Origin of the sequence: Actinoplanes octamycinicus, assembly GCF_014205225.1 — a bacterium.
Classification (GTDB): Bacteria; Actinomycetota; Actinomycetes; order Mycobacteriales; family Micromonosporaceae; genus Actinoplanes; species Actinoplanes octamycinicus.
Window position 1 is genome coordinate 9,044,329 of sequence record NZ_JACHNB010000001.1, and the last position, 56,080, is coordinate 9,100,408.

The 56,080-nt window shown below is 72.9% G+C and carries 48 protein-coding genes (1 of these 48 cut by a window edge); 23 read left to right on the forward strand and 25 right to left on the reverse strand.

Annotation, left to right across the window (positions count from 1 at the left end):
- On the reverse strand, positions 1-301 hold the 5' portion of the coding sequence (locus BJY16_RS40930; RefSeq protein WP_185044893.1) for a PadR family transcriptional regulator. Its footprint begins 26 nt before the window's first position; the window shows 301 of its 327 coding nt (coding positions 1-301); the start codon lies at positions 299-301; its stop codon lies off the left edge, out of view.
- A gap of 56 nt (positions 302-357) precedes the next feature.
- On the reverse strand, positions 358-1,332 hold the full coding sequence (locus tag BJY16_RS40935; protein ID WP_185044894.1) for an acetylxylan esterase: 975 nt from the start codon (positions 1,330-1,332) through the stop codon (positions 358-360).
- A 24-nt stretch (positions 1,333-1,356) separates the two neighbouring features.
- On the opposite strand from BJY16_RS40935, the gene recD2 reads away from it, so the two are divergent.
- Complete coding sequence (gene recD2, locus BJY16_RS40940) at positions 1,357-3,549, forward strand: SF1B family DNA helicase RecD2 (RefSeq protein WP_185044895.1); 2,193 nt, start codon at positions 1,357-1,359, stop codon at positions 3,547-3,549.
- Here recD2 and BJY16_RS40945 read toward each other — a convergent pair.
- Positions 3,539-4,471, reverse strand: coding sequence for a hypothetical protein (locus BJY16_RS40945; protein ID WP_185044896.1), 933 nt, complete (start codon positions 4,469-4,471; stop codon positions 3,539-3,541). The two genes, recD2 and BJY16_RS40945, sit on opposite strands and share 11 nt — an antisense overlap.
- Before the next feature lie 464 nt (positions 4,472-4,935).
- Here BJY16_RS40945 and BJY16_RS40950 point away from each other — a divergent pair, with 464 nt between their 5' ends.
- On the forward strand, positions 4,936-5,574 hold the full coding sequence (locus BJY16_RS40950; protein WP_185044897.1) for a DUF4360 domain-containing protein: 639 nt from the start codon (positions 4,936-4,938) through the stop codon (positions 5,572-5,574).
- On the opposite strand, the gene BJY16_RS40955 is transcribed toward BJY16_RS40950, so the two are convergent.
- The 5 genes from BJY16_RS40955 to dhaK are packed head-to-tail and all read right to left on the reverse strand — an operon-like array spanning position 5,571 to position 10,765.
- Positions 5,571-6,809: a YibE/F family protein gene (locus BJY16_RS40955; RefSeq protein ID WP_185044898.1), complete on the reverse strand. Its 1,239-nt coding sequence runs from the start codon at positions 6,807-6,809 to the stop codon at positions 5,571-5,573. The two genes, BJY16_RS40950 and BJY16_RS40955, sit on opposite strands and share 4 nt — an antisense overlap.
- Before the next feature lie 20 nt (positions 6,810-6,829).
- Positions 6,830-7,486 (reverse strand): acetoacetate decarboxylase family protein, encoded by a 657-nt coding sequence (locus tag BJY16_RS40960; protein ID WP_185044899.1) that lies wholly within the window; start codon positions 7,484-7,486, stop codon positions 6,830-6,832.
- Between the two features lie 23 nt (positions 7,487-7,509).
- Complete coding sequence (locus BJY16_RS40965; RefSeq protein ID WP_185044900.1) at positions 7,510-9,090, reverse strand: methyl-accepting chemotaxis protein; 1,581 nt, start codon at positions 9,088-9,090, stop codon at positions 7,510-7,512.
- Between the two features lie 58 nt (positions 9,091-9,148).
- Positions 9,149-9,769: a dihydroxyacetone kinase subunit DhaL gene (dhaL, locus tag BJY16_RS40970; protein ID WP_203758801.1), complete on the reverse strand. Its 621-nt coding sequence runs from the start codon at positions 9,767-9,769 to the stop codon at positions 9,149-9,151.
- Between the two features lie 3 nt (positions 9,770-9,772).
- A complete protein-coding gene (dhaK, locus tag BJY16_RS40975; protein ID WP_185044901.1) occupies positions 9,773-10,765 on the reverse strand; it encodes a dihydroxyacetone kinase subunit DhaK in 993 nt (330 codons plus the stop codon).
- Positions 10,766-10,831: 66 nt separating this feature from the next.
- Between dhaK and dhaM the strand changes: the two genes are divergently transcribed.
- The 4 genes from dhaM (at position 10,832) to BJY16_RS40995 (ending at position 14,700) form a co-directional block, all read left to right on the forward strand.
- Complete coding sequence (dhaM, locus tag BJY16_RS40980; RefSeq protein ID WP_185044902.1) at positions 10,832-11,215, forward strand: dihydroxyacetone kinase phosphoryl donor subunit DhaM; 384 nt, start codon at positions 10,832-10,834, stop codon at positions 11,213-11,215.
- Complete coding sequence (locus BJY16_RS40985) at positions 11,199-11,462, forward strand: HPr family phosphocarrier protein (RefSeq protein WP_185044903.1); 264 nt, start codon at positions 11,199-11,201, stop codon at positions 11,460-11,462. Before dhaM ends, BJY16_RS40985 begins: the two co-directional genes overlap by 17 nt.
- A 778-nt stretch (positions 11,463-12,240) precedes the next feature.
- Positions 12,241-13,590 carry a glycoside hydrolase family 10 protein gene (locus BJY16_RS40990; RefSeq protein WP_185044904.1) on the forward strand — a complete coding sequence of 450 codons (1,350 nt, stop codon included), beginning with the start codon at positions 12,241-12,243 and terminating at the stop codon, positions 13,588-13,590.
- A gap of 33 nt (positions 13,591-13,623) precedes the next feature.
- The gene (locus BJY16_RS40995; RefSeq protein ID WP_185044905.1) at positions 13,624-14,700 is read left to right on the forward strand and encodes a hypothetical protein; all 1,077 of its coding nucleotides are present in this window, start codon (positions 13,624-13,626) and stop codon (positions 14,698-14,700) included.
- 5 nt (positions 14,701-14,705) lie between these two features.
- Here the strand turns inward: BJY16_RS40995 and BJY16_RS41000 are convergent, their stop codons facing one another.
- Positions 14,706-15,983 (reverse strand): acetyl-CoA C-acetyltransferase, encoded by a 1,278-nt coding sequence (locus BJY16_RS41000; RefSeq protein ID WP_185044906.1) that lies wholly within the window; start codon positions 15,981-15,983, stop codon positions 14,706-14,708.
- Positions 15,984-16,053: 70 nt separating this feature from the next.
- Between BJY16_RS41000 and BJY16_RS41005 the strand changes: the two genes are divergently transcribed.
- Both BJY16_RS41005 and BJY16_RS41010 read left to right on the forward strand, forming a co-directional pair.
- Positions 16,054-17,394: a 3-oxoacyl-ACP reductase gene (locus tag BJY16_RS41005; RefSeq protein ID WP_185044907.1), complete on the forward strand. Its 1,341-nt coding sequence runs from the start codon at positions 16,054-16,056 to the stop codon at positions 17,392-17,394.
- A gap of 1 nt (position 17,395) precedes the next feature.
- A complete protein-coding gene (locus tag BJY16_RS41010) occupies positions 17,396-18,238 on the forward strand; it encodes a MaoC family dehydratase (RefSeq protein ID WP_185044908.1) in 843 nt (280 codons plus the stop codon).
- Positions 18,239-18,287: 49 nt separating this feature from the next.
- On the opposite strand, the gene BJY16_RS41015 is transcribed toward BJY16_RS41010, so the two are convergent.
- The gene (locus BJY16_RS41015) at positions 18,288-18,623 is read right to left on the reverse strand and encodes a hypothetical protein (protein WP_185044909.1); all 336 of its coding nucleotides are present in this window, start codon (positions 18,621-18,623) and stop codon (positions 18,288-18,290) included.
- 95 nt (positions 18,624-18,718) lie between these two features.
- Here BJY16_RS41015 and BJY16_RS46745 point away from each other — a divergent pair, with 95 nt between their 5' ends.
- Positions 18,719-19,561 (forward strand): response regulator transcription factor, encoded by an 843-nt coding sequence (locus tag BJY16_RS46745; protein ID WP_203758802.1) that lies wholly within the window; start codon positions 18,719-18,721, stop codon positions 19,559-19,561.
- A 71-nt stretch (positions 19,562-19,632) separates the two neighbouring features.
- Here the strand turns inward: BJY16_RS46745 and BJY16_RS41025 are convergent, their stop codons facing one another.
- Together BJY16_RS41025 and BJY16_RS41030 are read right to left on the reverse strand one after the other, a co-directional pair.
- Positions 19,633-20,541 carry a helix-turn-helix transcriptional regulator gene (locus tag BJY16_RS41025; RefSeq protein ID WP_185046912.1) on the reverse strand — a complete coding sequence of 303 codons (909 nt, stop codon included), beginning with the start codon at positions 20,539-20,541 and terminating at the stop codon, positions 19,633-19,635.
- Positions 20,542-20,614: 73 nt separating this feature from the next.
- The gene (locus tag BJY16_RS41030; protein WP_185044910.1) at positions 20,615-21,268 is read right to left on the reverse strand and encodes a DUF4232 domain-containing protein; all 654 of its coding nucleotides are present in this window, start codon (positions 21,266-21,268) and stop codon (positions 20,615-20,617) included.
- Positions 21,269-21,331: 63 nt separating this feature from the next.
- On the opposite strand from BJY16_RS41030, the gene BJY16_RS41035 reads away from it, so the two are divergent.
- From BJY16_RS41035 to BJY16_RS41045, 3 genes are read left to right on the forward strand one after another with little or no spacing between them, the layout of a single operon-like run.
- Positions 21,332-21,730 carry a VOC family protein gene (locus BJY16_RS41035; RefSeq protein WP_185044911.1) on the forward strand — a complete coding sequence of 133 codons (399 nt, stop codon included), beginning with the start codon at positions 21,332-21,334 and terminating at the stop codon, positions 21,728-21,730.
- 58 nt (positions 21,731-21,788) lie between these two features.
- Positions 21,789-22,574, forward strand: a complete 786-nt coding sequence (locus BJY16_RS41040) for a MerR family transcriptional regulator (protein ID WP_185044912.1) — start codon at positions 21,789-21,791, stop codon at positions 22,572-22,574.
- Positions 22,574-22,912, forward strand: coding sequence for a VOC family protein (locus BJY16_RS41045; protein ID WP_185044913.1), 339 nt, complete (start codon positions 22,574-22,576; stop codon positions 22,910-22,912). The genes BJY16_RS41040 and BJY16_RS41045 overlap by 1 nt, the downstream gene beginning before the upstream one ends.
- 3 nt (positions 22,913-22,915) lie before the next feature.
- Here the strand turns inward: BJY16_RS41045 and BJY16_RS41050 are convergent, their stop codons facing one another.
- Positions 22,916-23,713 carry an SDR family oxidoreductase gene (locus BJY16_RS41050; protein WP_185044914.1) on the reverse strand — a complete coding sequence of 266 codons (798 nt, stop codon included), beginning with the start codon at positions 23,711-23,713 and terminating at the stop codon, positions 22,916-22,918.
- A gap of 57 nt (positions 23,714-23,770) precedes the next feature.
- Here BJY16_RS41050 and BJY16_RS41055 point away from each other — a divergent pair, with 57 nt between their 5' ends.
- Positions 23,771-24,223 (forward strand): hypothetical protein, encoded by a 453-nt coding sequence (locus BJY16_RS41055; RefSeq protein WP_185044915.1) that lies wholly within the window; start codon positions 23,771-23,773, stop codon positions 24,221-24,223.
- 32 nt (positions 24,224-24,255) lie between these two features.
- On the opposite strand, the gene BJY16_RS41060 is transcribed toward BJY16_RS41055, so the two are convergent.
- Positions 24,256-25,779 carry an AMP-binding protein gene (locus BJY16_RS41060; RefSeq protein WP_185044916.1) on the reverse strand — a complete coding sequence of 508 codons (1,524 nt, stop codon included), beginning with the start codon at positions 25,777-25,779 and terminating at the stop codon, positions 24,256-24,258.
- Between the two features lies 1 nt (position 25,780).
- Positions 25,781-26,992 (reverse strand): acyl-CoA dehydrogenase family protein, encoded by a 1,212-nt coding sequence (locus BJY16_RS41065; RefSeq protein ID WP_185044917.1) that lies wholly within the window; start codon positions 26,990-26,992, stop codon positions 25,781-25,783.
- Between the two features lie 314 nt (positions 26,993-27,306).
- Between BJY16_RS41065 and BJY16_RS41070 the strand changes: the two genes are divergently transcribed.
- From BJY16_RS41070 to BJY16_RS41085, 4 genes are read left to right on the forward strand one after another with little or no spacing between them, the layout of a single operon-like run.
- On the forward strand, positions 27,307-27,837 hold the full coding sequence (locus tag BJY16_RS41070; protein ID WP_221502099.1) for a DUF1990 domain-containing protein: 531 nt from the start codon (positions 27,307-27,309) through the stop codon (positions 27,835-27,837).
- Positions 27,838-27,869: 32 nt separating this feature from the next.
- Positions 27,870-28,346, forward strand: coding sequence for a macro domain-containing protein (locus BJY16_RS41075; protein WP_185044919.1), 477 nt, complete (start codon positions 27,870-27,872; stop codon positions 28,344-28,346).
- Positions 28,347-28,403: 57 nt separating this feature from the next.
- Positions 28,404-29,141: a HEAT repeat domain-containing protein gene (locus tag BJY16_RS41080; protein ID WP_185044920.1), complete on the forward strand. Its 738-nt coding sequence runs from the start codon at positions 28,404-28,406 to the stop codon at positions 29,139-29,141.
- Complete coding sequence (locus tag BJY16_RS41085; RefSeq protein WP_185044921.1) at positions 29,135-30,142, forward strand: MerR family transcriptional regulator; 1,008 nt, start codon at positions 29,135-29,137, stop codon at positions 30,140-30,142. Before BJY16_RS41080 ends, BJY16_RS41085 begins: the two co-directional genes overlap by 7 nt.
- Positions 30,143-30,280: 138 nt before the next feature.
- Here the strand turns inward: BJY16_RS41085 and BJY16_RS41090 are convergent, their stop codons facing one another.
- From BJY16_RS41090 to BJY16_RS41100, 3 genes are all read right to left on the reverse strand, one after another.
- Complete coding sequence (locus tag BJY16_RS41090) at positions 30,281-30,520, reverse strand: ABC transporter permease (protein ID WP_185044922.1); 240 nt, start codon at positions 30,518-30,520, stop codon at positions 30,281-30,283.
- A gap of 149 nt (positions 30,521-30,669) precedes the next feature.
- Positions 30,670-35,886, reverse strand: coding sequence for a DUF3320 domain-containing protein (locus BJY16_RS41095; protein WP_185044923.1), 5,217 nt, complete (start codon positions 35,884-35,886; stop codon positions 30,670-30,672).
- Between the two features lie 65 nt (positions 35,887-35,951).
- Complete coding sequence (locus BJY16_RS41100) at positions 35,952-37,535, reverse strand: methyltransferase domain-containing protein (RefSeq protein WP_185044925.1); 1,584 nt, start codon at positions 37,533-37,535, stop codon at positions 35,952-35,954.
- 74 nt (positions 37,536-37,609) lie between these two features.
- Here BJY16_RS41100 and BJY16_RS41105 point away from each other — a divergent pair, with 74 nt between their 5' ends.
- Positions 37,610-38,179 carry a helix-turn-helix domain-containing protein gene (locus BJY16_RS41105; RefSeq protein ID WP_185044926.1) on the forward strand — a complete coding sequence of 190 codons (570 nt, stop codon included), beginning with the start codon at positions 37,610-37,612 and terminating at the stop codon, positions 38,177-38,179.
- Positions 38,180-38,188: 9 nt separating this feature from the next.
- Positions 38,189-38,950, forward strand: a complete 762-nt coding sequence (locus BJY16_RS41110; protein WP_185044929.1) for an enoyl-CoA hydratase/isomerase family protein — start codon at positions 38,189-38,191, stop codon at positions 38,948-38,950.
- Between the two features lie 12 nt (positions 38,951-38,962).
- On the opposite strand, the gene BJY16_RS41115 is transcribed toward BJY16_RS41110, so the two are convergent.
- From BJY16_RS41115 to BJY16_RS41125, 3 genes are all read right to left on the reverse strand, one after another.
- Positions 38,963-39,910, reverse strand: coding sequence for an NAD(P)-dependent oxidoreductase (locus tag BJY16_RS41115; protein WP_185044930.1), 948 nt, complete (start codon positions 39,908-39,910; stop codon positions 38,963-38,965).
- Positions 39,911-39,982: 72 nt separating this feature from the next.
- A complete protein-coding gene (locus tag BJY16_RS41120) occupies positions 39,983-41,491 on the reverse strand; it encodes a glycosyltransferase family 39 protein (protein ID WP_185044932.1) in 1,509 nt (502 codons plus the stop codon).
- 191 nt (positions 41,492-41,682) lie between these two features.
- Positions 41,683-43,797, reverse strand: coding sequence for a PhoX family protein (locus tag BJY16_RS41125; RefSeq protein ID WP_185044934.1), 2,115 nt, complete (start codon positions 43,795-43,797; stop codon positions 41,683-41,685).
- Between the two features lie 580 nt (positions 43,798-44,377).
- Here BJY16_RS41125 and BJY16_RS41130 point away from each other — a divergent pair.
- Positions 44,378-46,840, forward strand: coding sequence for an alpha-L-arabinofuranosidase family protein (locus BJY16_RS41130; RefSeq protein WP_185044936.1), 2,463 nt, complete (start codon positions 44,378-44,380; stop codon positions 46,838-46,840).
- Between the two features lie 11 nt (positions 46,841-46,851).
- The gene (locus BJY16_RS41135) at positions 46,852-48,273 is read left to right on the forward strand and encodes a glycoside hydrolase family 43 protein (RefSeq protein ID WP_185044938.1); all 1,422 of its coding nucleotides are present in this window, start codon (positions 46,852-46,854) and stop codon (positions 48,271-48,273) included.
- Between the two features lie 328 nt (positions 48,274-48,601).
- Here BJY16_RS41135 and BJY16_RS41140 read toward each other — a convergent pair whose 3' ends face one another.
- The gene (locus BJY16_RS41140; RefSeq protein WP_185044940.1) at positions 48,602-49,204 is read right to left on the reverse strand and encodes a response regulator transcription factor; all 603 of its coding nucleotides are present in this window, start codon (positions 49,202-49,204) and stop codon (positions 48,602-48,604) included.
- 350 nt (positions 49,205-49,554) lie between these two features.
- Positions 49,555-50,709 carry a sensor histidine kinase gene (locus tag BJY16_RS41145; RefSeq protein WP_185044942.1) on the reverse strand — a complete coding sequence of 385 codons (1,155 nt, stop codon included), beginning with the start codon at positions 50,707-50,709 and terminating at the stop codon, positions 49,555-49,557.
- 124 nt (positions 50,710-50,833) lie between these two features.
- Between BJY16_RS41145 and BJY16_RS41150 the strand changes: the two genes are divergently transcribed.
- Together BJY16_RS41150 and BJY16_RS41155 are read left to right on the forward strand one after the other, a co-directional pair.
- On the forward strand, positions 50,834-51,547 hold the full coding sequence (locus BJY16_RS41150; protein WP_185044943.1) for an ABC transporter ATP-binding protein: 714 nt from the start codon (positions 50,834-50,836) through the stop codon (positions 51,545-51,547).
- 154 nt (positions 51,548-51,701) lie between these two features.
- Positions 51,702-52,436 (forward strand): ABC transporter permease, encoded by a 735-nt coding sequence (locus BJY16_RS41155; RefSeq protein ID WP_185044945.1) that lies wholly within the window; start codon positions 51,702-51,704, stop codon positions 52,434-52,436.
- 397 nt (positions 52,437-52,833) lie between these two features.
- On the opposite strand, the gene BJY16_RS41160 is transcribed toward BJY16_RS41155, so the two are convergent.
- Both BJY16_RS41160 and BJY16_RS41165 read right to left on the reverse strand, forming a co-directional pair.
- The gene (locus BJY16_RS41160; RefSeq protein ID WP_185044947.1) at positions 52,834-54,258 is read right to left on the reverse strand and encodes a flavin-containing monooxygenase; all 1,425 of its coding nucleotides are present in this window, start codon (positions 54,256-54,258) and stop codon (positions 52,834-52,836) included.
- Positions 54,255-55,913: a GMC oxidoreductase gene (locus BJY16_RS41165; protein WP_185044949.1), complete on the reverse strand. Its 1,659-nt coding sequence runs from the start codon at positions 55,911-55,913 to the stop codon at positions 54,255-54,257. The genes BJY16_RS41160 and BJY16_RS41165 overlap by 4 nt, the downstream gene beginning before the upstream one ends.
- Between the last annotated feature and the right edge of the window lie 167 nt (positions 55,914-56,080).

The following is a 56,080-nucleotide window of genomic DNA, read 5'->3' on the forward strand; positions in this document are numbered from 1 at the left end:
CCAGGCCGCGGGTCAGCTGCCGGTTGAGCTCGGCCAGCTCGGCCCGGGCGGCGACCGCGCCGTCGCCGGTGAGCCGGTAGTACTTCCGGGCCGGGCGGCCGGCGGCGACCGGGTCGAGCGTCTCCCACCGGGCCTCGATCCAGCCCGCCTTCTCCAGGCGGGTCAGGATCGGGTAGAGCGTGCCGCTCGGGTAGCCGCTGTCGCGCATCAGGTCCAGGCCGTACCGATCGGCGGCCGGGTCCTGCAGGAACGCGGCCAGCACCTTGGCCACCGCGGTGGTCGCCCGGATCGGCTTGAGCATGCGACCCAACGTAGCAGCCCGTCAGTTTCGCTACATAGGGTCGCTCCGGGCCGGTGTCAGAGGACGTGTTTCGCGGCGAACTCCAGGGCTTTCACGTCGAAGAAGGTCCGCCCGCCGTCGTGCCCGTCCCACTCGTAGATCTCGATCTCCTTGGCCCCGGCGATCTCGTTGTACGCGGCGAAGACCGTCGACGGCGGGCACACCTCGTCCATCAGCGCGGCGGAGAACAGGGCCGGGGCGGTGACCCGGCGGGCCAGATTGACCACGTCGAAGTGGTCCAGGGTGGCGAAGGTCCGCTCGGCCTGGTCGGCGTTCACCCGGAGGAACTGGACGATCTCCTGGAACGGGAAGCTGTCGGTGATGGTCACCGCCCGGCGGATGTCGCAGAGGAACGGCACCCCGGCGATCACCGCGGAGACCCGGTCGGGGACCAGCCCGGCGGCCGCGATCGAGAGGGCCCCGCCCTGGCTCTTGCCGGTGGTGACCAGCCGGGACGCGTCGACGCCGGGCAGCTCGGCGGCGGTCTCCACGGCCCGCGCCGCGTCGGTGAACAGCCGCCGGTAGTAGTGCGTCTCCGGCGAGCGCACGCCCCGGGTCAGGTAGCCGGGGGAGGACGGTCCGGCGCCGTCCGGGTCGACGTCCGGGGTGGCGCCGCCCCGCCAGCCGCCGCCCTGCCCGCGGGTGTCCATCACCAGGTGCGCGTATCCGGCGGCGGACCAGACCAGCCAGTCGATCGGCAGGCCGCGGCCCCCGCCGTACCCGATGAACTCGACCGCGATCGGCAGCGGACCGGTTGCGCCGGCTGGAACGTTGAGCCACGCCCGGATCGGCTGGCCGGCGTAGCCGGTGAAGGTCACGTCGTAGGTGGTGAGGCCGCGCAGCGGGGTCGGCACCTCGGTGAGCTCGACCGGCTTGGCGGCGGCCCGCGCCTCGGCGAGCGTGCCGGACCAGAACTCGGCGAAGCCGGCCGGCTCCGGGGTGGCCGTGCGGTGGGTGCGGAGGTCGGCCAGCGAGAGATCAAAATGCGCCATGGAAGCAACCGTACGATGGTCGCCATGTCCGCCGCGGCACCGTCCTCCCGCCCGGCGCCGCACGTTCTGGAAGCGGTGCTGGAGCGGCTGACCTATGTGAACGAGGAGACCGGTTACACGGTCGCCCGGGTGGCCACCGCGAAGAGCGGCCCGGACCTGCTGACCGTGGTCGGCGCGCTGCTCGGCGCCCAGCCCGGGGAGAGCCTGCGGCTGTCCGGCTGGTGGTCGTCGCATCCGCAGTACGGCCGCCAGTTCGAGGTGGTCTCCTACACCACCGTGCTGCCGGCGACCATTCAGGGGATCCGCCGCTACCTGGGATCCGGCCTGGTCAAGGGCATCGGGCCGGTCTTCGCCGAGCGGATCGTCGACCATTTCGGACTGGACACCCTGCAGATCATCGAGGAGTCGCCGGACCGGCTGATCGAGGTGAACGGGCTCGGCCCGAAACGCACCAAGAAGATCACCGCGGCGTGGGCCGAGCAGAAGGCGATCAAGGAGGTGATGCTCTTCCTCCAGGGGGTCGGGGTGTCCACCTCGATCGCCGTCCGGATCTACAAGAAGTACGGCGACGCGTCCATCTCGGTGGTCAAGAACAGCCCCTACCAGCTGGCGTCGGATGTCTGGGGGATCGGTTTCAAGACCGCGGACACCATCGCGCAGGCGGTCGGGATCCCGCACGACAGCCCCGAACGGGTGAAGGCCGGCCTGCAGTACACGCTGTCCCAGGCGACCGACAACGGCCACTGCTTCCTGCCGGTCCTGCAGCTGACCGACGAGGCCGCCAAGATCCTCGAAGTGCCGCCGGGACTCATCCCGGCATGTCTCGATGACCTGGTCGCCGAGGAGGGCGTGGTTCGCGAGGGCGACCATGTCTACCTCGTGCCGTTCCATCGCGCGGAGATGTCCCTCGCGTCAACGCTCGTCGCCCTGTTGCGGGACAGGTCGGACAGGATGCCGGCCTTCCACGGCGTGGACTGGTCGAAAGCGCTGGCCTGGCTGCACCAGCGCACCGGCTCCACCCTGGCCCCCGAGCAGGAGGCGGCGGTCAAACTCGCGCTGACCGAGAAGGTCGCGGTCCTCACCGGCGGCCCGGGCTGCGGCAAGAGCTTCACCGTCCGCTCGATCGTCGAGCTGGCCGCCGCCAAGAAAGCCAAGATCCAGCTGGTCGCCCCGACCGGCCGCGCCGCGAAACGCCTGGCCGAGCTGACCGGCCACCCGGCCGCCACCGTGCACCGGCTGCTCAAGCTGCAGCCCGGCGGCGACGCCACCTTCGACCGGGACAACCCGCTCGACGCCGACCTGGTGGTCGTCGACGAGTCCTCGATGCTCGACCTGATCCTGGCGAACAAGCTGGTCAAGGCGATCCCGCCGGGCGCGCACCTGCTGCTGGTCGGCGACGTCGACCAGCTGCCCAGCGTCGGCGCCGGCGAGGTGCTGCGCGACCTGCTGGCCGCCGAGGTGATCCCCCGGGTCCGGCTCACCCAGATCTTCCGGCAGGCCGCGGAGAGCGGCGTGGTCACCAACGCGCACCGGGTCAACCAGGGCCGGCCGCCGCTGCTCGACGGGATGACCGACTTCTTCCTGTTCCCGTGCGACGACACCGAGGCGACCGCGGCGCTCACCGTGGACGTGGCGTGCACCCGGATCCCCCGCAAGTTCGGCCTCGACCCGCGCCGGGACGTGCAGATCCTCGCCCCGATGCACCGCGGCCCGGCCGGCGCGGGCGCGCTGAACACGCTGCTGCAGCAGCAGCTCACGCCGGGCCGCGAGGGGCTGCCGGAGCGCCGGGTCGGTGGCCGGGTGTTCCGGGTCGGCGACAAGGTCACCCAGATCCGGAACAACTACGACAAGGGGGTGGCGGGCGTCTTCAACGGCACGGTCGGCGTCGTGACCGGGCTGTCGCCCGAGGAGCAGACCCTGACGGTACGCACCGACGAGGACGAGCTGATCGAGTACGACTTCGACGAGCTGGACGAGCTGGCGCACGCGTACGCGATCACCATCCACCGCTCGCAGGGCTCGGAGTACCCGGCCGTGGTGATCCCGCTGACCACCAGCGCCTGGATGATGCTGCAGCGGAACCTGCTCTACACCGCGATCACCCGGGCCAAGAAGCTGGTGGTGCTGGTCGGGTCGCGCAAGGCCCTCGCCGCGGCGGTCCGCACGGTCGGCGCCGGCCGGCGGCACACCGCGCTGACCGAGCGCCTCAGCTCGTAGGCTCCGGCTGCCGCTCCGGGACCGGCGTGGCCGCCAGGGCCGCGCCGACCGTGTGCAGGCCGAGCAGCCGCCGCTCCAGCTCGGCCGCGTTCACCCCGGAGAGCTTGCTGGTCGGGTCCTCCCAGATCACCGCGCCGTCCGCGCTGAACTCGTCGGGGTGCCGCAGGTCGGCCAGCGCGCGCAGCCCGGGCCAGACCTCACGCCAGCCGGGCGCGGAGCCGGCGCCGAGCCGGTCGCTGACCGCCACGTCCTCGACCCGCAGCCGGGGCACCGCGCCGGGCAGCGCCATCGCCCACGCGTTGCGCCCGACCCCCTTGGCGGTCCGGTAGGTGAAGACCACGAACGGCAGGCCCTGGTAGGCGCCGAAGACCACGTACTCGGCGAACGGCTTGCCGGCCTTGAGCCCGGGCAGGTTCAGCCGGGCGACCAGGTCGTGGTCGAACCGGCGGTAGAGGAAGCCGCGGGACCGGGCCCACCGGCGCCGGCCGACCCGGGTCCGCCAGAAGTCCACCAGGCTGCCACAGCCGGCCAGCGCGAAGGCCAGGCAGACCACCATGCCGAGCCAGGCCACGATCGTCTCGTCCACGATCACGAAGGTGAGCCCGACGAACGAGCCGAGCGCCATGACCAGGATCAGGACCACCGTCCCGCCGACGCCCTCGGCCCGGGGCCGCTTGCCGATCGTCTCGCCGAGCGGGTGCAGCGGCGGGTGCGGCGGGACCGGGTGCAGCGGCGGGCCGGCCCGGAAGCCGGCGGCCGCCCGCTCCACGGCGGCCTCCCGGCGGGCGGTGCGCACCGCGCTGACCGGCACCCCGAGGATCAGCAGCACGCCCAGCCCGGCCGCGCCCCAGCCGACCTGGCGGACCAGGGCGTGGTGGTCGCGCCGGCCGTCGACCGAGTACTTCTCCCGGATCTCGGCCATCTCGTCGGCGTACCCCGCGGCTGCCGACCTCGCGGCCGTTGCTGTACGACACGCACTCGTCGCCGGCGTCCATCTCCTGGCCGCCGCACTCCACCTGCTGCGAATAGATCATGTGGGTCGAGTCGTCCTCGAGCTCCTCGGCGGTGAGCGTGTGCCGGTCCACCGTCCACAGCCCGCCGGCCACGATGCCCAGGCCGATCACCAGCTGGACGATCCACCCGAAGAGTCTTCTGCGCACGGCGACCTGTATAGCACCCGGGCCGGCCGACCGGCGGCCCGCCCATTAGCACCATTTCCTTCCGGCCGGGCCGGAATGCGGGAATCCCGGCCGAAAAGCCGCCGCCCGCAGACGCCCGGACAACGAATTCCACTGAACACGGCGAGGGCGAATCAAATCGCGCGGGGCATTCCGGAAATATCCTTCTCCCAACGCACCGAAACGATCCGATAAACGGGAGTTATTCATGTTCCGTCAACTGACCGCCGGCGCCGCGATGCTCGCTTCTCTCGCCGTCGCCGCACCGGCCCAGGCATCGCCGCTGCCCACCCCGGACGAGATGATGATCATCAACGTGGTGAACGCGAACGGGTCCGGCTGCCCGGACAAGTCCGCGAAGATCACGGTCTCGCCGGACAACACGGCGTTCACCGTGACCTACTCGGACTACACCGCACAGGTCGGCCCGGAATCCTCGCCACTCGATTTCCGGAAGAATTGCCAGATCGCGCTGGACATCAAGGTGCCGTCCGGATTCACGTTCGCGATCGCCGGCGCGGACTATCGCGGATACGCCAGCCTGGCGAAGGGCGCGTGGGCTCAGGAAGCCGCCAACTACTACTTCCAGGGCCATTCCCAGACCACCCGGATCGAGCACAACTTCAAGGGGCCGTTCGACGACAACTGGCAGCGCACCGACAAGGTGGGAATCGCCTCGCTGAGCTTCCTGTCCTGCGGCGAGCGGCGCTATCTGAACATCAACACCGACCTGCGGGTGAACCGCGGCTCGTCGGACGCCCGCAAGCACACCAGCTTCATCTCGATGGACTCCACCGACGCCTCGATCAACACGGTGTACCGGGTCGCCTGGAAGAAGTGCTTCTAATTGTCGAAGGCCGCCCACGGGCTCTCGGTGGGCGGGCGCGGGCCGGCCGTCGCCACGACGGCCGGCCCGGCCTTCCGAGCCACCGCGATCCGGTGCGCGATCAGCGCGGCCAGCGCCGTGGTGATCGGCACCGCGGCGATCAGGCCGATCGTGCCGACCGCGCTGCGCACCAGCTCCTGCGCGATCAGCTGACCGGTGAGCAGCTCGCTGACCGGGGTCCCGCCGGTCGCGAAGAGCAGCATCAGCGGCAGCGACGCACCGGCGTAGGCGAGCACGATCGTGTTGATCACCGAGGCGATGTGCGCCCGGCCGATCCGGGTGGCCGCGCCGTAGAGACTGCGGAAGCCGTACGCCGGATTGGCCAGGGCCAGCTCGGTGACCGTGGCCGACTGGGTGACGGTCACGTCGTCCAGCACGCCCAGCGAGCCGATCACGATGCTGGCCAGCAGCAGGCCCTGCATGTTGACCGAGCCCTGGGTGATCGACAGGAAGTTCGAGGTGTCGTCGGCGACGCCGGTCAGGTGCACCGCCGCGACGCTGATCTCGGCCAGCACGGTGGTGATGATCAGGCTGGTCAGGGTGCCGGCCACGGCGATCGTGGTGGTGATGGTCAGCCCGTGCGTCAGGTAGAGCACGGTCAGCATGATCGCGGCCGAGCCGACCACCGCGACCAGCATCGGCGACCGGCCGTCCAGGATCGCCGGGACGATGAAGAACAGCAGCACGCCGAACGTGACGGCGAGCCCGGCCAGCGCGGTCAGCCCGCGCCAGCGGCCGAAGGCGATCACCGCGAGGGCGAACGCCGCGCCGAGGATCCACAGCTCCCGGCCGCGCTGGTGGTCGGAGATGGTGTACGTGAGCCCGCCGCCCTCCTCCTCCAGGCCGAGCAGGACCACCCGGTCACCGGCCTCGATGGTGGGAGCGCCCGGCCCGTACGGCAGGTCGGTGCTGATCACCTCGCCGCTGGCCAGCTTCACCACCGCGGTGCCGCAGCCGGTGGGCTGCGTCTCGCCCTGCGGCACCGGCGCGCACTCGGCCGGGGTGACCGTCTGCACCACGCCGTTGACCTGCGTGGGCCCTTCCGCGGTGTCGGCCTTGGGGGCGTCCCGGGGCCAGAGCAGCAGCATGCCGAGCGCGGTCAGCAGCACCGCCGGGATCAGCAGCATCAGGGTCAGCTTGCGCGCCTGTGGCAGCGGGTCGTCCGGGGCAGCATGACTGTGGTGATGACCGGCCATGCTGACGAACCGTACCGGTCCTAGCGGGGGCGGGCGGCGGCGCGGTCCTTCGCGGAACGCCCGAAGACCAGCCAGAAGTCGGTGACCGCGAGGTTCAGCGCCGGCCGGCGTCCGGCCAGGTAGCCCAGGGGACCGTCCGGGTCGGGGCGCCACGCCGCGTTGCTCGTCCGCAAACCGGCGCGGCCTCGCACCGGGGTCCGCCGCACCTGGTCGCCGAGGGCCTGAGCCACCGTGAGACCCAGGGGGAAGCGGCCCGGCACCCGCCGTTTCAGCCGGACCAGAGCGGACCCGATCGGCGCCCCGCCGGGCGTCGCGGCGGTCGCGTCCACCAGGTCGTCGTCCGCCTCCAGGGTGAACTCGGCCAGCTCCTTGGGGATGCCCCAGAGCCGCCGGCCGCCGTCCCGGGACGCGACGCTGTCCACCCAGATGTCGGTGATGCTGACCCGGGGCCGGCCGCGCTCGTGGGTCAGCACCGCGCTGAGCAGCTCCCGGTAGTGCAGGACGCCGCCGGGCTGATAGTCCACCCAGGCGGCGCCGATCGCGGCCCGCCCGCCGAACGACAACGGCCGTGCCGCCGCACCCAGCACCTCGGGCAGCGGCGGCACGGCACGCATCGGGATCAGGAAGACCGACAGGTACATCTGTCCGCGCAGGTGCCAGGGCTCGGGCGGGTACATGCCCTTACATTGGCACCCATCTGTCAGTAACGGAAGCGGGACACCAGGCTCTGCAACTGCCCGGCGGTGACGGTCAGCTCGTCGGCGGCCCGGCGGGTGTCGCCCATCGTCTCGGTGGTCCGCTGGGTGGCCGCCGAGACGCCGGTGATGGTGGCCGCGATGTCGCCGGCGCCGCCGGCCGCCTCGGTCAGCGTCCGGTTCATCTCCTGCGTGGTCGCGGTCTGCTCCTCGACCGCCGAGGCGATGGTCAGCTGCAGGCCGTTGATCCGCTCGATGATCTCGCTGATCTCCTCGATCGCGCTGACCGCGCCGCTGGTGTCGGTCTGGATCGACTGCACCCGCCGGGAGATGTCCTCGGTCGCCTTGGCGGTCTCCTGGGCCAGGTCCTTGACCTCGCCGGCCACCACCGCGAAGCCCTTGCCCAGCTCACCGGCGCGGGCCGCCTCGATGGTGGCGTTCAGCGCGAGCAGGTTGGTCTGCTCGGCGATGCTGGTGATCACCTTGACCACGGTGGCGATCTCGGCGGACGACTCGCCGAGGCGGGCCACGATCTGGTTGGTCGCCGCGGCCGCCTGCACCGCCTGCACCACCACCTGGGTGGCCTCGGAGGTGGAGACGCTGATGTCGCGGATCGCCGAGCCCATCTCCTGGGCGCCGGCCGAGACGAACTGCAGGTTGTTGGAGACCGTCTCGGCGGCCGCGGAGACCGTGCCGGCCTGCGAGGACGCCTCGGTGGCGGCCGCGTCGACGGCGCCGGAGACGGCGGTCAGCTGACCGGCCGCGTGCTGCAGGGTGGACGCGCTGCCGGCCAGCTGGACCACGTCCTCGCGGAGCCGGGCGATGCCCTTGTCCAGCGCGGCGGCCATCTGGCCGACCTCGTCCTGGCCGGTCACCCCGGAGGTGCGGGTCAGGTCACCCTCGGCCAGGCCCTCGGCGAGCTGGGAGACGCGCTGGACGTCGGCCCGGACCCGGGCCGCGACCCGGAAACCGATCAGCAGGCTGAGCAGCACACCGGCCGCCAGCACACCGGCGATCGTCCAGGTGGCCCGGGACGCCGCGGAATCCGCGTCCTGGATCTGCTGCGCGGTCACATCGGAGGCCCGGGCCTGCAGCGCGTCGGCGTCGGCGCCCAGCGCGTCGTGCAGCTTGGTGTATTGGGCCAGGCCGGCGGCCAGCTCGGCCTTGGTCGGCTTGTGCGTGGTGGCCGGCGGCGTGGCGGAGAGGAACTCGAGGAACGCCTTCCAGTCCTTCTGGGTCCGCGCGACGGTGGGATCCCCGGGCAGGCTGCGGTTCAGCGTCTCCAGCGCGTCGGTGGCCGCCTTCTTGTTCTGCGCCGCGGCCGCGCCGATCTGCTGCGCGGCCGACGGGTACAGCTGGATCGCGGAGCCGTTGCCGACGAACGCCTCCAGGTTCTCGCTGAACGAGGCGACCGCCGACTGGATCCCGAACGACTTCTTCTGGGCTTCCTCGGCGTCCTGGTTGAGACCCCGTACCGTGCTGATCGACATGCCGCCCACGATCAGGCCACCGATGGTCGCGGTCAGGGCCGCCGCACCGATCTTCGCCCGCAAAGAGCGGTTGTCGAACGCCCCACTCAACCCCATCGCCGTGCCTTCCGTAGCAGTGTCTGACACCCGCTGAATCGGCACGGAACGCGCACAGTTAAGAAACGTCGGCCAGCGCCCGGAAGATCAGGCTCGTCGAGGTGGCTCCTGGGTCCTGGTGTCCGATACTGCGCTCCCCCAGGTACGACGCGCGGCCCTTGCGCGCCTGCAACGGCACGGTGGCCTCGGCGCCCGCCTCGGCCGCCCGGGCCGCCGCCCCGGCCGCCTCGGCCAGGCCGCCGCCCTGCGCCACCGCCTTGTCGAACGCCTCCAGGGCCGGGGTGAACGCGTCGACCAGCGTCTTGTCCCCGGGCGCGGCCCCGCCCAGCTTGCGCACCGCGGCCAGGCCGGCCTGCAGCGCCGCGCCCAGGTCGGCCGGCGCCACCTCGGCGGTGGCCGGCAACGCCTTGCCGGCCGAGCGCAGCGCGGTGCCGTAGAGCGGGCCGGACGCGCCGCCGACCCGGGACATCAGCGTGGCGCCGGCCTTGACCAGCACCTCCGACACGGTCTCCGGGGGCGATTTCTCCAAGGCGGCGACCACCGCGGTGAAGCCCCGGTTCAGGTTCACCCCGTGGTCGCCGTCGCCGATCGCGGAGTCGAGCTGGGTGAGCCGGTCGGCGTCGGCCGCGATCAGGTCGGCGGCGGCCCGCATCCAGTCCCGGGCGAGTGCGACATCCACGTCTCAGGCACCCCAGCGCAGTCCGGGGGTCCGCGCCGGCGCGTCCCAGAGTCGGATCATCTCGTCGGTGGCCTGGCACAGGGTGAGCGACATGCCGGCCATGTCCAGGCTGGTCACATAGTTGCCGACGAGCTGCCGGGCGATCCGCACGCCACGCTCCTCGAGGTGTCTCGCCACCTCACCGTAGATCAGGTACAGCTCGATCAGCGGGGTCCCGCCGAGCCCGTTGACCAGCACGATCACCGGTCCGGGGAACGGCTTGGCGTCCAGGATCGCGTCCAGCGCGGCGTGGGTCAGCTCCTTGGCCGGCCGCAGTTTCTCCCGCCGGCGGCCCGGCTCGCCGTGGATCCCGACGCCGGCCTCGATCTCGTCGGCCGGCAACTCGAACCCGGGACGGCCGGCGGCGGGCGTGGTGCCGGCCGTCAACGCGTACGCGAAGGATCCGGAATGGGTGTTGACCTCGCGGCCGATCGCGGCCACCTCGGCGAGCTTGCCGCCCTCCTCGGCCCGCGCCCCGGCGATCTTCTCGACCAGCAGGGTCGCGCCGGTGCCGCGCCGCCCGGCGGTCCAGGTCGAGTCCTCCACCGCGACGTCGTCGTCGACCAGCACCGTCTCGACGCTGATCCCCTCCTCGGTGGCGAGCTCCGCGGCCAGCTGGAAGTTCATCACGTCGCCGGTGTAGTTCTTGACGATGTGCACCACCCCGGCGCCGCCGTCGACGGCCTTGGTGGCGGCCAGGATCTGACCCGGCACCGGCGAGGTGAAGATCTCGCCGGGGCAGGCCGCGTCGAGCATGCCCGGGCCGACGAACCCGCCGTGCAGCGGCTCGTGCCCGGACCCACCGCCGGAGACCAGCCCGACCTTGCCCGGGCGTGGCGCGTCGGCCCGGACGATGTACTGCTCGTCGATCTCCACCCGCAGCTCCGGGTGGGCCGCGGCGACCCCGGCCAGCGCCTGCGCCACCACGTCCGCGGGATCGTTGATGAATTTCTTCACGACCGGCTCCCTTCCGTGATTACTCCATCACCTCCTGCATCCTCGCGCGGTCTAGAGTCGAGATCCATGGGGCTCGTGGGAATCGTGTTGGTATCGCACTCCGAGCAGTTGGCGTCAGGCCTGGCCGAGCTGCTCAGCCAGGTCGCCACCCCGGACGTGCACGTGGTGCCGGCCGGCGGCACCGACGACGGCGAGCTGGGCACCAGCCCGGAGCGGATCACCGCGGCGATCGAGCGGGCCGACGCCGGCGCCGGCGTGCTGATCCTGGCCGACCTGGGCAGCGCGGTGCTGACCACCCGCGCGGTGCTCGACGAGGCGCCGGGCCCGCTCCTGGTGGACGCGCCGTTCGTCGAGGGCGCGGTGGCCGCCGCGGTCACCGCCTCCACCGGCGCCGACCTGGCCACCGTCGCCGAGGCTGCCCGGGAGGCCCGCGATGTCGACAAGTTCTGAGATCCCGGTCGTGCTCCCGGCGGCCCTGCACGCCCGCCCGGCCGGCGAGGTGGTCCGGGCCGCCGCCCGCTTCCCGGACACCACCCTTTCGGTACGCCACGGCGCCCGTGAAGTCTCGGCTCGGAGCGCCCTCAAGCTGATGTCCCTCGGCGCGAACACCGGCGCCACCGTCACCGTGGTCGCCACCGGCGCCGACGCCCCCACCGCCGCCGAGGCGGTCGCCGAGGTCCTGCGCACCGCCGAGTGATCCGCGCTCCTCCGGCACGCCTTGCGAATGTCCCCACCAGCGATCCTCGTCCCTGCCGTGGCCGCCGCTCGCGGTCCGCGACGGGACGAGGTCCGCACCCCGAGCCACCGACCTGCCGACCCCCGGTTGCGGCCGCCACCCCTGTTCCCCGCGCGCCACGATCCGCACCCCAAGCCACCGACCTGCCAACCCCCGGTTGCGGCCGCCACTTCCGGCGGTCCGCCAGCCAACAGGAGCCACCCGCATGCCCGTCGCCTGCCGCGCGGAACCGGCTGGCTGTCAGGGGTGTTTCGAGGCGGTTGAGACACCCCTGGGCACCAGCCGAACGGTGCTGGCTGGGCGTCAGGGGTGCCTCAGGTGTTCGAGACACCCCTGACCACCAGCCAGGCGTCTCACCAAGTGGGCCAGGAACGGGGCAAGCCGGTCGAGACACCTCCAGCAGCCAGCCCGGCACTGCTCAGAAGAAATCCACACTGGCAGGTTGTCCACAGGGCAGGCTCCGCGATGGCGCGAATCCCCGCCACACTGTCTTCGGGCGGCTCCCCCTGGGAGGGCGGGGACTGGGGAAGTTGCGGATCGCTGCGGCTTCGCGCAGCTGTGGCCAGCAGGGTCAGCGCGGCCATCGTACCGTCAATCGGTTTTGATCTTTCGGAAGTTTCGAAGCCTGGGACCTGCGAAGTTTCGGACTGAACCGGTTGAGTTTTCCGAGAAGTGTCGGTAGCGTTCCGTGCGGTGTCGATAACTGTCGATGCCTCCAGATCCCCAACTGGAGCTCCCGATGAGACGAACCCCCGCCATCCTCACCGTCGTGACGGCCGGCGCCCTCGCCGCCGGCGCCTTCGTCACCCTCTCCCCCGCCGCGAACGCCGCGACCACGCTCGGCTCGGCCGCCTCCGCCAAGGGCAAGTACTTCGGCACCGCGGCCGCCGCCTACAAGTTCAGCGACTCGGTCTACACCCGGATCCTGGACAGCGAGTTCACCATGGTCACCCCGGAGAACGAGATGAAGTGGGACGCCACCGAGCCGTCCCAGAACTCGTTCAGTTACGCCGGCGCGGACACCATCGTGAACCGCGCCAAGGCCAACGGCCAGCGGGTCCGCGGGCACGCCCTGGCCTGGCACCAGCAACAGCCGGGCTGGACGTCGTCGCTGAGCGGCAGCGCGCTGCGCAACGCGATGGTCAACCACATCACCAACGTCGCCACCCACTACAAGGGCCAGCTCTACGCCTGGGACGTGGTGAACGAGGCGTTCTCCGACAACGGCGACGGCTCCCGCCGCAACTCGAACCTGCAGCAGACCGGCAACGACTGGATCGAGGTGGCGTTCCGGACCGCGCGGGCCGCCGACCCGGGCGTCAAGCTCTGCTACAACGACTACAACACCGACGGCGTCAACGCGAAGAGTACCGCGATATACACCATGGTCAAGGATTTCCTGGCCCGCGGCGTGCCGATCGACTGCGTCGGCTTCCAGTCGCACATCAACTCGGCCTCCCCGCTGCCCAGCGACTACCAGGCCAACCTGCAGCGGTTCGCCGACCTGGGCGTCGAGGTGCAGATCACCGAGCTGGACATCGCCGGTTCCGGCACCGCGCAGGCGAACTCCTACGCCAGCGTGGTGAAGGCCTGCCTGGCGATCACCAAGTGCACCGGCATCACCGTCTGGGGCATCCGCGACTCGGACTCGTGGCGGTCCGGTGACACCCCGCTGCTCTTCGACAACAGCGGCAACCCGAAGGCCGCCTACACCGCGGTGATCAACGCTTTCGGTGCCACCCCGACCAGCCCGTCCCCGTCGGCCTCGGCCAGCAGCAGCTCGCCCAACCCGGGCGGTGGCGCCTGCACCGCGACGTTCGCCAACAACGCCTGGACCGGCGGTTTCGTCACCACGGTCACGGTCACGGCCGGCTCCAGCGCGCTGACCGGCTGGAAGGTCTCGCTCACCCTGCCCTCCGGCGCCGCGGTCACGAACAGCTGGAGCACCACGGCCAGCGGCTCCAGTGGCGCGGTGACGTTCAGCAACGTCGGCTACAACGGCAGCGTCGCTGCCGGAGCCAGCACCAGTTTCGGTTTCCAGGGCACCGGATCCGCCCCTTCCGGTACGGCCACCTGCGCCGCTTCCTAGGCGAAGGTTGTCCGGGGCCGTCATGATCAGCACATGATCTGGCGGCCCCTTCCCCTGTTCGCGCTGCTCCTGGTGGCCGCCTGTGGCGATGCCGGCAATCCGGCGCCGCAGCCGGTCGCCTGCTCCCCGGGACAGGTCGCGTTCGGCACGGCGACCACCGGCGAGCTGCTCACCGGGGTGACCGAGGTGCTGGACGCCGAGGTCAAGGGGATGACCCTGAAGGACGACTACGTCGAGGTCGCCACCCGGACCGCCGGTGTGCGGGCCCCGGCGCCGGTGCCGGCCGAGGAGGTCTACCGGCAGCTGGCGGCCACCTACGCGGCGAAGGATCGGCCGCTGGTCGACTATGGCACCGTCCATCACCCGAACACCGGCGGGTCGTCGACGTTCGACGGGACCGGCCGGTTCGTCAGCTACGAGGCGATCAGCACGGTGGACGTGCCGTTCAGCTACGCCTGCGGCGGCACGACCAGCCGCGGCACGGTGGTCTCCTGGCTGGCCGCCGAGCAGGCCGGCCTGCTCGACTGCGACGAGCCGGAGGCGGCCCCGTCACCCGGCGACCCGGCGGCCGCGATCCCGGGGCAGGTCCGCGAGCTGCGCTGCGGCGCCCCGGCCGCCACCCCGGCGTCCTGCGCGGGCGGGCGGATCACCGTGCGCGGCGCGAAGGACCACGCGGTGCTCGGCGGGGTGTCGCCGCTGCACCACGTGACCGCGGCCGGGGGCGGGAAGCTCGACCAGCCGCTGGAGCAGGTCGCCGAGCGCCGGGCCGAGGTGCTGGCCGACGGCGCCGTGCCGCGCGAGCAGGTCTACCGGCAGTTCGCCGCGAAGGTGAACACCGAGGGCAAGGCCGCGGTGGCCGATCTCGGCGCGGTCTGGGAGCTGCGGACCGATTCCGGGGTCACCACCACCGGCCCGGGCGACGTCGCGGTGGCCCGCGGGATCAACGCGGTGGACGCGACCTTCACCTATGAGTGCGGCGGCGTCACGGTCCGCGGCACGGTCACCTCCTGGCGTCCCGGCGGCCAGACGGTGATCTTCAGCTGCTCGGACGACGCGGCCCCGCGCGACGGCGCCCTGGTGCGGCAGGCCAAGCAGCTGACCTGCCGCTGAGCTGGTTACCTCTGAAGGATCGCCACAACGCCCTGGCCGCCGGCCGCGCAGATGGAGATCAGGCCGCGGCCGGAGCCCTTCTGCGCGAGCATCTTGGCCAGCGTCGCGACGATCCGGCCGCCGGTCGCGGCGAACGGGTGACCGGCCGCCAGCGACGAGCCGTTGACATTGAGCTTGTCCCGGTCGATCGAGCCGAGCGGCGCGTCCAGGCCCAGTTTCTCCTTGCAGAACTCCGGCGACTCCCAGGCGGCCAGGGTGGCCAGCACCTGCGACGCGAACGCCTCGTGGATCTCGTAGTAGTCGAAGTCCTGCAGGGTCAGCCCGTTGCGCGCCAGCATCCGCGGCACCGCGTAGGCCGGGGCCATCAGCAGCCCCTCGTCGCCGTGCACGTAGTCGACCGCCGCCGACTCGGAGTCGGCGAAGTACGCCTGGACCGGCAGCGAGTGCGCGGCCGCCCACTCCTCCGAGGCGAGCAGCACGGTCGACGCGCCGTCGGTGAGCGGCGTCGAGTTGCCCGCCGTCATCGTCGCGCCCTCCTTGCCGTAGACCGGCTTGAGCTTCGCCAGCTTCTCCGGAGTGGAGTCGGCGCGCAGATTCTGATCCCGGGTCAGTCCCAGGTAGGGCGTCATCAGATCATCGAAGAAACCCCTGTCGTACGCCGCGGCGAGGTGCTGATGCGACGCCAGCGCCAGCTCGTCCTGCGCCTGCCGCTCGATGTGCCAGCGCAGCGCGGTGATCGCCGCGTGCTCCCCCATCGACAGGCCGGTCCGCGGCTCGGCGTTGCGCGGGATCTCCGGCTGCAGCGCGTGCTGCGGCCGCAGCTTGGCCACCGCCTTGAGCCGGGCGCCCAGCGTCCGGGCCCGGTTCAGCTCCAGCAGCGCCTGCCGCATGTCCTCGTTCACCTGCAGCGGCGCGTCCGAGGTGGTGTCCACGCCGCCGGCCACGCCGGCGTCGATCTGGCCCAGCGCGATCTTGTTGGCGACCAGGATCGCCGCCTCCAGGCCGGTGCCGCAGGCCTGCTGGATGTCGTACGCCGGGGTGTGCGGGTCGAGCCGGGAGCCGAGCACCACCTCGCGGGTCAGGTTGAAGTCGCGGGAGTGCTTGAGCACGGCGCCGGCGACCACCTCGCCGAGCCGCTCGCCGGCCAGGCCGAACCGGGCGATCAGCCCGTCCAGCGCGGCGGTGAGCATGTCCTGGTTCGAAGCGGCCGCATACCTACTGTTCGACCGGGCGAACGGGATACGGTTACCGCCCAGGACGGCGACACGGCGCACGGTCGGCACGGCGATCCTCCACACATCGAGATCTGACGTCATTCACAACCCTGAAGCTACTGACCGGTAGGGTACTCGCATGGCTGACAGGTACGCGAACTTCGCCAACTCCGGTCTCGGCCGGGCCGTGGTCAAGCGTCTCGGGCTGCCCGACCCGCCCCGTTTGCGACGCTACCGGGCGGGCGACCCGCTGGTGTCCGCTCCGGTGCTGCTCGGCGCGGCGCCCGGCGGCCGGCTCGCGGCACCGGTCGGCAAGCTGCTGGAGAGCGCCGGGGTCCAGGTCACCGAGGCCGGGGCGGATGGGGCGAGATACGCCGCGCTGATCTTCGACGCCACCGGGATCGGGGACTCCACGCAGCTCAAGGCGTTGTTCGAGTTCTTCCACCCGTACGCCAGGAGTCTCACCGGGAGCGGCCGGGTCATCGTGCTGGGCACCCCACCGGAAGCCACCGCGGGCCCGAAGGAGGCGACCGCGCAGCGGAGCCTGGAGGGTCTGACCCGCAGCATCGGCAAGGAGTTCGGCCGCGGCACCACCTGTCAGCTGGTCTACGTCGCGCCCGGCGGCGAGCACGCCGTCGAGTCGACGCTGCGGTTCCTGCTCAGCGGCCGGTCCGCCTACGTCTCCGGCCAGGTGATCCGGGTCGGCGCCGGCACCCCGAGCGCCCCGGCCGACTGGGACCGCCCGCTGGACGGCAAGCTCGCCCTGGTCACCGGCGCGGCCCGGGGCATCGGCGCGGCGATCGCGGCGACCCTGGCCCGGGACGGCGCCGAGGTGATCGCGCTGGACGTGCCCGGCGCCGGCGACGCCCTGGCCGACGTGGCGAACCGGGCCAAGGGCCGGGCGCTGCAGCTGGACCTGACCGCGGCGGACGCCCCGGCGCGGCTCGCCGGCTACCTGGAGGCGGGCCCGCACGGTGGCATCGACATCGTGGTGCACAACGCCGGGATCACCCGGGACAAGACCATCGCGCGGATGGACGAGAGCCGCTGGGACTCGGTGATCGGGGTCAACCTGACCGCCCCGGAGCGGGTCAACGACCTGCTGCTGGAGCGTGACCTGATCAAGCCGGGCGGCCGGATCGTCGGGGTCGCCTCGATCGCCGGGATCGCCGGCAACCGCGGCCAGACCAACTACGCCACCAGCAAGGCCGGCGTGATCGGCCTGGTCCAGTCGACCGCCCCGATCCTGGCCGGCAAGGACATCACGATCAACGCGGTGGCGCCCGGCTTCATCGAGACCGCGATGACCGCGAAGATGCCGCTCGGCCTGCGCGAGGCCGGCCGCCGGCTGAACAGCATGTCGCAGGGCGGGCTGCCGATCGACGTGGCCGAGACGATCGCCTGGTTCGCCTCCCCCGGCTCGGCGACCATCACCGGGAACGTGGTCCGAGTGTGCGGCCAGAGCCTGCTGGGAGCGTGACATGGTCGCGGTCGTCGAGCTGAGCGAGGGGCCGGGCACCGGCGCGGCCTACGCCCGGGCCGCCCTCGGCATGCTGCGCCGGGGCGGCTCCACCCTGCCGGACGTCGAGCTGGTGCACCGCGGGGTGGTGGTGGACCGCGAGCACCTGGCCCGCTACGACCGGGTGTGCGGGCTGCGGCTGACCGACACGCTGCCCGCGACGTATCCGCACATCCTGGCGTTCCCGCTGGCCATGCGGCTGATGTCGGCCGGGGACTTCCCGCTGCCGATGATCGGGCTGGTGCACGTGTCGAACCGGATCACCGTGCGGCGGGCGATCGACTCGGGGAGCCGGCTGGACCTGACGGTCCGGGCGGTGGACCTGCGGGCGCACCCGCGGGGACGGCAGTTCGACGTGGTCGCCACCGCCTCGGTGGACGGGGAGGAGGTGTGGCGCGGGGTGTCGACGTACCTCCGGAAGGAGGCTTCGCCTTCCGCGGCCCCTCCCTCCACTTCTTCTTCTGCCGCTCCGGCCGGGCCCACCGGGGGCGCCGTGTGGCGTCTGCCGGTCCGGACCGGCACCGACTACGCCGCCGTCTCCGGGGACCGGAACCCGATCCACACGTCCCGGGTCGGCGCGAAACTGTTCGGTTTCCCGCGGCAGATCGCGCACGGCATGTGGACCAAGGCGCGCTCCCTGGCCGCCCTGGAGGGCCGGCTGCCGGAGTCGTACACCGTCGAGGTCGCCTTCAAGCAGCCGATCCTGCTGCCGTCCACGGTCCGGTTCACCTCGGTGCCGACCGCCGCCGGCTGGGAGTTCGGCGTCCACTCGAAGCGCCCCCACCTCACCGGCCAGGTCCGCTGACCGCGCTGGTCCGGGAGCGGGCCGTCCCGCTCCCGGATCGTGGTGGCGGTCAGCGGCGCACCGGGCCGCCCTGGTAGCAGTACTCGTTGAAGCCGGACTGGAAGCCCGCCTCGTAGCCGGTGTTGTAGCCCTCGATCCACTCGGCGTTCTTGTCGGTGAGGTCGCCCTGCGCCGACGCACCCTGGGTGCAGTCCTCCTTCGCGGCCTTCCGGCCGTCGCTGAACCCCTGCCGGTAACCGACCCGGTAGTCGTCCGCCGGGGCGGCCTGCGCCGCCGCGGACCGGTCGCTGCCGGGTGCGGCCGCGGCGGGCGTCGCGGTGGCGGCCGGGACGAGGCTGATCGCGCCGAGGAGCAGGGCGGTCAGGTACTTCTTGGTGCTGTTCATGATTTCCCCCTGGTGGCATCGTTTGGCCTCCTAAATCGTGGCAAAAGGTGCCCTACGCTGCTATTAGCAGATTTACGTACGGGCGGGGACTGCGGATGGCGGGCGTGAGCGAGCGGGACTACCGCCGCATGCTCGCCGTGGCGACGGCGGCGCTCGGCGGGCTGGACACCGACGCGCCGTGGGACGGGGTGCGGGCAGCGCTCACCGACTGCTTCCGGGGCGCGGCCACCCTGCACCTGGAAGGGACGCCGGTCGTTGCGGGGCCGGCACCACTGTGGACGGCCGGGACGCACGAGGAGCTGCCGCGGGGCGCCTCGGTGCGGGTGGGGGTGGCCGGGGGCGCGCTGGCGCTCGGAGCGGTCAGCGGCGCGGCCGACTGGCACCGGACTCGCTGCGGCCCGCAGCCGTGTCACCTGCTCATCGAGCTGCCCGTCACCCGCGCGTCGCCGCAGCCGCCCGTTGCCTGCGCGGCGCCGCAGCCGCCCGGCGTCCCTTCGTCGCCGCAGCCGCCCGTTGCCCGCGCGTCGCTGCAGCCGCCCGTCATTCCCGCGTCGCCGCAGCCGCCCGGCGTCCCTTCGTCGCCGCGGCCTCCCGGTGCCCGCGCGTCGCTGCAGCTGCTCGGCGTCCTGGTCACGTGCCGGCCGGATCGGCCGTTCGACGCGGCCGACCGGGCCGTGGCACGGCGGTTGCAGCCCCTGCTCACCAGCGTGCAGCGGCATCTGGCGCGGCGGCCGCCCCGGCTGACCGAGCGCGAGCTGGCCGTGCTCGCCGCCACGGCGGACGGGCTCACCGCGGTGGCGGCCGGGCGGCGGCTGGGGATCTCGCCGCGCACCTTCGAGAAGCATCTGGAGCGGCTCTACCGCAAGTTCGCCACCCGGGACCGGGTGCACACCGTGCTGCTGGCCCAGGACCTCGGCCTGCTGCCCGGGCGCCGCTGACTGCCCCGACCGCTCCCGGGTCCGGGCCTCCAGCCTGGCCCTACTCAGCCCGGCCCTTCTTCAGCCCGGCCCTATGTAGCCCTTTTTGGCCCAGCTCTGTCTGGCCAAGCTCTGTCTGGCCCGGCCTTGTCTGGCCCGGCCCTGTCTGGCCCGGCCCTGTCTGGCCCGGCCTGGCCCGGCTCTGGCTTTCTCTCGCCGGCTCGGGTGTCGACGGTCGGCAGGATGCCCAGGCTGCGCAACAGCAGCACCGTCCCGAGGCGGTCTCTGGTCCCGCATTTGCGGTAGGCGTTCTCCAGATGCTTGTTCACCGTGTGACCGGAGATCATCAGCCGCACCGCCACGTCGGCGGTCGACCGACCCTCCGCGATCAGCGCGAGCACGGCCAGCTCCCGCGGCGTCAGGCCGAGATCGGCCGGGGCCACCTCGGCCGGCCCGGTCGCCTCACGCAGCCGCCGGGTGGTGGCCAGCTGCCGGGCCACGCCGATCAGCAGCGGCTGCACCTCGGTGGCCAGCGCCCGCTCCCGGTCGGTGAAGTCCCGCCCGGACCGGCACACGATGAACGCGGTCGCCACCCCGACCGGGGTGGGCAGCGGAATGGCCAGGTGCTTGGTACCGCCGTCCAGATCGTGATCGCAGGAGTCGTAGGTCTGGGTGGCCCGCCACGCCGACGCCGCCACCACGTCGCTGACCGTCAGCGGCCCGGGATGCCGGCGCTGCGCGAAGGCGTGCGCCAGCGGATGCTCTGCGCCGTAGACCCGGGCCCGCTCCGCCCACGGGATGGTGGCCACCTCCACCGGCGCGCAGGCCACCCCGGCGATCGTCCGCGCCGCCGGATCGAACCCGTTCATGAAGAGCGTCGCGTGCCCCCGCAGACACCCGTTCAGCTCGCCGGCGATCGTCGCCGGATACGAGTCCACCCCCAGCCCGTCCACCAGCGCCGCCGCAAGATCAAGAACCCGCCGATAGTCCCGCTCCACCATCCGAGCCACCAACTAATCGTACATTTCGGGCGCTCTTGGCAGTGCCGATGCCGGCTGATGGACGCGGACTCGGTCAGCGGGGTGTGGCCGGTGAGGTCGGGGTGGCGGGGGCGGGCTGCCACGCGCTGACGGCGAACCGGCCGGTGCTGCCGAAGTCCAGGGCGGCTTCCGGCTCGACGGTCTGGGGTAGGCGGCCGGCGACCGGCGCCACGCGCAGGTATGTGCCGTTGGCCGGGGGCCGGCGGGTGTCGTCGTAGGTGTTGCGCCAGGCGAGCGCGGCGCTGGCGCGCTGGCCGGGGCGGAGGGTCACCGGTTTCGGCGGGGTGTCCCACGGCATGCTGCCGAGGATCTCGGTGACCCCGGTGAGGACCTGGAGGTCGAGCACCTCCTGATCCTCGTCGAGCGCCTGGACCGCCGGGTAGCCGTTCACCTCGTAAGGCTTCGTGCCGCAGTTGACCAGGGTGATGGTGAGGACGCGCAGGCCCGACGCGGCGTCGCCGCCGCCCGCCTGCACGCGGACGCCCTCGGGCGGGCAGGCCGGCGCGGTCGGCTGCCCGGCACGGGACGGCGAGGCGGCCGGCGAGGACGTGGACGAGGGCAGCGCGGACGGGGTGGGGACCCAGGGCGCGACGCCGTCGGCCGTACCGATCGGGCGTGGTGCGCAGCCGGCGAGCAGAGCGACGACGGCGAGCGGGACGGCACGACGGTAAGCCCAAGATCCGGTCACCGGGCCATCCTGCCCGGCGGGGGCAAACCCGCCGGCGGCGGTGAGCCTGTGCGAGGGTGGTTCATGCCCTTGAGCGCGCATCACCTCAGGACCTCGGTGGCGGTGTCCGACATCCAGCGGGCGGTCGAGTTCTACGAAGGCCGGCTGGGCCTGCGGGCGCTGTGGTCGGGGCCGAGCGCCCGGATCGCCGACGGTGGCCGGGTCTACGAGTCCGGTGGCGGGCCGGCGCTGAACGTCTACCAGTCGGTCACCGCCGGGACCACCGCGGCGACCCTGGCCACCTGGTATGTCGACGACCTCGACGGGATCGTCGACGAGCTGACCGCGGCCGGGGTGGAGTTCGCCCGCTACGACGGGATCGAGCACGACCGGAAGGGGATCACCGACCGGGCCGGCGGCGGCCGGATCGCCTGGTTCCGCGACCCGGACGGCAACACGTTCGCGATCGAGGCCGACGCCTGACCGCCCGCGGCCGTCGCCCGGTTGACTTTCACCCCGGGTGAAGGTTGAGGCTGGGTCCGTGAGCGACCTTCTGCCGATCAGCGCGTTCTCCCGGGCGACGCTGCTCTCGGCCAACACGCTGCGGTCCTATCACGAGTCCGGCCTGCTGGAGCCGGCCGTGGTCGATCCGCGTACCGGGTATCGGAGTTATCGGGCGACCCAGCTGGGCGACGCCACGCTGATCAAGCAGCTGCGTGACCTGGACGTGCCGCTGGCCGACATCCGGGCGGTGCTGGCCGCCCGGGACCCGGCGGTGACCCGCCGGGTGCTGGCCACGCACCGGGAGCGGATCAGCGCCCAGCAGCAGCGGCTGGAGCAGATCCTGGACGCCACCGACGAGCTGCTGGCCGAGCCGGCCGCGGCCACCCCGCTCGCGGTCACCGAGCGGACGCTGCCGCCGGCCCGCGCGGTCACGCTGACCGCCGAGGTGCGCGAGGCCGACTTCGCCCCGTTCCTGCACGAGGCCTACGCCAAGCTGCGCGCGATGGCGCCGGTCGCGTCGGGTCCGCTCGGCGCGCTGTTCCCGGCGGAGTTCTCCGACGATCCCGCGCCGGTCACCGCGTTCGTCCCGGTCGACACCGGCGACGAGGTGCTGGCCGGTGGCCGGTTCGCGGTCGCCGAGTTCGTCGGGCCGTACCGCAGCATGTCCGCCGGGTACCGGGCGCTGGGCGCCTGGCTGGCCGGCGCCGGCTTCGGCATCGCCGGCCGGGTCCGGGAGTACTACGTGACCGGACCGGGCGACGGCGTGCCCGAGGAGGACTTCCGTACTGAGATCTGCTGGCCCATCGAGTCCCTGGAGAACTGATGATCACCCTTGCCAACATCACCTTCGACTGCGCGGACAGCGCGACGCTGGCCGCCTTCTGGTCGCAGGCCCTGCAGCGCCCGGTCGACGACGGGGCCAACGAGCACTTCGCCACGATCGGCGCCGACGAGCCCGGCCCGACCCTGATGTTCCTGAAGGTGCCCGAGGCGAAGGCGGCCAAGAACCGCTGCCACGTCGACCTGTCCGCGGACGACCGGGACGCCGAGGTCAAGCGGCTGCTCGGCCTCGGCGCCGCCTACCTCGCCGAGCACGACGAGTACGGCCACCAGTGGGTGGTGCTGCAGGACCCGTCCGGCAACGAGTTCTGCGTGGCGTGACGGTCAGCCGTCCCGCCACTCGTCCGACTTCAGGTGCGAGCCGGCCTGCGGCCCCATCAGCAGCATGCCGCCGTCCACCACCCAGGACGCGCCGGTGACGTAGGCGGCCTCCGGCGACGCCAGCATCGCGATCACCGCGGCCACCTCGTTGGCGTCGCCGGGGCGCCCGGCCGGGATCCCGGGGCGCTCGACGGTGCGCGGGTCGACGTCCTCGTTGCCGGTCATCGCGGTGGCGATCTCGCCGGGCGCCACCGCGTTCACGGTGATCCCGGACGCCGCCAGCTCCTGCGCCATCACCTTGGTGAGCAGGCCCAGCCCGCCCTTGGCGGCGCAGTACGCGCCGGAGCCGACCCGCGGGGCGTGCTCGTGCACGCTGGTCACGTTGATGATCCGGCCACCGCGGCCGGCGGCGAGCATCCGGCGAGCGGCGCGCTGCGCGCAGAGGAACGGGCCGTCCAGGTCGACGGCGAGCACCTCCCGCCAGTCGTCCCACCCGGTGTCGACCACCGGGGTCGCGATGCCGGTGCCGGCGCAGTTGACCAGCACGCCGAGCCCGCCGAGCAGGGTGGCCAGTTCGTCGATCACGTCGGCGGCCTCGGGGAGCCGGGTCAGGTCGAGGTGGCGTACCTCGCAGGTCCGGCCGGCGGCGCGGACCTTGTCCGCGGTGGCCGCGGCGCCGGCCTCGTCGGACCGGAACGTGACCCCGACGTCGAACCCGGCCTTGGCGAGGGCGACCGCGGTGGCCTCGCCGATGCCGGAGTCGGAGCCGGTGACGATCGCGACTTGGTCATATGTGGGCATGTCCGCCGCATACCCGGGGTAGGGAGGCACACACCTGGGATCGAAGGAGATGATCGGATGCTGTTCGCCGCGGGCCTGCTCACCTGGACGCTGCTGGCCGGGCCGGTGACCCTGACCGGCCATCCGTGGCTCTGCCTGGCGCTCGGCGTGCTGGCCGGGGCCGCCTCCCTCGTGGTCACGCACGGCCACGTGGTGCTCCACCGCCGTCAGCGGGCGCTGGTCACGACGGTGCCGCCGCGGGACGAGCTCACCGTGGCGCCGCGGGACGAGCTCGCGGTGGCGCCGGTCGACGGGCGTACCGGAGCCGCCGTGGCCTTCGGGGCGGCCGGCCTGTTCCTGTTCAGCCTGGTCTTCGGCGGCCTGGCGATCGGCCTGGGCGTGGCCGCGCTGCGCCGCGGCACGCCGGGCCGGTGGGGTCGCCCGCTGGCCCGCACCGCGATCCTGCTCGGCGTCGCCGACCTGGTCGTGCTGGCCGCGCTGCTGGTGACCGGCACCACCCTGCACGGCTAACTAGCGCCTGTTTCGCCAGGCCGAACCAGGCGCTAGCGGGGCAGCTCCCGCGCGACGACCTTGCCGGTGGCGTTGCGGGGCAGCTCGTCCAGGAAGACGACGTCGCGGGGCACGCTGAACCGGGCCCGGTGGTGCCGGACGTGCTCGCGGACCGCCTCCGGATCGAGGGTCTCGCCGTCGCGCAGCACCAGGTACGCCGCGAGGCGCTGCCCGTACTCGTCGTCCGGCACGCCGATCACCGCCACCTCGCGGACCTGCGGCAGGTCGGCGAGCAGGCCCTCGACCTCGGCCGGGTAGACGTTCTCCCCACCGGAGACGATCATGTCGTCCTCGCGGCCGTCGACGTAGACCCGGCCGTCGGCGTCCACGTGCCCGAGGTCGCCGGTGGCCAGCAGGCCGTCGTGCATGGTCCGGCCCGCGCCGTTGGTGTACCCCTCGAAGAGCATCTCGTTGCCGACGAAGAGCCGCCCGACCTCGCCGGGCGGGACCGGTGTGCCGGCGTCGTCGAGCACCGCGACCTTCGTACCGTAAGGGGGTCTGCCCGCGGTCCTGGGGTTGATCCGCAGATCTTGCGGGGTGGCGATGGACGCCCAGGACGCCTCGGTGGAGCCGTAGAGGTTGTAGAGGACGTCGCCGTAGCGGTCCATGAACCGGGTGGCCAGGCCGCCGGGCAGGGCCGAGCCGCTGACCGCGACCACCGACAACGCCGGCTTCACGGCCGGCGCCGGCAGCTCCATCAACTGCTGGATCATCACCGGGACCGCGATCATCCCGGTGCACTCGTGCCGGACCAGATCGTCGAGGACCGCGGCCGGGTCGAACTTCCGGCGGAGCACGATGGTGGCGCGCAGCGCGAGGGCGATCTGCAGGCCGGCGAAGCCCCAGGTGTGGAAGAGCGGCGCGGCGATCATCACCCGTTGCTCGGCCCGCAGCGGGATCCGGTCGATCACCGAGCAGAGCGGGCGGAAACCGCCCGGTGTCGGCCGGCGGGCCCCTTTCGGCACGCCGGTGGTCCCGGAGGTGAGCACGATGGTCCGGCCGGGGCGCTCCGGCGGCCGGCTGTCCCGGTGGCTCTCGGCGAGAGCCGTCCCCTCGGAGATCTTCTCGACGCCGTCGACGAGCGCCACCTTCGGCGCGAACTCGTCGTCGAAGATCAGCGCTCGCAGTCCCTGATCCTTGGCGACGGTGGCCAGCTGGTTCGCCGACAGGCCGGTGTTCATCAGCACCGGGTCGGCGCCCAGCGTGGTCACCCCGATCAGCGCCTCGATCATCCGGGCCGAGTTCCGGCACAGCAGCCCGACCCGCTCCCCCGGGACGACCGGCAGGCTGCGGGCCAGCCGCTCGGCGCGGTCGAGCAGCTGCGCGTAGGACAGGCTGCGCTGGTCGTCGATGACCGCGATCCGGTGCGGACTGCGGGCCGCGGCCTGCCGAAGCTCGCCGGCGAGCCCGAACCCCCACCGGCCGAGCGCCGCGAACTGCCGCACGATCCGGACCGGGTTGCCCGGGTGCAGCAGCCCGCGCCGCAGCATCGTGCCACCGACGAAGAGCGCGTCCATGTCAGCGGATCTGCATTCCGGAGATGGCGCGGGAGATGACCAGGCGCTGGATCTCCGAGGTGCCCTCGAAGATGGTGTAGATCTTGGCGTCCCGGAACATCCGCTCCACCGGGTGCTCGCGCAGGTAACCGGCGCCGCCGAGGATCTGCACCGCCTTCTCGGTCACCGCGACGGCCACCTCGCCGGCCTTCAGCTTGGACATCGAGCCCTCACCGGCGGTGAACGGCTTGTCGTTGCGCCCCATCCAGGCGGCCCGCCAGACCAGCAGCCGGGCGGCGTCGATCTCCATCTTCATGTCGGCGAGGGCGAAGGCGATCGCCTGGTTCTCGATGATCGGGCGGCCGAAGGCGACCCGGTTCTTCGCGTACTCCAGCGCGTACTCGTAGGCGGCCCGGGCGATGCCGAGCGCCTGCGCGCCGACCGCCGGGCGGGACAGCTCGAAGGTCCGCATCGCGGCCTGTCCGCTCCGTTTGGCGCCGGACCGCGCCTTGGCCAGCCGCTCGTCCAGCGCCTCCTTGCCGCCGAGCAAGCAGCTGCCGGGCAGCCGGACCTCGTCCAGGAAGACGTCCGCGGTGTGCGAGGCGCGCAGGCCGAGCTTCTTCAGCTTCTTCGTGCCGACCAGGCCGGCCGTGCCGGGCGGGACGATGAACGCGGCCTGCCCCCGCGAGCCGAGCGACGGGTCGACACTGGCGGTCACCACGTGCACGTTGGCGATGCCGCCGTTGGTGGCGTAGGCCTTCTGCCCGGTCAGCACCCACTCGTCGGTGGCCTCGTGGTAGACCGCGCGGGTCTTCATCGAGGCGACGTCCGACCCGGCCTCCGGCTCGGTCGAGCAGAACGCGGCCACCTTCGGCTCGTCGGCGTCGCCGAAGCACTGCGGCACCCACTCGACCAACTGCTCCGGCGTGCCCGAGCCGTAGATCGCGGCGACCGCGAGCGAGGTGCCGGAGATCGCCATGCCGATCCCGCCGTCACCCCAGAACAGCTCCTCGTTGGCGATCGGCAGGGACAGCCCGGTGTTGTCCGACCAGGTGTTGATCAGGAACTCGAACCCGTAGAGCCCGATCTTGGCGGCCTCCTGCAGGACCGGCCAGGGCGTCTCCTCGCGCTCGTCCCACTCGGCCGCGGCCGGCCGGATGACCTGCTCCGCGAAGCCGTGGACCCAGTCGCGCAGGTCCGATTGTTCCTCATTGAGATCGAGCCAGAACTCCACCGCGGGACCCTTCGAGCGTGACTGCAACTTAACTCGCCGGTAACTCTATGGGTCCCGTGACGGCACTCACAACCCCCCGAGGTTTTTATCAGATCCACAACCAGATTTCCGTACGACTCGGCGCCCCGTGGCTGGTCAGTGCGCAAGGCCGCGCTCCGTCCGGACCGCGGCGCGTCCCGCGGCTCCGGCTGTGCCCCACGGGTGTCTCGGGACCTCCGAGACACCCGTGGGGCACAGCCGGAGCCTGGCGGTCGGCGCGCTGCCGGGCCACAGCTCGACGGCGTCTTCCCCGGGCGCGGAGCTACCGTGATCCGGTGCGGACGGATGCCGAGCTGACCTATCGGGAGGTCGGGGCGACCCGGACCGACCCGCTGCCGGCCGGCTATCACCATGTCCGGCGCGACGTCGTGGTCGGGCACGGCGCGGCGGCTTTCGAGCGGGCCGCCGACGGGCTGCTCCACTGGCGGATGCACCGGCTCGCCGGGCTGGCGCCGGTCAGCTCCGCCGAGCCGGCCGCGCCCGGCACCGTGGTGGTGCTGCGGGCCGGGCTCGGGCCGGTGCGGGTCACCATCCCCTGCCGGGTGGTCTACACCGTGGCGGAGGCCGGGCGGCGCGGGTTCGCCTACGGCACGTTGCCGGGGCATCCGGAGCGGGGCGAGGAGGCCTTCCTGGTCGAGCTGGCCGCGGACGGGGCGGTGTGGGTGCGGATCCGGGCGTTCAGCCGGCCGGCGTCGCTGCTGGCGCGGGCCGGCGGGCCGCTGACCCGGCTGGCGCAGCGGTGGGCGACGGACCGGTATGTGGCCGCGGTCCGGCGGCTGGCCCGGCCCCGCGGGGAAAGCGATTGAGGGTGCGGCGCGTCGGTGGCAGCATCGCTGCCGTGCGGCCGCTGCGGATCATCAAAGGGGACGCGACGAGTCCGCAGGCCACGGGGCCGAAGATCGTCGCGCACATCTGCAACGACCTCGGCGGGTGGGGCAAGGGCTTCGTGCTGGCGGTCTCCCGGCGGTGGCCGGAGCCGGAGCGGGCCTACCGGAAGTGGCACCGGGAGCGCTCCGGGAACGACTTCGGGCTCGGCGCCACCCAGCTCATCCAGGTCCGGCCGGACCTCTGGGTGGCGAACATGGTCGCCCAGCGCGGCACCCGGCACGGCTCCGGCGGGCCGCCGATCCGCTACCCCGCCGTCGCCGCCTGCCTGGACACGGTCGCCGGGCACGCCGCGCGGCTGGCCGCCTCGGTGCACCTGCCGAGGATCGGCTGCGGCCTGGCCGGCGGCCGCTGGGAGCGGATCGAGCCGCTGATCGTCGCGGCGCTGTGCGAGCGGGACATCGCCACCACCGTCTACGACCACGACTGATCGGGCTTGACCTTGTCACTGTGACAACGTCTTGACTGGGTTCGGAGGTGGTTCCTGATGAACCCGGAAATCCGGCTGGCCGCGGGAGACCCGTCGGCGCGGCTGAAGGCGGCCCTGGCGATCGGCACCCGGCCCGGCCCCGGCGCGGTCGAGGCGCTGGTCGCCCGGTGCGCGGTCGAGCCCGACTTCTTCGTGCGCGACATGCTCACCTGGGCGCTGACCCGGCTGCCGCCGGAGCAGACCGTGCCCCGGCTGCGCGCCGAGCTGTCCTCGGCCAGCCCGCAGGCCCGCAGCCAGGCGTTGCACACGCTGTCCAAGATCGGGGACCGGAGCGCCTGGCCGGCGATCACCCGGTCGCTGCTGCACGACGCCGACGACCGGGTCGCCCGGACCGCGTGGCGGACCGCCGCCGTCCTGGCGCCCGACGACGAGCGGGCGGCGCTGGCGGCGGAGCTGGCCACCGAGTTCGGGCGCGGCGACCGGGAGGTGCGGTTGAGTCTGAGCCGGACGCTGGTCGCGCTCGGCGAGGCGGCCGAGCCGGTGGTCCGGGCGGCGATGACGCACGGCGACCCGGTGGTGCGGGCGCACGCCGGCGTCACCGAGCGGCTGCTGCGCGACCCGGAGGCCGGGTTCGACCTGTCCGTGCACGAGGCGACCCGGATCGTCGCGCTCGGACCGGACGGCGAGGGCCAGGATGGGGAGGAGCCGGCCGGGGACAGCCCGGATGGGCAGCACCCGGATGGAGAGAGGCCGGACGGCGAGCGTCCGGGTCGAGAGGAGCAGGCGGTTTGCTGATCGGTGAGGTGGCGCGCCGCTCGGGGGTGAGTGCCCGGATGCTCCGGCACTACGACACCCTCGGGCTGGTGCGCCCGACCGGCCGGACCACCGGCGGCTATCGGGAGTACACGCCCGAGGACGTGCAGCGGATCTTCCACGTCGAGGGGTTGCGGTCGCTGGGCCTGTCGCTGCGGCAGATCGCCCGGACCCTGGACGATCCCGGGTTCACCCCGGCGGCCCTGGTCGGCGACCTGATCCGGAAGACCGAGGAGCGGCTGGCCCGGGAGCACGAGCTGCTCGACCGGCTGCACGCGGTCGGCGCGGCCGAACCGGCCGGCTGGCAGGACGTCGCCCGGATGGTCGACCTGCTGCACGGGCTCGGTTCGCCGCACGCCGGCCGCCGCCAGCAGGCCGTGCTGGCCCCGGCCGAGCACGCGCCGGTCCCGGCCGAGCTGCTGGCCCGCGCGGTGCTCACCGAGGCCGACCCGAACGTGGCCGGGGCGCTGCGCTGGGCCCTGGCCCGGGCCGGCGACGACGGGGTGGCGAGCCTGGCCGCCGGCGCCGGCTCGGCCGACCCGGACGTCCGGCGGCGCGCCGTGGCGGCGCTCGCCGAGCTGCCCGGCGACGAGGCGACCGGGCTGCTCACCGGCGCCCTGGGCGACCCCGAACCGGTGATCCGCCGGCAGGCCGCGCTGGCCCTGGGCGCCCGGGGTGTGGCCGCGGCGGTGCCGACGCTGCTCGGCATGGTGGTCGACGGCCCGAACGACGTGGACGCGGCCGAGCTGCTCGGCGCGCTGGCCGGGGACCCGGAACACGCCGGGCGGATCCTCGGCGCGCTCACCGCCGAGCTGGACTCCCCCGCCACCGGCCCGGCCGCGCGGCTGCGGCTGGTCCAGGCCCTCGCCGAGTTGCCGGGCACCCTCGCGCTGGACGTGCTGCGCCGCCTGCTCGACGACGAGGACCGGCCGGTGGCCCTGCTCGCCGGCGCGCTCGTGCGAGCCCTCGAAGCGGACGCTTGAGATCGAGCCTCGAAGCGGACGCTTGAGATCGGGTCCTCGAAAGCGGACGCTTGAGATCGGGTCCTCGAAAGCGGACGCCGGAAACCGGGCCGTCGCAGCGGACGCCGGAAGCCCGAGTGCCGGACGGGAAGCGGACGCTCAGGCCTCGCGGCGCCGCAACCGCCGCCGCTCGCGGCCGGCCAGCAGGGCGAAGACGACGGTGACCGCGGCGAGGCCGAGCGCGATCAGCGACTCCAGGGATCCGCTGCCGTGGTCCGGGCCGACGCCGAGGAGCAGCTCGATCCAGTCCTTCCTGACGAGCGTCAGCACCAGCGCGATCAGGCTGATCGCGGCGAGCGCGGTCTCGGTCCAGAACAGCCAGGCGGCACGTCGTCGCATCGCCACCACCTCCGACCGAGCCAGTCAAGCACCCGGCCGCCGGCCCACACCATCGGCCGACAGGGGCGACTGCCGCCCGTACCGGAAAGCGGCGGCCGGCAACCGGAACGGACCGGAACCGGGCCGCGGTCCGCCCCGGGCGACAGCGGTCAGCGGGCGGTGGTCGCCTCCGTGGTGTCCAGGACCGTGGTGGCGGCGTCGTCCCGGTGCGGCAGCGACGCCGGATCGGGCAGGTCGAGCAGGTCGTTCTCGGGCGCGGCGATCAGGCCGTTGCGGTGCGCGATCAGGCGTTCCCCGGCGACCAGGTCGTCGAGCATCGCGGACAGCCGGGCGGTGCCGGCCTTGTTGGCGGTCCAGCCGAAGAGCCGGGCGGCGGCCGCGAGCAGGTCGTCGCTCTCCACCAGGCCGGCGTCCAGGACCAGGTACTCCAGGGCCAGCTGGAGCTCCGACTCGGCGACCTGGTCGGGCTTGCGGGTGACGCCGTCGCCGGGCACCCGGACCGCCGGGATCGGCGCGTCGGCCGCGGTGACGAAGGTGCCGTCGAAGGTGGCCCGGGACTGGCCCAGCGCGGCCTCGATGGCCTGGCGGATCGGCTGGGTGACCCGGGCGATCCCCCACGCGTCGCGGATCCGGCGGGTCAGCACCGCGATGTGCACCGGGCCCTCCACCTCGGCGATCGTCTCGACGGTACGGACCAGCAGGTCCCCGGCCACCCGATCGTTGGCCCGGGCGGACGCCGGCAGCGGCTCCAGCACGGCCCGCTGGTAGGGCAGCGCCCACTCGGGACGCTGGGCCGGCCGGGTGACCAGCTCCAGCTCCGGCTCGGCGAAGACGTCCGGCACCGCGAGGGCGTTCTCGATCGCGGCGCGCAGCCGGGCCTCCTCCTCGGCGCGGTCGTGGAACCAGGCCACCGACCAGATCCGGTGCAGGTGCCAGCCGAGCGTGTGCAGGACGTGCTCGCGGAGCCGGTCCCGGTCCCGGGTCACCGGCATCGCCGAATATGCCGGCCCGTCGCACTGGATACCGAGGGCGTAGGCGTCGAGCGTGGCGTGCCGCACCCCGACGTCGATCCGGCACCGCCCGGCCCCGACCTGGCGGGTCACGGCGAATCCCCAGCTCTCCACGGTGGCCGCGACCGCCTCCGCCAGGTCGGACAGCTCCGGTTCGGCGCTGACGGGCGAGGTGCCGGCGAGGTACGCCGCCAGCCGCCGCTCCCCCTCGTCCGCCGGCTCCTCCCGCCGCGACTCCGGGATCGCCGTGACCACCTCGACCCGCTGCCGCGCCCGGGTGATCGCCACGGTCAGCCGGCGCGCCCCGGTCGGCCCGCCGGCCGCGGCCAGGTCGGCCCCGGTGGACAGGATGATCACGTCCCGCTCGTCGCCCTGCACCGCGTCCGCGGACTTCACGAAGAAGCCGGTCAGCGGGTCGTCGGCGAGGAACCGCTCCAGGTCGGGCCGGGCGCCGAGGACGGTCTCCACCGCGTCGGCGACCGCGTCGGCCTGTCCGGCGGTCAGCGTGACCACGCCCAGCGACAGCGTCGGCCGGGTGGTGAAGTGGTACGCCACCCGCTCGGCGACCAGCGCGGCCTCGACCGGCGCGTCGACAGCCGGCAGCAGCTCCAGGCCGAGGTCCGGCCCCGCCGGGTGCGCGCTCGGGAAGGTGACCAGCCGGTCCTGGTAGAACGTGTGGTTGGCGAAGCTGATCAGCGACTCGTGCCGGCTGCGGTAGTGGCTGGTCAGGGCGAGCCGGGTGAAGGCGGCGCAGTCGTTGGCGACGACCAGCACGGACGGGTGGCCGCCGGCCGGGGGCAGCTGGCAGTCGTCGCCGATCACGATCAGCGACGCGCCGCGGTACGCGCAGGCCACCGCGGCGGCCGGCGTCATCCGGGACGCCTCGTCGATGATCACCACGTCGAAACGCTGGTCGGCGGGCAGGTAGCGGCTGACCGCGGCGGGCGGCATGACGAAGCACGGTTTGAGCGCGGCGGCGGTGTCCCAGGCGCGGGCGAGCAGGTCGCGTACCGGCAGGTGGCCGTCCTGTTTGAGGCCCTCGGCCCGGATCAGGGCCGGCGCGCCGTCCGCGGTGACCGCCGGACGCCGGGCGTTGACCGCCTCGATGATGGTACCGGCGGCGTCCTGCACCAGGGCGGCGTCCAGCCGGCGGAACTCCTCGACCAGCTCGTTGCGCTCCAGCGCGACGAGCGGCGCGAGGCGCTCGTCGTCGGCGATGACCGCGTCGGCCCACGCCCGGTAGACGGTCCGCTCGATCACCTCGATCAGCTTGCCGACCTCCAGGCCGTGGTCGGCGCAGTAGTCGACGGCGGCGTCCAGGCCGTACTCGGCGAGCACCTCCCGGGCGGCCAGGTAGTCGAACCACTCGCGCTGGCCGGTGTCGTCGTCGCGGAGGTCGCGCAGCAGGTCGCGGGCGGTCTCGTAGCGGTCCAGGGTGGTCGCCAGGCGGACCTGGCGAGCCGGCCCGAAGGCGTCGATGATCCGCTGCCGGGCCTCCTGCCACATCCCGATCAGGGCCGGCAGGTCGGCGTTCCGGCGGGCCTGCAGCGCCGCGGCCTGCTCCGCGGTCAGCGCCGCGTCCGCCCCGGTACGCAGGGTCCGGGCCTGCGCCGCCCACTCCAGAGCCTGGTCGAGCCCGCGCAGATCCGGGTAGGACGGCCCGAGCGTGGCCCGCAGCGCAGGCTCCGCCTCGGCCAGCGCCCGGGCCGACGACACCACCTGCTCCCGGACGGCGGCGATCTCGGCGGCCGCGGCCAGCGTCAGCTCCCGCCCGGCCATCTCGCCGAGCTGCCCGACCGCCTCGGCCGCCGCCCGCAACGGCCCGACCTGCGCCCGCAGCCAGCCGATCGCCGCCGCGATCGTCCCGTGCCCCAGCTCGGGCCGGGCCGCCGCCTCGGGCGCCGCCTGCAGCGTGGCCCGCCAGTGCCGGAACACGTCGCGCGCCTCGGTCACCACCCGGAGCAGCTCGGTGTCGCCGCCCCGGTGGGACACGTACTCGCTGATCCCGGCCAGCGCCTCGGGCGGCGTCACCCGGAGCACCTCGGCGACCGTGTCCAGCGCCCGGCCGATCGCCAGGAAGTCGGTGTCCAGGCGCTTCCAGTAGCGGCCCAGCAGCCCCGCGTGCTGCCGTTCGGCGGCGATCAGCCCCTCGTTGGCCCGCCGCCAGGCGACCGCCAGCGGTAGCTGGGCGACCGCCTCGTCGACGTTCACGCCGGGCTCGGCGAGCGCCGCCACGGTCTCCTTGTCCCAGCGGTGCCCGGCCAGCAGCTTGCGCATCCCGCGGTGCACGGTGGCGAACCGCTCGGCCAGGTCCTCGACCGGCTCGTGCAGCACCGCCTCGCCGAAGTACTGCCGGGCCTCCGCGCGGGCGGCCGCGACCGCCTCCACGTGCCGGCGCAGCTGCCCGGCGGCGGCGTGCACGCCGGCCTGCGCGCCCGGCCCGAACCAGGCCGGTTCCGGCTTGTCCGGCCGGTTGCCCAGCTCGGCGATCACGGTGACCAGCTCGACGTCGGAGAAGCTGATCACGTCGGGCAGGCCGAGCCGCCCGGTGACCCGGTCCAGGTTGCGCTGCTGGTGTTCCAGTTCGTCGGCGTCCGCGGCGAACCGGCCGGCCAGGGCCTTGGCGGCGGCCGCGGTGAGCGGCGCCAGGTCGACCGCGGGCGGGTCCAGCTCGGGCTGGCCGGGCAGCTCGGCGACGGTCTGCTCGGCGAGTTTCGCCGGGGCCAGGCCGGTGCGGGCGCGGGCCTGCTCCTCGGCGGCGCGCACCTCGCCGGCCAGCCGGGCCAGGGTCTCCGCGGCCTCCCGGACCGGGCGCAGGGTGGGCGCGGTCAGCCACGAGTCGGCGACCGCGGCGGGCCGGCGCGCGGCGTGCTCGACCAGCTCGGCCAGCACCGCGGCGTCGGCCGGCAGCCGCACGTGGAAGGCGGTCGCCAGCGGCGCGTAGGCGTCGGTCGCCTCGGTCAGCCCGTCCAGCGCGAGCTGGGCCTCCTCCAGCGCGGCGGCGAGCGGCGCCTTCTCCATCACCTCGCGCCAGCGGAATCCGCTGCGCTCGGTGGCCGGTCGCCACGCGCCGCGCAGCCGCTCGGCGGCGGCCCGGATCCGGTCCAGGTCGGCCTCGGTCAGGGTGAGCGGTTGCAGGCCGGGCGCCGGGCTTTCCGGCACGCCGGAAAGCCGCGCGTACCGGCCGATGATCTCATGCACGCTGCATCCGAGCGGTTCGCGCGGCTCGTTGACGGCTTTCGCGTACGCGGTCAGCGCCGCCCGCCGTTCGCGCAGCGTGTGCCGGTCCAGCTCGTCCATCCCGGGCGGCGGCAGCGGCACCGCTTCCAGGGCGGCGGCCAGCGACGCCGCGACCTGCTTGCGCCCGGCTCGCTGCCCGTGCAGGTCGAGCAGGTAGTTGCCGAGCCCGGCGGCGGCCAGCCGGTGCTGCACCACGTCGAGCGCGGACGCGGTCTCGGAGACGAACAGGACCCGCTTCCCGGCGTGCGCGAGCGCCCCGATCATGTTCGCCACGGTCTGCGACTTGCCGGTGCCGGGCGGGCCGTCGACCACGAAGCTGTGCCCGGCCAGCGCGGCCGCGACGCAGGCCCGCTGGTCGGCGTCGGCGTCCAGCAGCAGCGGCGGCTCCTCCTCGTCGAGCTGCCCGGCGTCGCCCGGCTCGAACTTCAGGTCGCCGTCCTCGGCGGCCAGCGCGCGGACCACCGGGTGGGCCAGGATCCGGTCCTGGTGCTCGGTCAGGTCCTGCCGGATCGCCTCGGCGGCCAGGTCGAACCGGGCCAGCACGACCGCGTCGTCGATCCGCCAGCCCGTCCGCCCGCGCAGCTGGTCGTAGTCCTCGGTGAGCTCGACGCCGAGCCCGCGGAGCCGGTGGGCGAGGGCCGGGTTGAGCACCGGGTCACCGGTCGCGGCGCGCAGCCGGGGCACCTCGCCGGGCCCGAGCGCGACCAGCTCGACCGGGGTGAGCAGCAGCGGGCTGGCGTGCCCGGCGCCGTCCTCGCCGGTCCAGTGCAGCACCCCGGTGGCCAGGTGCAGGGTGTCCTCGCCGCGATCCAGGCTCTCCTGGTGGGCGTGCCGGCGCAGGTGCCGCAGCAGGGTCTGCAGGGTGCCGGCGGGCAGCCCGGTCTCCAGCCGGTCCGCCGCGCCCGGCCCGAACGACCAGTCCCGGCCGCGACGCAACCGGTCCAGGACGGTCGCCGGGTCCGGGCCGGTGATCTCGATCAGGTCGGCGCCGGACCGCGGCAGATCGATCAGCCGGTCGGCGCCGCCGGGGTCGGCGATCCCGTCCCGCCAGGCGGCGAGGGCCGTGCGGGCGTCGTCGCCGGGCTCGGTCTGTCCTTCTGCATCATCCGGCCGCATGTGCCCATTGCAGCAAGGCAACCGATGCCTTGCTGGCGATTCGTCCGAAAGACACCCCGCATCGGTCAGGGTTTGCGCCGGGCGACCAGCACCGAGTCGTGGATGGTGACCTCCGGCTCGCCGGGCAGCGCCGCCTGCCGGGGGCGCTTCGCGACGGTCACGATCTCCCACCCGGCCGGGTCCAGGCCGGCGGCGACCTGCTCGGCGGTGAACATCATGTCCGGGAAGTGCATCCGGCGGGCGCTGGTGGCCAGATCGTCCGGGTGGTGGCCGACGATCAGCAGGGTGCCACCGGGCGCGACGGCGTCCGCGAGCCGGGCGTAGAGCTCCCGCCGGACGTCGCCGGGCAGGTGCATGAAGTGCGCCGAGACCAGGTCGTAGGAGCGTTCCGCGGGCGGCTCCTTGCGCAGGTCGGCCCGGATGAAGGTGACCCGGTCGGCGAGCCCGGCGGCGGCCGCGTGCCCGGCGGCCCGGCGCACCGCCTCGGCGGAGATGTCCACGCCGGTCACCTGCCAGCCGCGCTCGGCCAGCCAGGCGGCGTCGGCGCCCTCGCCGCAGCCGACGTCCAGGGCCCGTCCGGCGGGCAGCCCGGCGGTCTCGGCGACCAGCTGCGCGTTCGGCCTGCCGCTCCAGATCGCCGGCTTGACCCGGTAGCGCTCCTCCCACGCCTCGGCCTCGTGCATGGTCTCCTGCTGGTGGCGGTAGTCGTCGACCGCGGCCCGGGTCTCCTCGGCGATCAGGTCCATGTTGATCATCGAGGCGGTGGTCTGCCCGGCCGCCGCGGCGACCGCCACGGTGGCGGCCAGGTTGGTCACGTTGCCGGCCACCCAGACGCCGGGCACCGCGGTGGCGCCGGACTCCTCGGCCGGGATCCGGACGCCGACCACGTGCCCGTTCATCTCCATCGGGACCGGTCGCAGGCCGAGCGACTCGAGGACGGCCGAGCGGGCCACCAGGCGCGGGCCGGCCGCGATCGCCTCCAGCGCGATCACCCGGCCGCCGGCCAGCCGGACCCCGGTGATCCGGTCGTCGTCGACCAGCACCTCCTCGATCGGGTCGGCGACCACCGGGATGCGGCGCGCGGCGAGCTGCTCGGCCTGCTCCGCCGACGGCGCCGGGCCGCCGTCGAGCAGGTAGAGCACGTCGTCGCTGAGCTGCCGCCAGAGCTGCGCGCCGTGCATGCTGAGCGGGCCGCTGACCAGCACGCCGATCCGCTTGTCGCGCAGCTCGTAGCCGTGGCAGTACGGGCAGTGCGCCACGTCCCGGCCCCACCGCCCGGCCAGCCCCGGGATGTCCGGCAGCTCGTCGGCCAGCCCGGTGGTGACCAGCAGCCGCCGCCCGCGGACCCGGGCGCCGCCGGCCAGGGTGACCAGGAAGCCGTCGCCGTCCCGCTCGGCCCGCTCGGCGACGCCGTCCCGGACCTCGCCGCCATAGCCGGCCAGCTCGGCGCGACCGGCCGCGTACAGGTCGGCGGGCGGGACGCCCTCCCGGCCGAGCAGGTTGTGCACGCCGCCCGCCGGGGCGTTGCGCGGGTCGCCGCTGTCGATCACCAGCACGCTGCGGCGGGATCGGGCCAGGGTGACCGCCCCGCTCAGGCCGGCGGCGCCGCCACCGATCACCACCACGTCGTACGTCAGCTGCTCGGACATCGTGCTCCTCCATCCGTGAGTTCCGCGGCAACCGTGCCTCCCGGGCCGCGAAAGCGGCAAGTATCTTTGCCGTTATGGCAAAGGACCTGGCCGCCGTCGGCCCGCAACTGCGCAGCCTGCGCTTGAAACGGGACATCACGCTGACCCAGCTCGCCGAGACCACCGGGATCTCGGTCAGCACGCTGTCCCGGCTGGAGTCCGGCACCCGCAAGCCGACGCTGGAGCTGCTGCTGCCGCTCGCCGAGGCCTACCAGGTGACCCTGGACGAGCTGGTGGACGCGCCGGAGACCGGCGACCCGCGGATCCGGCAGCGGCCGATCGAGCGCAACGGGCACACCTACGTCCCGCTGACCCGGCGGCCCGGCGGGATGCAGGCGTTCAAGCAGATCATCCCGCCGGACGCGCCGGGCTGCGGCCGGGAGCTGCAGACCCACGAGGGCCACGAGTGGCTCTACGTGCTGAGCGGCCGGGTCCGCCTGCTGCTCGGCGAGCACGACCTGCTCCTCGAGCCGGGCGAGGCGGCCGAGTTCGACACCCGGGTGCCGCACGCGATCCGCAATCCCGGGCCGGAGCCGGCCGAGGTGCTCAACCTCTTCGGGCCGCAGGGGGAGCGGGTGCATCTGCGCGCTCGCCCGAAAGGTTAGATTCCTCCCGTGGATCTCTCTGTCAGCCTCCAGGACGGCGTCGCGCTGCTCGAGATGCGCCGGCCCCCGGCCAACCACTTCGACGAGGCGCTGATCGGGTGGATCGTCGACGCGGCCCGCGAGCTGGACGACGACCCGGCCTGCCGGGTGCTGCTGCTCGCCTCTGAGGGCAAGCACTTCTGCGCCGGGGCGGACTTCGGCGGCGGCGAGTTCGCCGCCGACCACGTGGCCGCCGCCGAGCTGCTCTACCGGCGCGCCGCCCAGCTCTTCGACCTGCGCACCCCGATCGTCGCGGCGGTGCAGGGCACCGCGGTCGGCGGCGGGCTCGGGCTGGCCTGCGCCGCCGACTTCCGGGTCGCCGAGGCGGCCACCCGCTTCCAGGCGAACTTCGGCCGGCTCGGCTTCCACGCCGGCTTCGGGCTCAGCGTGACGCTGCCCGAGCTGATCGGCCGGCAGAAGGCGACCGACATGATGCTCACCGCGCGCCGGGTCGGCGGCGAGGAGGCGCACCGGATCGGGCTGGCCGACCGGCTGGCCGAGCCGGGCCGGGTCCGGGAGACCGCCCGCGGGCTGGCCCTGGAGATCGCTGCGGCCGCGCCGCTCGCGGTCCGGTCGATGCGCGCCACACTCCGCGGGGAGCTGGCCGGGCGGGTGCGCGGGGCGCTCGACCACGAGCTGGCCGAGCAGAAGGTGCACTGGGCGACGAAGGACAGCGCCGAGGGCATCGCGGCCAGCCTGGCCCGCCGCCCACCGGTCTTCACCGGCGAGTGAGCCCCGCCCCGATCAAGAATGCGGCCAGACCTGGTTGCGCAGGGGCTCAGCGGCGACGAAGGCCGTCAGATTCTCCTCGATCAGCCCGGCGGCGCCGACCGGACGGCCACCGGCCGCGTGCGGCGTGATGATCACGTTCGGCTCGTCCCAGAGGCCGGAGTCGACCGGCAGCGGCTCGGTCGCGAAGACGTCCAGCGCCGCGCCGCCGAGCCGGCCGGCACGCAGCGCGGCCAGCAGGGCCGTCTCGTCCAGGGTGCTGCCCCGGCCGACGTTCACCACCCAGGCGTGCGGCGGCAGCAGGCCGAGGACCGTGGTGTCCAGCGCCCCGGCGGTCGCCGCGGTGGCCGGCAGGATCGAGATCAGCACGTCCGCGGTCGGCAGCAGCGCCGGGAAGTCGGCGGCGGTGACCACCGGGAAGCCGTGCCGCTCGCCGGCCGCCCGGGCCACCCCGGTGACCCGGGCGCCGAGCGCGGCCAGCAGCGGCGCCAGGGTGCCGGCGATCCCGCCGAAGCCCCAGATCACCACGTGCGCGTCGCGCAGCGTCCGGAACGCGCCCCGGTCCCGGACCGGCTGCCGGCCGCCCAGCTCGCCCGCCCAGCGGCGGCCGATCTGCGCCCGGACCAGCAGGTTGAGCCGGCGGGCGGCGGCCAGCACCAGGGCCAGGGTGTGCTCGGCGACGGTCTGATCGTGCAGCCCGAGCCCGGCGGTGACCACCACCCGCCGGTCGAAACCGGCCTGCAGCACCGCGTCCGGTCCGGCGGCCAGGGTCTGCACCCAGCGCAGCCGCTGGAGCCGCCGCGCCGCGTCGGCCAGCGGGGCCGGCGGGTTGCCCCAGACCACCAGCACCTCGGCGTCGGTGTGCTCGTCCGGGATCGGCTCCTCGACCCGGTAGACCACGCCGGTGACGCCGGCGGGCAGAGTGACGTCGAGTTCCACCGAGTCGGGCAGCAGCACCTTCATGAATCGACAGCCTGCCAGGTCAGCCCTCGCGGCGGTACAGCACCACGGTGGCGCGTTCCCCGCGCCGGCGACTCAACCCTTGCGGCGGTACAGCACCGCGGTGGCGTGTTTCTTGTGCCAGCGGCCGGCCTCGGTGTACTGCGTGGTGAGCAGCTGGCGCAGGCCGGGCCGGGCGCCGAGCGGGTCGGGCCGCTGGTCCGCGACGATCAGCCAGACCTCCGGGGCGCCGGCCACCCGGGCCGCGTCGTCGGTGAACTCGTCGGCGGTGAGCAGCCCGGTCTGCGCGGCCGGCGTCTTGAACAGCACGTCGGCCGGCCGGGCCGGCAGCCGGCTCAGGTAGTAGTCCATCCCGGCGCGCATCGCGCGGTTCTTCGGCGGATAGACGATCACGTCGCCGGGCTGCTGATACTCCCCGACCAGGCGGGCCAGGCCGCGGTAGTCCGGACCGTTCTTCGCGGTCGGGCGGCGGATGTCCTGCTGGGCCGGCAGGGCCACGAAGGCGAGCAGGAGCAGCACCGCGCCGATCCGGAAGAACCGGCCGCCGAGCAGCTCCCGGACGCTGCGCGGCTCCGGGGTGTCGGCGACCAGGGCGACCGCGGCCAGGATGGCGAGCGGGGTGAGCACCACCAGCATGTAGCGAGCCACCCACATCGGCGAGGCCAGCGCGGAGACCACCGCGACCACGGTGAACGGCGCGAGCGCGAGCACCGCGATCGGCGCGAGCCGCCGGGCCGGACGCCAGGCGGCCAGCACCGCCAGGCCGATCAGCAGCCAGACCAGCCGGCTCGACCCGACGATGTCGGTCGGCATCGCGCGCACCCCGGCCACGGTGATCGGCTTGACCCAGTGCAGCTGGGTGCCGTCCTGCTGGGTGCCGAACCGGACCAGCGGCAGCAGCGGCAGGATCGCCAGCGTGACGGTGAGCAGCCAGGTGCGGACCAGCCGCCGGTCGTGCCGGCGCCAGGCCGCGATGCCGACGACCACGGCGTGCGCCGCGAGGGTGGTCAGCGAGACCAGGTGGAAGCCGCCGAGCAGCAGGATGGTGACCGCGTAGGCCACCCAGAGAGAGATCCGCGGCTTGCCGGTCACCAGCTCGATCAGGACCAGCAGGGCGAGGACCGAGAAGAAGCAGACGAACGCGTACGGCCGGGCCTCGGCGGCGTACCGCGAGGTGTTCGGAATGATCACCAGGATCAGGCCGCTGACCAGGCCGATCAGCGGGCTGAACAGCCGGCGCCCGAGCTCGGCGGCGAGCCCGACCGCGCCGGCCATCGCCAGGATCGAGGGCAGCCGCAGCGACAGCTCGCCGTCACCGAAGATCGCGGTCCAGAAGTGCAGGAACCAGTAGTACGCCCCGAAGACCGCGTCGACGTGGTGGATCAGCGTCCAGATCTCGCCGACCGTCCGCTGGGACACCTCGGCCGAGGTCACCTCGTCCCAGCTGAGCCGCGGACGGGTGGCGTGGCGCAGCGCCACCGCGAGCATCAGCAGGCCGCAGAGCACGCCGGGGAGGACCGCCCGGACCCGGCCGGTCGTGGACGTCGTGGCCGCCGGCGGCGCGGCGGTCTGCAAGTCGATCACCAGTCTCCCCCGCCGGGGTGGCGACCCGGCCGTCCGGCGGCATTCCAGGGTTAGGAACCTAGCGCGCCCGGACCAGTTCCTCTCCGTGACCTATGTCATGTAACCACGCGGGCGGCCCGCTCCGTCCCGTCACTTTGCGTGAAAAAACGTACGGCCACGGCGCGGTGCGCCGTGGCCGTAGCGGACGGACGTCAGCTGCCGATCGGGCCGCCGTCCGGGCGCCAGGTGACGATCACGGCCGGCTTGGCGTACCCGCCGTCCGGCCAGACCGAGGCCGGCTTGTCGACGGTGGCGCCGGTGATCTCACCGGGGTGCTGGACCGCGACGAAGACCGACTTGTCGTCCCCGGTGATGAACGGGCCGCAGGTCTCGGCGCCGATCGGCACCGTGAGGAACTGCTTGAGGTGGCCCTTCTCCTTGCCCTCGACCGGCACCGCGAACAGGCCGTCGTTGGTCTTCAGCGTGCTCGGCGTGCCGTCGGTGGAGATCCACAGGTTGCCGGCGCTGTCGAAGGCGACGTTGTCCGGGCAGGAGATCGGGGAGACCGCCGACTTGTCGTAGCCACCGAAGTAGGTGTCGGCCGCGGCCGGGTCGCCGCAGACGATCGGCAGCTGCCAGCTGAACGACTCGCCGGTGTGGTCGCCGCCGTCCTCGGTGATCTCGAAGATGTGGCCGTGCTTGTTGGCGTTGCGCGGGTTCGCCTCGTCGGCCGGGGCGTTCGTACCGACACCGCGGTTGGTGTTGTTGGTCATCGCCGCGTAGATCTTGCCGGTCCGCAGGCTCGGCTGCACGTCCTCGGGGCGGTCCATCTTGGTCGCGCCGGCCGCGTCGCCCGCCTGGCGGGTGAAGGTCAGCACGTCCGCGGCGGTCATCCCCGGGACGAACGACCGGTTGCCGGCGACCAGCTTGATCCAGACGCCCTTGCCGTCGAACTTCTCGTCCAGCGGAAGCTTGCCGGAGCCGTCGATCTCGCTGGCCACGCTGTCGCCGATCACCTTGGCGACGTAGAGCGTGCCCGACTCGAGCAGGGTCAGGTTGTGCTTGCGGGCGAAGTGCGAGGTGCCCGGCATGAACTTCTTGTCGGAGACGAACTTGTACAGGTACTCGAACCGCTCGTCGTCACCCATGTACGCGACCACGTGGCCGTTCTTGGCGACGATGACGTTCGCACCCTCGTGCTTGAGCCGGCCCAGCGCGGTGTGCTTGCGCGGCGCCGAGTCGGGGTCGAACGGGTCCACCTCGACGACCCAGCCGAACCGGTTCGCCTCGTTCGGGTGCTTGGCCAGGTCGAACCGCTCCTGCGCGCGGTCCCACTTGCGCGAGCCGCTCGGGTAACGGGCGGTGGTGGTGATGCCGTACCGGTTGAGCCTGACCTTCTCGGCCTCGGAGACCGCGTCGCCGCCGACGAAGTACTGGTTGAAGTTCTCCTCGCCGGAGAGCACCGTGCCCCACGGGGTGACGCCGCCGGAGCAGTTGTTCAGCGTGCCGATCACCGTGTAGCCGCGCGGGTCGGCGGCGGTCCTGACGTGCGCCGAGCCGGCCGCCGGCCCGGTCAGCTCGAACTTGGTGGCCAGCGCGGTGATCCGGCGGTTGTAGGCCAGGCGGCGGCCGGTGACCGGCTTCCACTGCCCGCTCCGGCCGACCCGCTCGATCTCCACGACGGAGAGGCCGTGCGCGGCGATCGCGGTCTCCAACTGCCCGACGGAGAGCGCGTCCAGGCTGGTGAAGCCGGGGAACATCAGCTCCTCGTTGGTGTACTCGTGGTTGACCACGAGCAGCGCCCGGTCGTCCCGGCCGGGCACCGGCAGCACCCCGACGAAGTCGTTGTTGTAGCCGAACTGCAGCGACTGCCGGTCCGCGGACTGGTTGTTCAGGTCGAAGGCCGGGGCGCCGGCGACGACCGGGTCGCCCCAGCGGATCACCACGGAGGTCTGGTAGCCGGCCGGGATGGTGACCGCGTCCAGCGTGTTCGGCTTGACGGTCTCGAAGGTCAGCTTGCCGGCCTTGATCGGCTTGGTCTGGTGCCCGCCGTGCTGCACGGGCGCGTGCGTGGTGGCCGCGGCAGCCGGCCCGGCCGCCGCCAGGGCGCCACCGAAGCCCAGCACGAGACCGCCGGCCGCGCCGGCCCGCATCACGCCGCGGCGGCTCATCTCGGCGTTGACGACGTCGCCCAGGTAGCTGTTGGCGGACTCGTTGGGCGCGGGGTGGTCACACGCGTTACCGCACCGGTAGAGACAGGTCATCGCGTCCCGGTTACCGCCGCTGTGGCCGAGCAGCGGAAGAAGGCGGCGAATCGAGTCTGGCATCGTTATCCCCTCGTGGAACGACCGCGCTGATGGCGGGCTCCCGGGACGCTATGAGGGCAGCCCCACAGCGACCACCGGCTCCGGGTTAACGCCCGATGAACGTCTACCCGCCACCTGGTCAGATCGCCGTACGGCTCGCCGGGCCGCTCGTCGGCTCGCTCGCCGGCCCGTTCATCGTCCGCTCGTCGGCCCACTCGCCAGTCCCCGCCCGCCCAGGGGGGCCGCCCCGAAGACAGTGTGGCGGAGGGTTCGGGCGTCGGGCGGCAGCTCTGTGGACAACGCCGCGGTGTGGACAACGCGGAGCCCGGCCGGGTGCTGACCGCGTACCCGAATCCGGTCTTGATCGGGGTCTTGGAATTGATAGGAAGGCAGCCTGTTTTGCCGCGCTGCAAATGCGGACCAGGTGAACGTTAACAAGAGCTGCGCCAGCGGGCTAGAGCTGTTTTTCAGCAGGCAGAACATCGACACGGCCCTCTTGACAGAGGGATCGATGTTTGCGTACACATTGCAGAGCTTCCGACACCGAAACATCCCCGAAACATCTCGCGTTGCGTCTCCACCTCGCACCGGAGGACCCCTCATGCCCAAAAACAGAGCCCGTCTGATCGGCGCGGTCGCCGTGCTGGTCTCGCTGCCGCTGGCGGTCGCCCCGCCGGTCGCCGCGTCCGCGGTCGAGCCGGACTACACGATCAAGGTCAGTCCGGACGCCACCGGCGCGAAGATCTCCAAGTCGATGTACGGCGTCTTCTTCGAGGACATCAACTACGCGGCCGACGGCGGCCTCTACGCCGAGCTGGTCCGCAACCGCTCGTTCGAGTTCAACGCGACCGACGCCAGCGGCTTCACCGGCCTGACCGCCTGGACCGTCGACGGCTCGGCCACCGTGGTGAACGACGACCAGCGGCTCAACGAGCGCAACCGGAACTATCTGGCGCTGAACGGCAGCGTCACCAACGCCGGTTACAACAGCGGCATCGCCGTACAAAAATCGGATTTGTATGATTTTTCGGTGTGGGCCCGCGGCTCCGCGACGCTGAAGATCACCCTGACCGGCGCCGCGCCCCTCACGATCACGACGAGCGGTGACGCCTGGCGGAAGTACACCGGCACCCTGCGCGGGACGGCCACCACCGACCGCGGCCGGCTGAGCGTCGCCTCCAGCGCACCCGTCAAGATCGACGAGGTCTCGCTGTTCCCGCGGGACACCTACAAGGGCCGCCGGAACGGCCTGCGCGCCGACCTGGCCGAGAAGATCGCCGCGCTGCACCCGGGCTTCGTCCGGTTCCCCGGCGGCTGCCTGGTCAACACCGGCAGCATGTACCCCTACGACGCGGCCAACAACTACCCGCGGGCCCGGTCCTACCAGTGGAAGGACACCGTCGGCCCGGTCGAGACCCGCGCCACCAACAAGAACTTCTGGGGCTACAACGCCTCCTACGGCCTCGGCTACTACGAGTACTTCCAGTTCGCCGAGGACCTCGGCGCGATGCCGCTGCCGGTGCTGCCGGCCCTGGTCACCGGCTGCGGGCAGAACCGGGCCACGGTCGATGAGGCGCTGCTGCGGAAGTACATCCAGGACACCCTGGACTTGATCGAGTTCGCCAACGGGCCGGTCACCTCGACCTGGGGCAAGGTGCGCGCCGAGATGGGCCACCCGAAGCCGTTCGGCCTGACCACGGTCGCGATCGGCAACGAGGAGAACCTGCCCGAGGAGTACTTCGCGAACTTCGTCAAGTTCGAGGACGCGATCAAGGCGAAGTACCCGTCGATCACCGTGGTCAGCAACTCCGGTCCGGACGACCAGGGCGGCACCTTCGAGAACCTGTGGGCCAAGAACAAGGCCAACGGCTCCGACATGGTCGACGAGCACTACTACAACAGCCCGGCCTGGTTCCTGCAGAACAACGACCGGTACGACTCGTACGACCGCAACGGCCCCAAGGTCTTCCTCGGTGAGTACGCCTCGCTGGACGCCAAGTTCGCCAACTCGCTCGCCGAGGCGGCCTACATGACCGGCCTGGAGCGCAACGCCGACGTGGTGAAGATGGCGTCCTACGCGCCGCTGCTCGCCAACATCGACAACGTCCAGTGGAAGCCGGACATGATCTGGTTCGACAACGACGAGTCGTGGGGCTCGACCAGCTACCAGATGCAGAAGCTGTTCATGAACAACGTCGGTGACCAGGTGGTGCCGAGCACGGTCAGCGGCGGCGGCGTGATCACCCCGAAGCCGGTCACCGGCGCGATCGGCCTGTCCACCTGGCGGACCGCGGCCACCTACGACGACGTCAAGGTGACCCGGCCGGACGGCACGGTGCTGTTCAGCGACGACTTCAGTGACGGCAACGCGGACGGCTGGACCCCGGTGGCGAACCGCGGCACCTGGACCGTCGCCAACGGCGGCTACGCCCAGACCACCACCGACACCGAGGACACCATGGTGAAGGCGGCCACGATCACCGACACCGACTACGACTACACGCTCACCGCGACCAAGCAGGCCGGCGCCGAGGGCTTCCTGGTCGCCTTCGGCATCCAGCAGACCGGCAACTTCTACTGGTGGAACCTGGGCGGCTGGAACAACACCCAGGGCGCCGTCGAGAAGGGCATCACCTCGGCCAAGGAGCAGCTGCTCACCAAGCCCAACACGGTCACCACCGGGCAGACCTACCACCTCAAGATCCAGGTTCGCGGTACGAAGGTGACGCTCTTCCTGGACGGCGTGGAGTGGGGCAGCTTCGACGACAACGCGGTCACCGAACCGTTCGCCCAGGTGGTCACCACCGACGCGAAGACCGGTGAGCTGATCGTCAAGGTGGTGAACGCCCAGGACAAGGCAGCCGTCACCAAGATCGACCTCGGTGGCCGCAAGGTCGCCGGCAGCGCCAGGATGACCGTCCTGGCCGGCGACCCGGGTGAGCAGAACACCCGCACCGCCGAGCCGATCCAGCCGGTCACCAGCACGATCCGCGGCGTCTCGTCGAGCTTCACCCGCGAGTTCCCGGCGAACTCGGTCACCTTCCTGCGCATCCGGACCCGATGAGGAGCCCCGTCATGAATCGTCGGACCCTGCTGCTGGGCGGCGCCGCTGGTGCGCTCGCCACCGTCCTGCCCGCTTCTGTCGTTCTGTCCGCCGGCGCCGAGGGTGCGCCGCCGGCCGATCCGGTCCTCAGCGACGCCGAGATCTACGGCGTGCCGACCACGCAGCCGCTGGTCAGCCAGCGAGCCGACCCGTTCATCAGCCAGCGGATCAACGGGAAGTACTACTTCACCGGCTCGGTCCCGGAATACGACCGGATCGTGCTTCGTTCGTCGGCCACGATCGGTGGCCTGACCGACGCCGTCGAGACCACCATCTGGACCAGGCCTTCCTCCGGCAAAATGGGAGGATTCGTGTGGGCGCCGGAGCTGCACCGCATCGACGGCAAGTGGTACATCTACTTCACCAACAGCGACGCGAACGACATCTGGCGCATCCGCCCGTGGGTCCTGGAGTCGTCGCTGGCCGACCCGATGGACCCGGCCGGCTGGTCGGTGAAGGGCGAGATCGCCCTGGAGTGGGACAGCTTCGCGCTCGACGCGACCACGTTCAGCCACCGCGGCAAGCGGTACCTGCTGTGGGCGCAGAGCGAGCCGGAGATCGCGGCGAACTCCAGCGTCTACATCGCCGAGATGGCGAACCCGTGGACGCTGAAGTCGAAGCCGACCCGGCTCACCACCCCCACCAAGTCCTGGGAGATCCAGGGCTACAAGGTGAACGAGGGGCCGGCCGTGCTGGTCCGCAACGGGCGGGTCTTCCTGACCTTCTCGGCCAGCGCCACCGACGCGAACTACTGCATGGGGCTGCTCACCGCGTCCGCCTCGGCGGACCTGCTGGACCGGGACAGCTGGACCAAGAGCCCGGATCCGATTTTCGTGAGCAACGACGAGACGAAACGCTGGGGTCCCGGGCACAACTCGTTCACCGTGGCCGAGGACGGGAAGACCGACGTGCTGGTCTACCACGCCCGCGACTACAAGCAGATCACCGGCGATCCGCTCTACGACCCGAACCGGCACGCCCGGGTGCAGAAGCTCTTCTGGCACCCGGACGGGACGCCGCTCTTCGGGGTCCCGGTGGGCGACGGCGGGCCGATCGTCCGGCTCGGGCTGCGCGACTCGCGGGACACCTTCGTCCGGCACGCCGGGACGGCGGTCCAGGTCGCTCCGGCGCCGCGGGATCTGGGGGCCACCCAGTTCCGCTTCGTGGCGGCCGCGGACGGCAGCGAGACGATCCAGTCGGTCGACCAGCCGTCCCTCTTCGTCCGGATCGAGGGCACGTCGGTGACGCTCGCCGCGGCCGGCACCCCGGTCCGCCGGATCCCGTCCCGAGGCGGCGTCACCATCCGCACGGTCGCTGACCCGGCCCTCTACCTGCGGGTCACCGCGGGCGTGGTGTCCACCGCCAAGAGCGGCACGGTCTTCCGCCTGAGCTGACCCCTTCCCTTCCCTTTCCTTCCCTCTTCCCTTCCCGTCCTCTTCCTTCCCCGTCCCGCTTGCCTTCCCCGTCCCGTTTCCGTTCCCCGTCCCGCTTGCCTTCCCCGTCCCGTTTCCGTTCCCCGTCCCGCTTCCGTTTTCCTTCCCCTTCCCCTTCCCCTTTCCCGGCACCGGCAGCCCAGCCTGGGCTGCCGGTGTCCCTCATTCCGCCCACACCGCCACTCCGCCCATGCCCGACCACGCCCGCAAGTCGCGCCCGTCGACAGCGGCAACGCGAGCCGCGCGGATACGGCACCCAGGCCGTGCCGTCACCATCTCCCGGGCGGCCTCAGATCCAGCCTTGCTCCCAGGCGTGGTGCGCGGCGGCGTGCCGGGTGTCCGCACCGAGCTTGGTCATCACCACCGACAGGTAGTTGCGAACCGTGCCAGGCGCGAGATGCACCGCCGCGGCCACGTCGGCGATCGGGGCACCGGTCCGGACCACCGTCAGGATCTCCAGCTCGCGAGCGGACAGCGGACAGGTGTTCTCGGTCAGGGCGCTGGCCGCGATCTCCGGGTCGACATAACGGCGCCCGCCGTGCACCGCACGGATGATCTCGGCGAGCCGAGCCGCCGGCGTGGTCTTCGGAACGAACCCGCCGACCCCGGCCGCCAGCGCCCGGCGCAGCACAGCCGGCCGGGCGTGCCGAGTCACCAGCATCACCGGAATCCCCAGCCGCTGCCGGATCGCCGTCGCGGCCCGTAACCCGTCACCGGGCGGCATCTCCAGGTCGAGCACCGCGAGGTCCGGCTGCGTCCGAACCGCGACCTCGACCGCCGCCACACTGTCCGCGGCCTCCCCGACCACCGTCAGATCCGGCTCCAGGCCGAGCAGCGCGGCCAGCGCCCCGCGGATCAGGTCCTCGTCGTCAGCAAGCAACAACCGAATCATCAACCGCCTCGCTCCCGCAGACAGCCTCCAGCGCTCACCGAATCAGCCAACAGACTCCCCCTGTCCGGCGAACGGCGGCCAGCGCTCAGCGATCGCACCGCCGCACGTCCCTCCCGGCGGAGAGGCCTGCCCCAGTAACCGCAACGCTCTCCCCGCGACCGCACCACCGCACGCCCTCCCGGCCCTCGCAGATCCCAGCGGAGAAGCGCCCAGCCCCAGCAACCGCATGTCCCTCCGCGCAACCGCACGCCCCTCCCAGCCCTCGCGAATCCCAGCGGAGAAGCGCCCGGCACCCGGCGAGCACACCACCGGACGTCTGCCTCGGCGGATGTCCGCACGTAACTGTCCGGTCATCGGCCGGGCCTTTCCGGCAGGGCGGCGTCGACGACGAAACGGTCCGCGGTCCGGGTGGCGGTCAGGTGGCCGCCCGCGGCGGCGAGGCGCTCGCGCAGCCCGGCCAGGCCGCCCTCCGGGCCGGCCGAGGCGTCCAGCGGCGCGTCGTTGGCGAACCGCAGTGCCGCCTCGCCGCCCTCCACGGTCAGCTTGATCTCGCAGCGCCGCGCGCCGCTGTGTCGGAGCACATTCGTGGTGCACTCCCGGACCACCAGCCCGAGCAGGTTCTCGGTGGCCGGCGCCAGGCCGGGCAGCCCACCGGCCGGCTCGATCGACGCCGTGATGCCGGCCGCGTCGAGGACCCGGGCGGCGTTCGCGACCTCGGTGTCCAGCGACACCGCCCGATAGCCGCGGACCAGCTCCCGGGTGTCGCCGAGCGCCTGCCGGGCCAGCGCCTGCACGTCCCGCATCTCGGCCAGGGCACGGGTCGGATCGGTGTGCGCCAACCGCTCGGCGAGCTCGCTCTTGAGAGCGATGACCTGGAGGTGGTGGCCCTGGATGTCATGCAGCTCCGCCGCGAACCGCTGCCGCTCGCCGGTGACCGCCGCGCTCCGCTCCGCCCGCCGGGCGCGCTCGATGCGCTCGGCCACCGCGCACATCCACACCTGCGCATACAGCGCGGCGGCGCACAGCACGGTGATCCCGGCGTCGACCAGCGCGCTCCGCCACGCCGCGGGACGAAGGGAGCCGGAGCCGATGAGCGCCACGCCGAAGGCCAGAACCCCGCCGAGCGGCAGGACCATCCACCGTCTCGATCGTGTGCTGGCCAGCACCGCGGCGACCAAAGTGGCCAAGGGCAGCGCCCACGGGAACCCGCCGACACCGATGGCGTGGGCGCCGAGCAGGATGGCGGCTCCGCCGGCACCCGCGACGACGACCAGCCCGGTGTGCGGCAACGGCGTCCCCAGCACCGGCGCCGCGAAGAGCCCCGCGGACACCGCGCAGACCAGCAGCAGCACCACGAACGCCAGCCCGCGGGCGGTCCGCGCCGGTATCGCGGACAGGTCGACACCGAGGATCACCACCACCGCGACCAGGCAGCCGACCATGGTCCACCAGGTGAGCCGGCGGATCGCGGTCAGGCTTGCGGTGTGGTCGGTCAGTGCGGTCACGCCACCATGATGCAAGCCGAACCACGGCGCCGCGCCCCCCGGGCGGCATAGATGACATCTGTCATCGGATCCGGTGCACAGACGCCACTACGGCTGGACTGCGGCCTCGCCGAGACTCGATGGCATGAACCCGATCACCTGTGCCGGCGTGCACTTCGGCTACCGCCACGCTCCCGTGGTGCGGGGCGTCGACCTGGCGGTCCGTCCCGGCGAGCTGGTCGCGCTGCTCGGCACGAACGGCGCCGGCAAGACCACCACCATGGACCTGCTGCTCGGTCAGCGCCGCCCGGATGCCGGCACGATCCGGGTGCTGGGCCGCGACCCGTGCGCCGACCGCCGCCGGCTCACCGCCGAGGTGGGCGTGCTGCCGCAGGAGAGCGGCTGTGCACCCGGGCTGACCGTGGCCGAGACCGTCCGGCTGTGGCTGCGCCTGCACGGGCGCCGCGACGTCCACCGGGCGACGGCCGCCCTGCTCACCGAGGTGGAGCTGACGCACCGGGCCGATCTCCGGGCCGGCCGGCTGTCCGGCGGGGAGCGGCGCCGGCTCGACCTGGCCGTGGCTCTGACCGGCCGCCCCCGGCTGCTGTTGCTCGACGAGCCGACCACCGGCCTCGACCCGCAGTCCCGCGCGCACACCTGGGCGCTGCTGCGGGCACTGCGCGAGCAGGGCGTCACCATCCTGCTCACCACCCACTACCTGGAGGAGGCGGAGGCGTTGGCAGACCGGATCGCCATCATGGACGCCGGCCGGGTCGTCTTCACCGGCACGCTCGACGAGGCCGGCGGCCCGGGCTCGCTGGCCACCACCTTCCACCGCATCGCCGGGCAGCCACGATGACCGGCCACCGGGGACCCCTGGCCAGGCGGCCCTCCGACAAGCCGTCCCGGCCTGCCGCTCGCCGCCCCGCCGTTCTCCACGATCACGTTCTTCGCGGTGATCTCGGCGAACCGGCCATCGACCGCCATCAGACCCCCTCCTCAGGAGCACCACGATGAGCCGTCACTGGTTACTGATCGCCGGGTCCGAGTTCACGCTGCTCCGCCGCAGCCCTTTCACACTGGTGATGGGCGCGGTGTTGCCGGCCGCGCTGGGACTGATGATCCTCTGGGCGGAGGCGGACACCGGCCGGGCCGGTCCGGGCGCCACCGCCGGATTGTTGCTGGTCACGGTGATCGCCTTGACCAGTTATGTCTCGGGCACCACGACGCTGGCCGCCCGCCGCCGCCAGTCGGTCCTGCGCCGGCTGCGGGCCAGCGGCGCCTCGGACGCCGCGATCCTGGCCGGCGTGCTGGCACCGTCGGCAGCGCTCACCGCGGCACAGATCTTGCTGCTGTTCGGCATCGCCGCGGCCGGCGACGGTCTCGGCCCGGTCGCTGCCGGGCCGCTGCTGCTCGCTGTCGTGGCCGGCACCACGCTCGGCTGTGCGCTGGCAGCGCTGACCGCCGCGGTCACCTCCGCGCCGGAGCTGGCCCAGTTGACCACGTCGCCGATCGCGCTGGCCTGGCTGGGCGGCGCGCTGTGGACCGCCCGCACCGCGCCGGACGAGGTCTCCACGCTGATGCTCGCCCTGCCCGGCGCCGCGGTGACACAGCTGGCCCGGATCGCCTGGCACGTCCCCGGCGCCACCGGCCTGTTCCCGGCCGCCGTCTTCCTGGTCCTGCCGGCCTTGGTCGCCGTCCCGATGGCCGCCCGGCTCTTCCGATGGGATCCCCGGGACACCTCTTAACCCGGCAAGCCACCGCGACTCAGCTCCATCTCGGCCTGTCACGGCCGGCCGAGGCAGGTCGGTCCCCGCGGGTCGGCCGGCCTGTCGGGGCAGGCCGGTCGCGGCCAGCTGGGGCAAGTCGGCCGGGGCGAGCCGGCGGGGCGGTCAGGACAGGGTGGCCTGCTCTGGCCGGTCGCGGGCGATCGGTCAGGGCAGGCCAGGCACGGGCGATCGGCCAGGGCAAACCGGGCGGGACAGTCCGGGCGCGATAGGCCGGGCGGGACAGGCCGGGCCGGGCAGGCCGGGCGGGACAGGGCGGGCTGGACAGGCCGGGCGGGACAGGCCGGGCTGGACAGGCCGGGCGGGACAGGCGGGCGGGACAGGTCGGCAGCTGAGGGGAGGGGTCGAGGTGCGGGGCTCAGGGCAGGAAGTCGGTGCGGCGCAGGCGGGCGGTGCGGCGGCGGTACTCGGCGGCCATGCCGGGCCAGTTCGTGACCACTCGGCCGGACGCGGTGCGGTACCAGCTCTGGCACGACGTCCAGACGCTTCCCGCGAGGCGGGTCTGCAGCTCCTCGTCGTAGGTGGCGGCGACGTCCGGACGTACCTCAAGAAAGGTTTGATGATGATCGATGTGATTGACGGCCTGGGCGATCCAGCGGGCCTGGGCCTCGTGGAAGTAGACCACCGAGGTGTTCCCGGTGTTCGTGTTCGGGCCGTAGACCAGGAACATGTTCGGGAAACCGGGCACCGCCATGCCGAGGTAGGCGTGCGCCCCGTCCCGCCACACCTCGTCCAGGTCCGCGCCGTCGCGGCCGGTGATCCGGATCGGGACCAGGAACTCGGTCGCGGCGAAGCCGGTGCCGTAGATCAGCACGTCGGCCGGGTGTTCCACGCCGTCGGCGGTCCGCACGCCGCCGGGCGTCACCGCGATGATCTTTTCGGTGATCAGGTCGACGTCCGGGCGGGCCAGCGTGGGCAGCCAGTCGTTGGTGAACAGCACCCGCTTGCAGCCCATCGGCTCGTCCGGCGTGACCTTGCGGCGCAGTTCCGGGTCGCGCACCTGCCAGCGGCGCTGCGCCGCGGAGAGGCCGTGCAGCAGCGCGCCGGCGATCTTGTGGCCGGTCAGCGCACGGCCGGTGACCACGGTCATCAGCCAGGTGCCCGCCCGGGCCGGGCCCATCAGCGCCGGCAGCGACCGATAGAGCCCGCGCCGGATCCGGCCGTAACGACGGTTCGGCTTGGGCAGCGTCCACGGCGCGGTCCGCTGGAAGACGGTGACCTTCGCGGCCTGGCCGGCGATCACCGGGACCAGCTGGATCACGCTCGCGCCGGTGCCGACCACGGCGACCCGCTTGCCCTCGATGGCGACCCCCGGGTCCCACCGAGCGGTGTGCATGGCCGGCCCGGCGAAACTGCCGCTCAGCTGCGGCATCGCCGGCCGGGACAGCTGCCCCACCGCCGGGATCAGCACCTCCGCCTCGAAGACCTCACCGGTCGAGGTGGTCACCCGCCACACCCCGTCGCCCCAGGTCGCCCCGGTCACCTCGGTGCCGAGCCGCACCTTCCCGGCGAGGCCGAAATCGGTCACGCAGCGTTCCAGATAGGCCAGGATCTCCGGCTGTGGCGGGAAGCGGCGGCTCCAGGCGGGGTTCTGAGCGTACGAGTACGAGTAGAGCGGCGCCGGGATGTCGCACGCGCACCCGGGATACCGGTTGTCCCGCCACACGCCGCCGATCCGGTCCGCCTTCTCCACCATGGTGATCTCGGTGAAGCCGGCCTTGAGCAGCTCGTTCGCAACCGCCACCCCGCCGAATCCGGCTCCGATGATGAGGATGCGGGTCATCTCCGGATCTCCAGTCGCAGCGCCGCCGGAGCGTTCGCCGGGACCACCGGCTTGAGCGGCTCGACCGGGTTCAGCTCCACATATCCGGTGGCCGGTCGTGGGTCGCTCTCCCCCGCGTTCGGCCAGAGCGCCACCGCCCGCTCCGCCAGCGCGGTGATGGTCAGCGACGGGTTCACCCCGAGGTTGGCGGCCACCGTCGAGCCGTCGATCACGTGCAGCCCCGGATGCCCGAAAAGCCGATGATAGGGATCGACCACCCCACTCGCCGGGTCCGCGCCGATCGCGCACCCGCCGATGAAGTGCCCGGTCACCGGCTTGCCGACCAGCTCGGTGTAGGAGCCGAGCGGCACCCCGTCCACCTTCTCGGCGGTCCGCCGGGCCACGTCGTGCGCGGCCGGCACCCAGTCCGGATTCGGTTCGCCGATGCCGGGCCGGCTGGTCAGCCGCCCCCGCTTGCGGAACACCGTGATCGAGTTGTCCAGCGGCTGCATGGCCAGCAGCACCACGGTCTGCCGCGACCAGTCCCGTGGCGACAGGTAAAGCCGCAGGTCCCGCCCCGCCCTGGCCAGTTGTTTGAGGGCCGCCCACCAGCGGGGCCGCTTCCCGGCGTCGTCGACCATCACGGTGGACAGCAGGGCGAGCAGGTTGCTGCCCGGGCCGTAACGCACCGGCTCGACGTGGGTGACCGGGTCGGGGTGGATCGACGAGGTGATCGCCACGCCGTGGCTGAAGTCGCGGTCCCGGCGGCGGGTGCGGGCGCCCAGGATGGACTCCGAGTTCGTCCGGCTCAGCTCGCCGAGCCGCGGCGAAATGGCCGGCAGGCTGCCCCGGTCGCGCAGCCGGTGCAGCAGCCGCTGGGTGCCGAGCGCACCCGCCGCGAAGACGACCTGCTCCGCGGTGAAGGTGCGCTTCGCCAGTCCACCGGTGCGCCGGCTGGCGATCGCGTATCCGCCGCCCGGCAGCGGTCGCACGTCGCGCACCGTGGTCAGCTCGTGCACCTGCGCGCCGGCCCGTTCGGCCAGGTAGAGATAGTTCTTGACCAGGGTGTTCTTGGCGTTCCCCCGGCAGCCGGTCATGCACGATCCGCACAGCGTGCAGGCCCGGCGCTCCGGGCCCGCCCCACCGAAGAAGGGGTCCGCCGCCACGGCGCCGGGTTCGCTTCCGAAGAAGACTCCGACTGGCGTACGCCGATAGCTGCCCCCGACGCCCAAGTCCTCGGCGACCGCTCGCAGGGCCCGGTCAGACTCCGTCTCGACCAAGTTGACCGTCACCCCGAGCATTCGTTTGGCCTGGTCGTAGTAGGGGGCGAGGGCGGTCTTCCAGTCGGTGATCGCGGCCCACTGCGGGTCGGCGTAAAAGGCGTCCGGCGGCTCGTAAAGCGTGTTCGCGTAACCGAGCGAGCCGCCACCGACCCCGGCGCCCGACATGATCAGCACGTTCTTGAGCAGGGTCAGGCGGAGGATGCCGTAACAGCCGAGGGCCGGGGCGTAAACGTAATCGCGCAGCCGCCAGGACGTCTTGGCGAACTGCTCGTCGGTGAACCGGCGGCCGGCCTCGAGGACGCCGACGCGGTAGCCCTTCTCGGTCAGGCGCAGCGCGGTGACGCTGCCGCCGAACCCGGAGCCGATCACGAGGACGTCGTAGTCGTACGACATCGCCGTAGCATCACGCCCTTATTGGCAACATGTCAACAACGCGTTTCCCGGTCTTGCCCGCACCGCCAATCCACCCGTCCAGCGGTCCCGCCGCGCCCCCACAGACGGCATGGTGCTCGGATGACCCCACACCCGGTCCCCTCCCCACCGGTCACCACGCCACACCT

What these genes read in the sequence shown, in the direction of transcription:
- BJY16_RS40935 (WP_185044894.1), bottom strand. Translation starts at nt 1,332, where the DNA reads ATGGCGCATTTTGATCTCTCGCTGGCCGACCTCCGCACCCACCGCACG.
- recD2 (WP_185044895.1), top strand. Translation starts at nt 1,357, where the DNA reads ATGTCCGCCGCGGCACCGTCCTCCCGCCCGGCGCCGCACGTTCTGGAA.
- BJY16_RS40945 (WP_185044896.1), bottom strand. Translation starts at nt 4,471, where the DNA reads ATGGCCGAGATCCGGGAGAAGTACTCGGTCGACGGCCGGCGCGACCAC.
- BJY16_RS40950 (WP_185044897.1), top strand. Translation starts at nt 4,936, where the DNA reads ATGTTCCGTCAACTGACCGCCGGCGCCGCGATGCTCGCTTCTCTCGCC.
- BJY16_RS40955 (WP_185044898.1), bottom strand. Translation starts at nt 6,809, where the DNA reads ATGGCCGGTCATCACCACAGTCATGCTGCCCCGGACGACCCGCTGCCA.
- BJY16_RS40960 (WP_185044899.1), bottom strand. Translation starts at nt 7,486, where the DNA reads ATGTACCCGCCCGAGCCCTGGCACCTGCGCGGACAGATGTACCTGTCG.
- BJY16_RS40965 (WP_185044900.1), bottom strand. Translation starts at nt 9,090, where the DNA reads ATGGGGTTGAGTGGGGCGTTCGACAACCGCTCTTTGCGGGCGAAGATC.
- dhaM (WP_185044902.1), top strand. Translation starts at nt 10,832, where the DNA reads ATGGGGCTCGTGGGAATCGTGTTGGTATCGCACTCCGAGCAGTTGGCG.
- BJY16_RS40985 (WP_185044903.1), top strand. Translation starts at nt 11,199, where the DNA reads ATGTCGACAAGTTCTGAGATCCCGGTCGTGCTCCCGGCGGCCCTGCAC.
- BJY16_RS40990 (WP_185044904.1), top strand. Translation starts at nt 12,241, where the DNA reads ATGAGACGAACCCCCGCCATCCTCACCGTCGTGACGGCCGGCGCCCTC.
- BJY16_RS40995 (WP_185044905.1), top strand. Translation starts at nt 13,624, where the DNA reads ATGATCTGGCGGCCCCTTCCCCTGTTCGCGCTGCTCCTGGTGGCCGCC.
- BJY16_RS41005 (WP_185044907.1), top strand. Translation starts at nt 16,054, where the DNA reads ATGGCTGACAGGTACGCGAACTTCGCCAACTCCGGTCTCGGCCGGGCC.
- BJY16_RS41010 (WP_185044908.1), top strand. Translation starts at nt 17,396, where the DNA reads ATGGTCGCGGTCGTCGAGCTGAGCGAGGGGCCGGGCACCGGCGCGGCC.
- BJY16_RS41015 (WP_185044909.1), bottom strand. Translation starts at nt 18,623, where the DNA reads ATGAACAGCACCAAGAAGTACCTGACCGCCCTGCTCCTCGGCGCGATC.
- BJY16_RS46745 (WP_203758802.1), top strand. Translation starts at nt 18,719, where the DNA reads ATGGCGGGCGTGAGCGAGCGGGACTACCGCCGCATGCTCGCCGTGGCG.
- BJY16_RS41025 (WP_185046912.1), bottom strand. Translation starts at nt 20,541, where the DNA reads ATGGTGGAGCGGGACTATCGGCGGGTTCTTGATCTTGCGGCGGCGCTG.
- BJY16_RS41035 (WP_185044911.1), top strand. Translation starts at nt 21,332, where the DNA reads ATGCCCTTGAGCGCGCATCACCTCAGGACCTCGGTGGCGGTGTCCGAC.
- BJY16_RS41045 (WP_185044913.1), top strand. Translation starts at nt 22,574, where the DNA reads ATGATCACCCTTGCCAACATCACCTTCGACTGCGCGGACAGCGCGACG.
- BJY16_RS41050 (WP_185044914.1), bottom strand. Translation starts at nt 23,713, where the DNA reads ATGCCCACATATGACCAAGTCGCGATCGTCACCGGCTCCGACTCCGGC.
- BJY16_RS41055 (WP_185044915.1), top strand. Translation starts at nt 23,771, where the DNA reads ATGCTGTTCGCCGCGGGCCTGCTCACCTGGACGCTGCTGGCCGGGCCG.
- BJY16_RS41060 (WP_185044916.1), bottom strand. Translation starts at nt 25,779, where the DNA reads ATGGACGCGCTCTTCGTCGGTGGCACGATGCTGCGGCGCGGGCTGCTG.
- BJY16_RS41080 (WP_185044920.1), top strand. Translation starts at nt 28,404, where the DNA reads ATGAACCCGGAAATCCGGCTGGCCGCGGGAGACCCGTCGGCGCGGCTG.
- BJY16_RS41090 (WP_185044922.1), bottom strand. Translation starts at nt 30,520, where the DNA reads ATGCGACGACGTGCCGCCTGGCTGTTCTGGACCGAGACCGCGCTCGCC.
- BJY16_RS41095 (WP_185044923.1), bottom strand. Translation starts at nt 35,886, where the DNA reads ATGCGGCCGGATGATGCAGAAGGACAGACCGAGCCCGGCGACGACGCC.
- BJY16_RS41100 (WP_185044925.1), bottom strand. Translation starts at nt 37,535, where the DNA reads ATGTCCGAGCAGCTGACGTACGACGTGGTGGTGATCGGTGGCGGCGCC.
- BJY16_RS41105 (WP_185044926.1), top strand. Translation starts at nt 37,610, where the DNA reads ATGGCAAAGGACCTGGCCGCCGTCGGCCCGCAACTGCGCAGCCTGCGC.
- BJY16_RS41115 (WP_185044930.1), bottom strand. Translation starts at nt 39,910, where the DNA reads ATGAAGGTGCTGCTGCCCGACTCGGTGGAACTCGACGTCACTCTGCCC.
- BJY16_RS41125 (WP_185044934.1), bottom strand. Translation starts at nt 43,797, where the DNA reads ATGCCAGACTCGATTCGCCGCCTTCTTCCGCTGCTCGGCCACAGCGGC.
- BJY16_RS41130 (WP_185044936.1), top strand. Translation starts at nt 44,378, where the DNA reads ATGCCCAAAAACAGAGCCCGTCTGATCGGCGCGGTCGCCGTGCTGGTC.
- BJY16_RS41135 (WP_185044938.1), top strand. Translation starts at nt 46,852, where the DNA reads ATGAATCGTCGGACCCTGCTGCTGGGCGGCGCCGCTGGTGCGCTCGCC.
- BJY16_RS41140 (WP_185044940.1), bottom strand. Translation starts at nt 49,204, where the DNA reads ATGATTCGGTTGTTGCTTGCTGACGACGAGGACCTGATCCGCGGGGCG.
- BJY16_RS41150 (WP_185044943.1), top strand. Translation starts at nt 50,834, where the DNA reads ATGAACCCGATCACCTGTGCCGGCGTGCACTTCGGCTACCGCCACGCT.
- BJY16_RS41155 (WP_185044945.1), top strand. Translation starts at nt 51,702, where the DNA reads ATGAGCCGTCACTGGTTACTGATCGCCGGGTCCGAGTTCACGCTGCTC.
- BJY16_RS41160 (WP_185044947.1), bottom strand. Translation starts at nt 54,258, where the DNA reads ATGACCCGCATCCTCATCATCGGAGCCGGATTCGGCGGGGTGGCGGTT.
- BJY16_RS41165 (WP_185044949.1), bottom strand. Translation starts at nt 55,913, where the DNA reads ATGTCGTACGACTACGACGTCCTCGTGATCGGCTCCGGGTTCGGCGGC.